Origin of the sequence: Streptomyces sp. 3330, assembly GCF_031456635.1 — a bacterium.
GTDB lineage: Bacteria > Actinomycetota > Actinomycetes > Streptomycetales > Streptomycetaceae > Streptomyces.
In genome coordinates, this window is sequence record NZ_JAVDVA010000006.1 from 341,183 (window position 1) to 396,546 (window position 55,364).

At 71.8% G+C, this 55,364-nt stretch carries 35 protein-coding genes and 4 pseudogenes (1 of these 39 cut by a window edge); 22 read left to right on the forward strand and 17 right to left on the reverse strand.

Annotated features, from left to right (window positions below; genetic code table 11):
- From J2X68_RS13565 to J2X68_RS13575, 3 genes are all read right to left on the reverse strand, one after another.
- Positions 1–312, reverse strand: the beginning of a protein-coding gene (locus J2X68_RS13565) for a cytochrome P450 (RefSeq protein ID WP_399039875.1). 888 nt of this gene lie to the left of the window's left edge; 312 of the gene's 1,200 nt are visible here — the first part of the coding sequence; it begins with the start codon at positions 310–312; its stop codon lies beyond the left edge, outside the window.
- A gap of 124 nt (positions 313–436) precedes the next feature.
- Entirely contained in the window at positions 437–2,158 is a 1,722-nt protein-coding gene (locus tag J2X68_RS40285) for a C40 family peptidase (protein WP_399039878.1), read from the reverse strand.
- 240 nt (positions 2,159–2,398) lie between these two features.
- Positions 2,399–2,737: a helix-turn-helix domain-containing protein gene (locus J2X68_RS13575; RefSeq protein ID WP_310432755.1), complete on the reverse strand. Its 339-nt coding sequence runs from the start codon at positions 2,735–2,737 to the stop codon at positions 2,399–2,401.
- Positions 2,738–2,862: 125 nt separating this feature from the next.
- Between J2X68_RS13575 and J2X68_RS13580 the strand changes: the two genes are divergently transcribed.
- The 3 genes from J2X68_RS13580 to J2X68_RS13590 all read left to right on the forward strand — a co-directional run bounded on the left by J2X68_RS13580 (position 2,863) and on the right by J2X68_RS13590 (position 4,784).
- The gene (locus J2X68_RS13580; protein WP_310432756.1) at positions 2,863–3,639 is read left to right on the forward strand and encodes an anti-sigma factor antagonist; all 777 of its coding nucleotides are present in this window, start codon (positions 2,863–2,865) and stop codon (positions 3,637–3,639) included.
- 107 nt (positions 3,640–3,746) lie between these two features.
- Positions 3,747–4,355 (forward strand): flavin reductase family protein, encoded by a 609-nt coding sequence (locus J2X68_RS13585; protein WP_310432757.1) that lies wholly within the window; start codon positions 3,747–3,749, stop codon positions 4,353–4,355.
- Between the two features lie 24 nt (positions 4,356–4,379).
- Complete coding sequence (locus J2X68_RS13590) at positions 4,380–4,784, forward strand: hypothetical protein (RefSeq protein WP_310432758.1); 405 nt, start codon at positions 4,380–4,382, stop codon at positions 4,782–4,784.
- Positions 4,785–4,838: 54 nt separating this feature from the next.
- Here the strand turns inward: J2X68_RS13590 and J2X68_RS13595 are convergent, their stop codons facing one another.
- Both J2X68_RS13595 and J2X68_RS13600 read right to left on the reverse strand, forming a co-directional pair.
- On the reverse strand, positions 4,839–5,819 hold the full coding sequence (locus J2X68_RS13595; RefSeq protein WP_310432759.1) for a helix-turn-helix domain-containing protein: 981 nt from the start codon (positions 5,817–5,819) through the stop codon (positions 4,839–4,841).
- Positions 5,820–6,120: 301 nt separating this feature from the next.
- Positions 6,121–8,376: a helix-turn-helix domain-containing protein gene (locus J2X68_RS13600; RefSeq protein WP_310432760.1), complete on the reverse strand. Its 2,256-nt coding sequence runs from the start codon at positions 8,374–8,376 to the stop codon at positions 6,121–6,123.
- Positions 8,377–8,680: 304 nt separating this feature from the next.
- Here J2X68_RS13600 and J2X68_RS13605 point away from each other — a divergent pair.
- The 5 genes and pseudogenes from J2X68_RS13605 to J2X68_RS13625 form a co-directional block, all read left to right on the forward strand.
- Positions 8,681–9,142: pseudogene (locus tag J2X68_RS13605) on the forward strand (hypothetical protein); the annotation flags it as partial.
- Positions 9,143–9,202: 60 nt separating this feature from the next.
- The gene (locus J2X68_RS13610; protein ID WP_310432795.1) at positions 9,203–10,579 is read left to right on the forward strand and encodes a hypothetical protein; all 1,377 of its coding nucleotides are present in this window, start codon (positions 9,203–9,205) and stop codon (positions 10,577–10,579) included.
- Positions 10,576–11,982, forward strand: a complete 1,407-nt coding sequence (locus tag J2X68_RS13615; RefSeq protein ID WP_310432761.1) for a VWA domain-containing protein — start codon at positions 10,576–10,578, stop codon at positions 11,980–11,982. Before J2X68_RS13610 ends, J2X68_RS13615 begins: the two co-directional genes overlap by 4 nt.
- A gap of 43 nt (positions 11,983–12,025) precedes the next feature.
- The gene (locus J2X68_RS13620) at positions 12,026–13,150 is read left to right on the forward strand and encodes an AAA family ATPase (protein WP_310432762.1); all 1,125 of its coding nucleotides are present in this window, start codon (positions 12,026–12,028) and stop codon (positions 13,148–13,150) included.
- Positions 13,147–15,960 carry a hypothetical protein gene (locus tag J2X68_RS13625; protein WP_310432763.1) on the forward strand — a complete coding sequence of 938 codons (2,814 nt, stop codon included), beginning with the start codon at positions 13,147–13,149 and terminating at the stop codon, positions 15,958–15,960. Before J2X68_RS13620 ends, J2X68_RS13625 begins: the two co-directional genes overlap by 4 nt.
- 428 nt (positions 15,961–16,388) lie before the next feature.
- Here the strand turns inward: J2X68_RS13625 and J2X68_RS13630 are convergent, their stop codons facing one another.
- Positions 16,389–21,575, reverse strand: a complete 5,187-nt coding sequence (locus tag J2X68_RS13630) for a family 43 glycosylhydrolase (RefSeq protein ID WP_310432764.1) — start codon at positions 21,573–21,575, stop codon at positions 16,389–16,391.
- A 130-nt stretch (positions 21,576–21,705) separates the two neighbouring features.
- Positions 21,706–22,851: a helix-turn-helix domain-containing protein gene (locus J2X68_RS13635; protein ID WP_310432765.1), complete on the reverse strand. Its 1,146-nt coding sequence runs from the start codon at positions 22,849–22,851 to the stop codon at positions 21,706–21,708.
- Between the two features lie 229 nt (positions 22,852–23,080).
- Here J2X68_RS13635 and J2X68_RS13640 point away from each other — a divergent pair, with 229 nt between their 5' ends.
- The 3 genes from J2X68_RS13640 (at position 23,081) to J2X68_RS13650 (ending at position 29,926) form a co-directional block, all read left to right on the forward strand.
- Positions 23,081–24,862: an FAD-binding dehydrogenase gene (locus J2X68_RS13640; protein WP_310432766.1), complete on the forward strand. Its 1,782-nt coding sequence runs from the start codon at positions 23,081–23,083 to the stop codon at positions 24,860–24,862.
- A 140-nt stretch (positions 24,863–25,002) separates the two neighbouring features.
- Positions 25,003–28,377 (forward strand): pyruvate carboxylase, encoded by a 3,375-nt coding sequence (locus J2X68_RS13645; RefSeq protein WP_310432796.1) that lies wholly within the window; start codon positions 25,003–25,005, stop codon positions 28,375–28,377.
- A 382-nt stretch (positions 28,378–28,759) separates the two neighbouring features.
- A complete protein-coding gene (locus J2X68_RS13650; protein ID WP_310432767.1) occupies positions 28,760–29,926 on the forward strand; it encodes a M23 family metallopeptidase in 1,167 nt (388 codons plus the stop codon).
- A 185-nt stretch (positions 29,927–30,111) separates the two neighbouring features.
- Here the strand turns inward: J2X68_RS13650 and J2X68_RS13655 are convergent.
- Positions 30,112–30,270, reverse strand: a pseudogene (locus J2X68_RS13655) (GNAT family N-acetyltransferase); the annotation flags it as partial.
- 188 nt (positions 30,271–30,458) lie between these two features.
- Here J2X68_RS13655 and J2X68_RS13660 point away from each other — a divergent pair.
- The gene (locus J2X68_RS13660) at positions 30,459–31,181 is read left to right on the forward strand and encodes an FAD binding domain-containing protein (protein WP_310432768.1); all 723 of its coding nucleotides are present in this window, start codon (positions 30,459–30,461) and stop codon (positions 31,179–31,181) included.
- A 43-nt stretch (positions 31,182–31,224) separates the two neighbouring features.
- Here J2X68_RS13660 and J2X68_RS13665 read toward each other — a convergent pair.
- Both J2X68_RS13665 and J2X68_RS13670 read right to left on the reverse strand, forming a co-directional pair.
- Positions 31,225–31,736, reverse strand: a pseudogene (locus J2X68_RS13665) (DUF6745 domain-containing protein); the annotation flags it as partial.
- 53 nt (positions 31,737–31,789) lie between these two features.
- A pseudogene (locus tag J2X68_RS13670) lies at positions 31,790–32,356 on the reverse strand (IS110 family transposase); the annotation flags it as partial.
- 543 nt (positions 32,357–32,899) lie between these two features.
- Between J2X68_RS13670 and J2X68_RS13675 the strand changes: the two are divergent.
- Positions 32,900–34,507 carry a sigma-70 family RNA polymerase sigma factor gene (locus tag J2X68_RS13675; RefSeq protein ID WP_310432769.1) on the forward strand — a complete coding sequence of 536 codons (1,608 nt, stop codon included), beginning with the start codon at positions 32,900–32,902 and terminating at the stop codon, positions 34,505–34,507.
- A 159-nt stretch (positions 34,508–34,666) separates the two neighbouring features.
- A complete protein-coding gene (locus tag J2X68_RS13680) occupies positions 34,667–36,046 on the forward strand; it encodes a right-handed parallel beta-helix repeat-containing protein (RefSeq protein ID WP_310432770.1) in 1,380 nt (459 codons plus the stop codon).
- A gap of 64 nt (positions 36,047–36,110) precedes the next feature.
- On the opposite strand, the gene J2X68_RS13685 is transcribed toward J2X68_RS13680, so the two are convergent.
- Positions 36,111–38,417, reverse strand: a complete 2,307-nt coding sequence (locus J2X68_RS13685; RefSeq protein ID WP_310432771.1) for a beta-L-arabinofuranosidase domain-containing protein — start codon at positions 38,415–38,417, stop codon at positions 36,111–36,113.
- Between the two features lie 772 nt (positions 38,418–39,189).
- Here J2X68_RS13685 and J2X68_RS13690 point away from each other — a divergent pair.
- From J2X68_RS13690 to J2X68_RS13700, 3 genes are all read left to right on the forward strand, one after another.
- Positions 39,190–40,587 (forward strand): glycoside hydrolase family 43 protein, encoded by a 1,398-nt coding sequence (locus J2X68_RS13690; protein WP_310432772.1) that lies wholly within the window; start codon positions 39,190–39,192, stop codon positions 40,585–40,587.
- Positions 40,588–41,160: 573 nt separating this feature from the next.
- Positions 41,161–41,514 carry a hypothetical protein gene (locus J2X68_RS13695; RefSeq protein WP_310432773.1) on the forward strand — a complete coding sequence of 118 codons (354 nt, stop codon included), beginning with the start codon at positions 41,161–41,163 and terminating at the stop codon, positions 41,512–41,514.
- A 111-nt stretch (positions 41,515–41,625) separates the two neighbouring features.
- Positions 41,626–42,657, forward strand: a complete 1,032-nt coding sequence (locus J2X68_RS13700) for a LacI family DNA-binding transcriptional regulator (RefSeq protein WP_310432774.1) — start codon at positions 41,626–41,628, stop codon at positions 42,655–42,657.
- 43 nt (positions 42,658–42,700) lie between these two features.
- Here the strand turns inward: J2X68_RS13700 and J2X68_RS13705 are convergent, their stop codons facing one another.
- The 5 genes from J2X68_RS13705 to J2X68_RS13725 all read right to left on the reverse strand — a co-directional run bounded on the left by J2X68_RS13705 (position 42,701) and on the right by J2X68_RS13725 (position 49,248).
- On the reverse strand, positions 42,701–45,058 hold the full coding sequence (locus J2X68_RS13705) for a glycoside hydrolase family 3 N-terminal domain-containing protein (protein WP_310432775.1): 2,358 nt from the start codon (positions 45,056–45,058) through the stop codon (positions 42,701–42,703).
- Between the two features lie 84 nt (positions 45,059–45,142).
- Entirely contained in the window at positions 45,143–46,045 is a 903-nt protein-coding gene (locus tag J2X68_RS13710; protein ID WP_399039899.1) for a carbohydrate ABC transporter permease, read from the reverse strand.
- 11 nt (positions 46,046–46,056) lie between these two features.
- Positions 46,057–46,908 carry a sugar ABC transporter permease gene (locus J2X68_RS13715; RefSeq protein ID WP_310432797.1) on the reverse strand — a complete coding sequence of 284 codons (852 nt, stop codon included), beginning with the start codon at positions 46,906–46,908 and terminating at the stop codon, positions 46,057–46,059.
- Between the two features lie 65 nt (positions 46,909–46,973).
- Positions 46,974–48,290, reverse strand: a complete 1,317-nt coding sequence (locus J2X68_RS13720) for an extracellular solute-binding protein (protein WP_310432777.1) — start codon at positions 48,288–48,290, stop codon at positions 46,974–46,976.
- A 631-nt stretch (positions 48,291–48,921) separates the two neighbouring features.
- Positions 48,922–49,248, reverse strand: coding sequence for a hypothetical protein (locus J2X68_RS13725; RefSeq protein ID WP_310432778.1), 327 nt, complete (start codon positions 49,246–49,248; stop codon positions 48,922–48,924).
- A gap of 178 nt (positions 49,249–49,426) precedes the next feature.
- On the opposite strand from J2X68_RS13725, the gene J2X68_RS13730 reads away from it, so the two are divergent.
- The 5 genes from J2X68_RS13730 to J2X68_RS13750 all read left to right on the forward strand — a co-directional run bounded on the left by J2X68_RS13730 (position 49,427) and on the right by J2X68_RS13750 (position 53,954).
- Entirely contained in the window at positions 49,427–49,756 is a 330-nt protein-coding gene (locus J2X68_RS13730; protein ID WP_310432779.1) for a hypothetical protein, read from the forward strand.
- Entirely contained in the window at positions 49,741–49,995 is a 255-nt protein-coding gene (locus J2X68_RS13735) for a hypothetical protein (protein ID WP_310432780.1), read from the forward strand. The genes J2X68_RS13730 and J2X68_RS13735 overlap by 16 nt, the downstream gene beginning before the upstream one ends.
- 10 nt (positions 49,996–50,005) lie before the next feature.
- Entirely contained in the window at positions 50,006–50,404 is a 399-nt protein-coding gene (locus J2X68_RS13740) for an RICIN domain-containing protein (RefSeq protein WP_310432781.1), read from the forward strand.
- A gap of 360 nt (positions 50,405–50,764) precedes the next feature.
- A complete protein-coding gene (locus J2X68_RS13745; RefSeq protein WP_310432782.1) occupies positions 50,765–52,315 on the forward strand; it encodes an RICIN domain-containing protein in 1,551 nt (516 codons plus the stop codon).
- A gap of 142 nt (positions 52,316–52,457) precedes the next feature.
- A complete protein-coding gene (locus J2X68_RS13750; protein ID WP_310432783.1) occupies positions 52,458–53,954 on the forward strand; it encodes an arabinofuranosidase catalytic domain-containing protein in 1,497 nt (498 codons plus the stop codon).
- Positions 53,955–54,292: 338 nt separating this feature from the next.
- Here the strand turns inward: J2X68_RS13750 and J2X68_RS13755 are convergent, their stop codons facing one another.
- On the reverse strand, positions 54,293–55,156 hold the full coding sequence (locus J2X68_RS13755) for a fumarylacetoacetate hydrolase family protein (RefSeq protein WP_310432784.1): 864 nt from the start codon (positions 55,154–55,156) through the stop codon (positions 54,293–54,295).
- Positions 55,157–55,364 lie beyond the last annotated feature (208 nt).

Here is a 55,364-nt window from a genome sequence, read left to right on the forward strand (position 1 = left end):
CATCAGCCCCCGGTAGTGCTCGTCGACCCGCCGCGGCGTGAAGAACCGTGCGGTCTGCCGCCGCTGCTCGCGGTGTCCGGGACCGTCCTGGTAGAGCACGGGACGGCGCACGCGCGCCGGCAGCTTCTCCACGGTCTCGATGCCGAGGCCCGCCTGCACCGTGTCCGTGGCGCGCAGCAGCTCGCGGGCGGCCGCGTACCCGCGGACCTCCCAGGTGCCGTCCGCGCCGCGGCGCACCGGACAACCCGGCTCGCCGCGCCCCCGCTCGACCTTCCGCACGCTCTCCCGCGCGTCCCCCATCGAAACCCCCATCCGCCGCACCGGACGCCAGTGTCCCCGCGACGGCGGTCCCCGCGATGCGCCCGTACCGGCCAGGCGCGTCCCGACGGGCGCGCCCATGGGGCTCACCTCCGCGACCGGCAGGGCTCGCCCGGCTTCAGGCGGGTCGGACGGCGCCGCGCAGGGCGCCCTCCCCGAACGGCAGGATCGCCTCCTCGCGGATGTACGTGCCCGGGCCCGGGGCGTGGATCATCATGCCGTTGCCCGTGCACAGGCCGGTGTGGCTGAGGTCGTCGAAGAAGAAGACGAGGTCGCCGGGACGGAGTTCGGCCAGGCTGATCCGGGTGAAGGCCTTGGCCTGGTCGATGGCGGAGCGCGGCAGCGTCACCCCGGCCGACCGCCACGCGGCCTGCGTGAGACTGGAGCAGTCGTAGGACTCCGGTCCCGTCGCCCCCCACACGCACGGCCGGCCGATCTGCGCCCGGGCGAAGGCGAGTGCCTTGTCCGCCTTCCCCAGGTAGGCCGTCCCGGTGGTGCTGACGGTGACGTCGGTGGGGGCGACGGCCGGGGTGACGGCCTCGGGGAGAGGCCCGGCGGGGGCGGCGGGAGCGGCCGGGGCCGGATAGCCGGCGTCGGCGGACAGGACGTCCGCCGCGGGGGTCTGATAGGCCGGCATGGGCCCGGTGAGCGCGAGATCCGGCGCGGCGAAACCGGACACCGGCCCGGAGAGGGGCAGTTCGGACGTCGCGTACCCCGACGGCGTTGCCGCGAAGCCGAGTTCGGACGCCGGACGGCCGGGCGCGGGCGCGACCGGGGCGGCGACGCCCGCGGTCGTGAAGCCGCCGAGGCCGGACTCCGGTGCGAGCAGACCGAGTTCGGGCATCGGATAGCCGGACGGCGGTGTGCCGAGGCCGAGTTCCGAGGCCGACCGGTCCGGCGTGGGAGCGGGCGTCGGCACGGGGTAGTCGGTTCCCGGTGACGTGAAGCCCGGCGCTGCGGCGAAGCCGAGTCCGTCGGTCGGGAGAAGTCCGTCCGATCCGGGAGCGGCGGCGGGCGGCCGTCCCGCCCACGCGGCGGTGATCTCCGCGCGGAACGCCTGCTGTTCCGCGGTGTCCCAGGGCTGCTGGACCGGCTGTGGCTCGGACGGCTGCGTCCCGATCGTGGGCAGGACGGCCGTGGGCAGCGAGGACGAGGACGCCGAGGACGCGGCCTGGGACGGGGGCAGGGCGGGGGCTGGCGCGGCGGGCAGGGACGGCACGGGCTGCGCGAGGGCGCGTGCCAGCACCTCCCGGGCCGCGACGAGCTTGCGCCCGATCTGCTCCTTGGTGTTCTTGAGCGAGGCCTGCCGGTCCGCGGGAGCGGAGGCGGGGGGCCCGGCCTGGGCGGGGGCGGCGGCCTGGGCCGGTACGGCGGGCAGCAGGGCCCTGGGCTCCTGGCGCGGCTCGGGGGCCGCGGGCAGGGCGGCGACGGGCCGCGCGGTCAGTTCAGGGACGCGGCGGGGAGCCGCTTCCAACTCCCTGACGACGAAGGTGTCGGCGGGCCGCTCGGGGGCGCTCGCCGGGCGCGCGGCCCGGGTCGGCGGGGCGGGCATGCGGTCGGCCGGCAGTACGGCGGCCGTCACCGGACCGACCTTGCCGCGGGCCACGTCGAACCACTGCTTGGCGACCGCTTCGAGTGACGGATCGACCGGTCCGCGCCCGCCGGCGGCGACGGACCTGAACGTCCCGCGGCTCCGGCTCGACTGTGCGCGCGTGATGTTGTAGCTGCCCGTGTCGCTCTCGGCCCGGTCGTAGAGCGAGTTGACCCGCTCCTGGATCTCCGCCCGACTCGGCTCGTCGGTACTGCCGCCTGGGGAGCGCGGGCTGCGATCCGTCGCCATGGAAGACGTACTCCTTCCGTCCTCCGCCTGCCGTTCGGCGGCGGAATCCGGGCGACCCTTGTTGCCAGGTGCCCCCAAGCCCCCTGCCCTGACGGGCAGTCGTACGGCTTGGGCGTCAACTTAGCCAACTTGTGTGGCTGGCGTGAAGATTGAAGAGCTAAATGTCCTATACGTATTCGTGACCTTCGTCTCTCGTGGCCGCGACCGGGTTTGCCCGCTGTACGGATCGTCGCGGGCCGGTCACGAACGGGGGTCGCCCGTCCCCAGGCCGGTGCGCCCCATGTCGTCCTGGGCCAGCAGGGAGAGCAGGGCGGCCACGCTCAGCCCCGCCTCGGCGGGGTGGCGCAAGACCTTGCCGGGTTCGACCCGGTAGGTGTTGCCGCGTCCTTCCCTGGTGTGGGACAGGTATCCGTCCTGCTCCAGGTCCGCGATGATCTTCTGGACCGCTCGCTCGGTGAGCCGGCAGTGTGCGGCGAGGTCCCGGATGCGGGCGCTGCGGTTGTCGGCGATGGCGGCCAGCACGCGGGCGTGGTTGGTGAGGAACGTCCATCCGTTGTGTGACTCGGGCACTCCGTCCATGCGGCGATTGTACGGTCAGGGATTCACGTATACAAAGGCCGGAAGTTTATTTCGTGTATTGGTTGACGTGCGACGAGCTGAGGGTGAATCTGGAGGTGACCAGTGGACCGACCGGGGAGGCGGTCATGTCGGAACCAGCTCGTGGCGCGAACGCCGGAAGCGGCGACGCCTGCGTCGGTGCGGAGGTGGGCGGTGCGCGGCCCCTCGGCCCGGGCCCCGGCACCCGGATCCGCGTCCGTCCCGACGGCGACCGGGTCGTCGTGGCCGTACGGGGCGAACTCGACCTCGACTCGGCCGACCAGCTGGCACAGGCCCTGGGCGCGGCGCTCGACGCCGCGGTGGACGGCGTGGATCTGGATCTCGGTGACGTCCGCTTCTGCGACTGCTCCGCGCTGAACGTGATGATCGGCCTGCGCGACCAGGGCCTGCGGCAGGGGAAGACGGTCGTGCTGCGTGCCGTCGCCCCCGCGGTCGAACGGCTGCTGACGCTCACCGGCACCCGGATGCTGTTCGACGCCCCCCGCCCCCGCCCCCGTGCCCACGCCGCCGACGACGGCGACGGGACCCGGGCGGGCCGGGCGGACCACCGAGACGCGCGGGCCGCGGCGTCGGACGAGGGCGCCCTGGAGGATCTGCGCATCGAGGTCGTCCAGCTGCGGCGCGCCATGCAGACCCGTCCGGTCATCGACGTGGCCCGCGGCATCCTCATGGCGTCCTTCGGACTGAGCGTCGAGGAGGCCTGGCGGGTCCTGGTCCTCGCCTCGCAGCACACCAACACCAAGCTGTACCACTTGGCCCGCGACCTGGTCTCCGCCGTACGGGGCGAGGCGCCGGCGGACGCCGTGCAGGAGCAGGTGGCCGCGGCGGTGGCCAAAGTCAGGTCGGAGGCCGCGCCGACCTGACCGGGCGGCGGGGCCGCGCCTGCCGCCGTGCGGGGGGACCCCGGGAGACGACAGCACCGGCGGCCCGATTCCGCTTCCGCGGGCTCGGTCGGGTAGAACTGGCCGACATGCGCGTCGACTACGATCCCGGGTCCCTGGGCGGGGGAGCCTTCTACCGGCTGCTCACCGCCGTCGTCGTCCCCAGGCCGATCGCCTGGGTGTCGACCCTGGCGGCGGACGGCACCACCGCCAACCTCGCCCCGCACTCCTTCTTCACCGTCGCCTGCACCGACCCGCCGATCGTCCAGTTCACCTCGGTCGGCCGCAAGGACTCGCTGCGCAACGTCGAGGCCACCGGCGAGTTCGTCGTCAACCTGGCCTCCGAGCCGCTCTTCGACCAGATCAACGCCACCGGCACCGACTTCCCCCCGCACGAGGGCGAGTTCGACGCGGTGGGCATCGAGCGGGAGCCCTCCCTGCGGGTGAAGCCGCCCCGGGTGGCCGCCTCCCCGGTGGCGCTGGAGTGCCGGCTGCACTCCACGCTCCGCATCGGCAACTCCACGCTGGTCCTCGGCGAGGTCGTGCACGCGGCCGTGCGCGAGGACGTCGTCGTCGACGGGCACCCCGACATCCGGCTGCTGCGGCCCCTGTCCCGGCTCGGCCGCAACGAGTGGGGCACCGTCGGGGAGATCCACGACCGGGCCCGTATCGCCTACCGCGACTGGCCGCCCTCCTGACCCGTCCGCTCCTATGATCGAAGCATGACCAGATCCAGCACGAGATGCGGGACGAGGGCCACGACGAGGGCGTCCGGGGCCGTGGGCGAGGGCGCCGACGGATCCTGGCGTTCGCTGTGGTCGAAGAACTCGGCGCTGTCGATCGGCTCCGTCGACTCGTTCCTCTCCATCGGTTCCGTGGGCAGCTCGCTGTCCATCGCCTCGGTGGGCAGCTTCCTGTCCGTGGGGTCGGTGGGCTCCGCCGTGTCCTTCGTCTCCGCGGGCTCCTGGCTGAGCGCGGGCTCGGTGCTGTCCGCCCGCTCGACCGGCGCGGTGCTGTCCTGGCGCTCGCGCGGCGGCCTGTGCGCCGTCGGCACCGCGGCGGCCGCGGTCGCCGCGACGGCACTGCTGTGCACACGGGCGTCGGGCCGAGGCCGCACCCCGAGATGACGTGAGCCGTTCCCGACCGGACACGGACACGGACACGGACACGGCCGCGGCCGGTCACCCGGTCGGGAGCAGCTCGTCCCGCGCGCCGCGCCACTCCCGCGGAGAGCGCCCGTAGGCCGCGCGGAACACCCGGCTGAAGTGGGCCGGGTTGGCGAAGCCCCAGCGCTGGGCGACCGCCGACACCGTGGAAGCCGTCGCGTCGGGACGCTGCAGTTCCCGGGCGCACCGCTCCAGACGGCGCCGCTGGATCAGCCGGGCGACCGTGATGCCCTCGCCCTCGAACAGCCGGTGCAGATAGCGCACCGAGATGTGGTGCGCCGCCGCGACGGACTGCGGGGAGAGGCCCGGGTCGCCGAGGTGGCGGTCGATGTGGTCGCGCACGCGCCGGACGAGATGGTCCCCCGGGTGCCCGTCCGGGGGCGCACCGTCCTGGGCCCGCTCCGCGACCAGGGTGGCGAAGAGGTCCACCACGCCCGTGGCCAGCCGGGTGGCCACGGCCGGGGCGCAGGGCGGGACCGAGGCGGTCAGCGAGGTCAGGAAGTTCCCCAGCAGGGCCCCGAAGCCCGTCGTTCCGGCGATCGCGGTCCCGGTCACCCGGCGCAGGTCCTGCTCCGGCAGGCCGAGCGCCCGCCGCGGCAGGTGGACCACATGGGCGGCGAAGCGCTCCGGGAAGTCCAGCGAGTACGGCCGTCCGGTGTCGTAGACCATGAGATCGCCCTCGCCCACGAAGGCCCGCCGGCCGCCCTGGATCAGGGTCGCCGTACCCGCGGTCTGGACGCCGATCGCCACACACGCGTCGGCCGGCGCCGGGACCGCGCCGACGAGGTGCGCCGGGGTGCGGCTCAGGCGCTGCGCGTCGGCCTCGATCCTGGCGATGCGCAGGTAGCCCAGCCGCTCGGTGCACACCCGGCCCTCGAACGGACCCTCGTGCCGCGCGGTGACGGCCATCGGTACCAGCGCTCTGCCCAGCGCGTCCCGCCAGTGGGCGAGCCGCTCCCCGTCGGGAACCGCGGCAGTCGTCAGTACCAGGGCCACCCGGCCCTCCTCTCCAGCTGTGCCGAACCGGCGGAGAGGGGGACGGACGGCGGCCCGTTCTCCCCGCCTCCACCAGCCAACCAGCGGTCCCCGGCGGGCTCCAGGCAGGAAGCAGGCAGAAACGGCACGTCCCTACGCCGCCCGTCGTGCACGGAGAGAACAGCGCGGTGCGCTCCGGGACAAGACACGGGGCGGCCCGCGGGAGCAGGATGGGCGGCACGGCAAGGGGCCTCGCCCGCCGACGGCACGCGCCGTCCCGCCCCGTCCCCGTGTCGCGGCGGACCGGGGGCGGGGCGCGGGGTCAGGGCGCGTCGGGGCGGGCGAGGAGGCCGCGCGCCTCGGCGACGGGGCGCGGGTCGGCATGGACACCGAGCGAGACACAGCGCGCGAAGGCCGCGCGCGCCTCGGTCGTCCGTCCGGCGGACAGCAGCGCCTTGCCGAGGTTGACCAGCTGACGGCTCTCCAGGGCGGTGTTGCCGCTGGCCCGGCAGATCGCGACGGCCGTGGTCAGGTGGTCCACCGCCTCCGGCCAGCGCTCCAGCACGCCGAAGCTGCTGCCCAGGCCCGCGTGCAGCCCGACCCGGGTGATGTCGGCGATGTGCGGCTCCAGGCGGTCGCTGACCTGCTCGAGGAAGGCCAGCGTGTCCTGGTAGAAGGCATGCGCCTCCTCCGGCAGGTCCAGCTTCGCCAGGACGATCGCACGTCCGTGCCGGGCCTGGAGGCCGCCGTGCAGGTCACCGACGGTCTCGAACAGCTGGGCGGCGCGCTGCATGTGGCCGGCCGCGGGGCCGAGGTCGTCGATCTGCTGAAGCGCCCAGCCCTGGTACATGTGGGCCCAGGCCCGCTGTCCCGTGTCGCCCGCCCGCTCCGCCGCGGCGAGGGCCTCGGCGGAGCGGAGCAGACTGTCGTGGTGGCGGCGTTCGCACACGAGGAGCGCCCAGGCGTGGTAGTTGAGCTGGGTGGCTTCCAGGGCCGGATCGCCCAGCGCCCGCGCGCAGCGGGCGGCCGTGCCGAAGACCTCGGGCCAGTGACCCCAGAAGATCCACTGGTCGGAGAACCAGTGCAGGGCCTCGGCCACCTCCACCACGGTCGCGTGCTCACCCGCGGCCTCCGCCGCACGCAGAGCGGCCAGCCAGTGGTCGCCCTCGGCCTGGAGCCACGCGCGGGCCCGGCCCGCGGTCGACAGGTCGACCGTTCCCCGCCAGGAGGGCGGCGGAGCCCCGTGCCCCGGCTCGAACCAGCGGCCCGCGACGACCGCGGTCTCCAGCAGCCAGCGGAAGAGCTCCCCGCGCGCCCGGTCCACGTCCCGCGCGCTCTCCTCCGCCTCCAGACGGGTGCGGGCGTACAGCCGCAGCAGGTCGTGCAGACGGTAGCGGTCCCCGTCCGTTCCCAGCAGCCCGGTCTCGACCAGCTCCTCCAGGGTGTCCTCCGCGTCGAACACCGGCTGACCCGTGAGCCGGGCGGCGCCCGGCGCCGCCGTGTCCTGGCCGGGGACCAGGGCGAGCCGCCGGAACAGCCGGGCGGCCGCGGGGGTGAGCTGCCGGTAGGAGAGGTCGAAGGCGGCGGACACCCGCACGTCCCCCGCGGCCAGCGCGTCCAGCCGCCGCTCCTCGACGGCGAGCCGGTCGGCCAGTCGGCGGACGCTCCAACCGGTCCGGGTGGCAAGCCAGTTGCCCGCCACCCGCAGGGCGAGCGGCAGGTGTCCGCAGCGTTCCGCGACCGCCCGGAGGGCCGCCGGGTCCGCGTCCGCGCGGTCGGCTCCGACGAGGGAGGCCAGGAGCGCGGCGGCCGCCCCGGGGTCCAGCTCGCCGAGCGGCAGCCGGTGCACACTGTCCAACCCGGTCAGCATGCGACGGCTCGTCACCACCACCATGCCCGCGCCCGCGGCCGGCAGCAGCGGACGCACCTGCGCCTCGTCGCGAGCGTTGTCCAGGACCAGCAGACAGCTCCGCTCCGCCAGCAGTTGCCGGTACAGCTCCGGATGGCCCTGCGGTCCGGCCTGGGCGAGATCCCGGTCGGCCACCTGAAGGGCCTTCAGCACCCGCAGCACCAGCTCACCCGGACCGGGCGGATCGTCGTCCGTGCCGCGCAGGTCCAGGACCAACTGCCCGTGCGGAAAACGGCCGGCGAGGCCCCGGGCCGCGTGCAGCGCCAGCGTCGTCTTGCCCGTGCCCGGCGGCCCGGACACCGCCACCACCACCGGCTGCGCCCCGGGTTCGCGCTCCGCGAGCGCCGCCAGCCGCGCCAGCTCCCCCTCCCGGCCGACGAAGTCGTCGACACCGCGCGGGAACGCCCGCACCCCCACCGGGCGGTAGCCCGCGTCGCGCCCGGCCCGCGCGGCCGTCAGCAGCCGCTCCCGCTCCGCCTCGGCCAGACCCAGACCGTCCGCCAGCGCGGCGACGGTCCGCCGCTGCGGAGCCGCCCGCCGCCCGCGCTCCAGGTCCCCGATGCCCCGCACGCTCACGCCCGACGCCTCCGCCAGACCCTCGATGGTCTGCGACGCGGCCAGCCGAAACTCCCGCAGCAGCGCCCCGAACGCCGCCTGCTCCCCGCTCAACCCCGCCCCCTCGCACCGCCACGCCCCCGCTGTCGCCCCCGGGTGTGATCACCGGGATTCTAGAAGAGCCCGGGCGCCCGGGCCCGCGCCGACCGGTATGCGGACAAAACCCTCCCGCGGTCACGAACCGCCTCCGCCCATCGGCCGGACCGCGTTGTCAGTGGCCCCCGGTAAGTTCGTCGTTGTCGCCGCCGGTCCGGCGCGGCAACCCCCCCTGTCCTGCGCCGATTCGGCGTGCGAAGCCCTGTGCCGCAAAGGAGCTGGTGCGTTGTCCGACTGGGAGAATTCGAGTACGGCCCGGGTGATGCCGCCCGCGAGGCCCCGCAAGCTCGCCAAGGTCCCGTTCGTCGAGCTGGCCGACGGACGCCTCCAGGGCGTGGTCTCCAGCGGCTCGGACATCGAGCGGGTGTACGTCTCGTCGGTGGCCGCCCGCACCTATGCTTTCGCGTGCAGCACCAACAACAACCGTCTCTGCGGCGGTGCTCGGGGCTCGTTCTGCAACCACATCCGCGCGCTGGTCACCGAGGCCGTGCTCCAGTACGGCGCCGACCGCGTCGCCCGTTACTTGCGCGTAGAGCCCGCGGGCGCGGAGCCCGGCGCCGCCGCCCTCACCGCCGCGATGACCGGCGCCCGCCCGCCGCAGGCGGAGGGCAAGACGGTCGCCGCCCCCGTCTTCAGCCGGTTCCTGCGCCACCTGGCCTACCTGGAGCTGCCCCCGGTCACCGCCCCGCTCCCGGAGCTGCAGTGGTTCCCGCCGACCCGGGCGACGGACACCCCGCAGACACCGCGGAACGCGCGCGGGACGAGCGCAAAGGAGCACGCCGACCTGCTCGCCGCACCCGTCGAGGGACTCGGCGAGGCCCTGGCGGCGGCCGACGCCTTCGACCGGACCCTCGTCGCCGGCCTGCTGCGCCCCCGGCCCGAGCGGGTGGACGACCTCGGCGTGCTGGCCCGCGCCGTCGGCGGCAGCCCGCTGGCCGACCGGGTCGCCGAGGCCGCCGGGAGGGCCGCCGCCGGAGCCGCGAGCGAGGACGACTTCGTCACCCTCGCCGCCGCTCGCACCGCCCTGTTCGGCGCCGTGCACGACGCCCTCACGGCCGGCGTCGACGAGGTGACCGGCCGCCCGCGCGAGGAGCGGGCCACCGAGGCACCCGCCGCACGACCGGCGCTGAACCTGGCGGCCGCCGCCCGCACCTGGCTGTCGGACCTGGCTCGCACCGGCTGGCAGGGCATCGACCACGAGCTGGCCGGCGGCGCGGCGCCCATCGTCTCCGCGATGCTGCCCGACCCCGAGCTGCGCCGACTGGCCACCCTGCTCGACGGATTCGCCGCCGAACTCGCCGCCTCCTGCCCCGGATCCGCCCTGGACAGGGTCCCCGCACGCCGCTGGGGCGACCTGTGGTCCCGTGCCCTGCTGCTGACCGTGCCCGGCGCCGCCGACCGGCCCGCCGTCACGGCCGCCACCGGCCGTCTGCTGCCGCTCGGCCTCGACCTGCACGAACACGCCACCGCCGCGCAGGCCCAGGTCCACGCCGTGTTCGAACCGGCCGACGGCACCACGCCCCGGCTGGTGCGCGCGAGCGTCTCGGTGCCCAAGCCGGACACCGTCGTCGCGGCGGGCGTCTGGCAGCTGCTGCGGCCCCACCTGTCGCTGCTCACCGCCCTCGGTGAAGGCCGGGCGATGGAACTCGACGCCATGCCCCTCACCGACGAGGGCGACCTCCTCTGGGACGACACCCGGGCCCGGGCGGGCGAGCCCGCCGACGCCCTCGCCACCGCGCGGGTCGTCCTGCCGGCCGCCGCCGCCCTGCCCACCGCACCCCTGGACCGCCACCCCGCGCGCCTCGCCGAGCCGGTGTTCCTCGAGGGCTACGACAGCGCACGGGAGGGCGACACGCTCACCTTCACCGTCGCCGGCCGCGCGCTCCCCGTCGACACCGACCGCATCCCGACCGCGAGCCCGCTCACGCCCGAGGCCGTCGCGGCCTCCCGCGCCTGCGTGGGCCTGCTGCGCTGGGACGGCGGCGGCTTCCGGCTCCAGCCGCTCGCGGTGGAGACCACGGTGCGCAGGAAGGCGGTCGCCCTCCACGCGGGAGCGTGGGCCGGCGGCACCACCGACAAGGCGGGCGTCCGGGCCGAGAAGGCCGCCACCGACGCCGTGACCGTCCTGCGCGAGCGAGCGGGAAGGCTGCTGCGGAAATGAGCGAGTCCCTGCCGGAAGCCGTTCCGGAAGACAACCGCCGCCAAGTCCTCTACTGGCGGCTGCTGGCCCGGCTCTTCGACCCCGAGGAGCAGGCCGGCCTCGAATCGGCGAGCCTCGCCGTCGTCGAGGACATCGGCCTGCCGCCCGCGCTGCTGGACCCGCAGACCTCGGTCGACTCGATCGTCCAGCGCCACCCCGAACTTGCCGCGGAGTTCGACGGGTTGATGGTGGCGGACAGAACCGGTGACACCGGCGGCAACACGGGCGGCACCGAGGCCGACACCGACACCGAGACCGACGAAGGCGCGCGTGATCGTGCGGCGGAGGTGCGGCGGGCGGCGCTCGTGTCCAAGGTGCTGCTGAACGTGTTCTCCACCGGCTCGGGAGCCGTCAGCGCCGGCCGGCTGTCCCGCTGGCAGAGCGACGCGGGCTGGCTGGAGCGCGCTCTCGGCTGCCCGCCGGGGGAGTTGCGCGGCGGGCGCGGCACGCACCCCGGCACCGCGCTCGTCCCCGGTCTCGGTCCGGAACTCGGCGCCATCGAAGCGGATCTCGTCCGGCGCATGCAGCTGCGCGAAGTGCTGGCCGATCCCGTGCTCGCCGCGCGGCTCACCCCGAGCATGTCGCTGATCGAGCAGTTGCTGCGCGACAAGAGCAACCTCTCCGGGGTCGCCCTCGCGAACGCCAAGTCGCTGATCCGCCGCTTCGTCGACGAGGTCGCCGAGGTGCTGCGCACCCAGGTGGAGAAGGCCACGGCCGGCGCGATCGACCGCTCGGTCCCGCCCAAGCGCGTCTTCCGCAACCTCGACCTCGACCGCACGATCTGGAAGAACCTCACCAACTACAGCCCCGAGGAGGAACGCCTCTACGTCGACCGCCTCTACTACCGCCACACCGCCCGCAGGACGACCCCGCAGCGGCTCGTCGTGGTGGTGGACCAGTCGGGCTCGATGGTCGACTCCATGGTCAACTGCACCATCCTGGCGTCGATCTTCGCCGGGCTGCCCAAGGTGGACGTGCACCTCATCGCGTACGACACCCGCGCCATCGATCTCACCCCCTGGGTGAACGAGCCGTTCGAGGTGCTGCTGCGGACCAAGCTGGGCGGCGGCAACGACGGCCCGGTGGCCATGGCCATGGCCCGCCCGAAGATCACCGAGCCCCAGAACACCGTGCTGGTGTGGATCTCGGACTTCTACGAGTTCGACCGCTCCCAGCCGCTGTTCGAGGGCATCGAGGAAGTCCACCGCTCCGGCGTGAAGTTCATCCCCGTCGGCTCGGTGACCAGCTCCGGCCGGCAGGAGGTCAACCCCTGGTTCCGGGAGCGGTTCAAGGCCCTCGGCACACCGGTGATCTCCGGCCACATCGACAAGCTCGTCCACGAACTCAAGACGTTCCTCACCTGACCCACCCGTCCCTCGACACCCGTATCTCCTGGAAAGGCCCTCGATGACCGACCTGCTGCGCGCCCCCGCCGAGCTCAAGTACGCCGAGGAACTCGACTGGCTGGAGTCGATCGACGACAACCCCAAACCGTTCTCCTGGCGGCTGTCCCCGAAGATGGTCCGCCTGTTCGTCCTGGGCTCCGAGCGCGCCGACGGCCTCGACCGGGAGATCGCCCCGAAGTGGTTCGGCGACCGCAGCTTCGTCGAGCGTTCCATCGTGACCCTCGCCTCCGACCGGGGCCTGCTCCTCATCGGCGACCCCGGCACCGGCAAGAGCTGGCTGGCCGAGCTGCTGTCCGCGGCGATCTCCCGCAACTCCACGCTGGTCGTGCAGGGCACGGCGGGCACCACCGAGGACCACATCACATACTCGTGGAACGTCTCGATGGTCATCGCCAAGGGCCAGTCGCGCGAGTCGATGATCCCCTCGCCGATCATGACCGCGATGGAGGCCGGCTCGATCGGCCGCTTCGAGGAGCTCACCCGCTCCACCAGCGACGTCCAGGACGCGCTGATCTCGATCCTCTCCGAGAAGTACATCTCGGTCCCGGAACTGGGCAGCGACCGGGACAGCGACAACATCGTGTTCGCCAAGCCCGGCTTCTCGGTCATCGCCACCGCCAACAGCCGAGACCGGGGCGTCAACGACCTCTCCTCGGCGCTCAAGCGCCGCTTCAACTTCGTACGCATTCCGGTGGTGACCAACAAGAAGAGCGAGGCCGAGATCGTCCGGTTCCGCACCGAGGAGCTGCTGCGCCGCCACCGGATCGAGCTGGACGTCCCGCCGACCCTGCTGGACGTGCTGCTGCGCAGCTTCGCCGATCTGCGGGCCTCCTCGGCCGCCGCGGGCAGCGACGACGAGAAGCTGGAGTCCGCCCTGTCCACCGCCGAGCAGATCGGCGTTCTCGAGGACGCCGTCCTGCACAGCAACTTCTTCGGCGAACGCGCCCTCACCGCCCACACCCTGGCCTCCTCCCTCGTCGGGTCCCTGGCCCGGCGCGCACCGGAGGACCTCGCCATCCTCAACAAGTACCTGCACGGTGTCGTCGAACCGCGCAGCAAGGAGGAAGGCGGCTCCTGGCCGGAGTTCCTCGAGGGCGGCCGCGACGCGATCGCGACCCTGTCGTGACCGGGACGGCCGACGGCGGTGCCTTCACCGCCCTGCGCACCCAGCTCCAGGACGCCGCGGCCACGTTCGCCGACGGACCCGCGGCACTGGAGGGCATTCTGCGGGGCATCGTCGACGACGTCGAACGCGCGGTGAGCGAACCCCTGGAGATCTTCCCGGTCTGCCACCACTCACCGGCCTCGGCCGTCGCCATGGCCCGCCGGCTGCGCGAGAAGCAGCCGAGGACGGTCTACCTGGAGCTGTGCGAGGACATGGCCCCCCTCCTCACGGAGCTGCGCAACTGCCGTCTGCCGGTGGCGGTCCAGTCCTTCGCGAGCGAGATCGAGGGCTTCCCCGCCGACTGGGCGCCGCTCTCGGTGGTCGCCCCGGTCACCGAGGCCTCCGCCGAATACCAGGCCATCGCCTACGCCCTCGACACCCCGGGCGTCGAACTCGTCCTCGTGGACCGCTCCTCGGACCACGTCTTCCAGTGGGAGACCGGACCCGACGGCGACGAGGACGGCGGCGAGAGCGATCCCGACGCGCCCGAGCCGGCGGAGCAGACCGCCCTGCACGGCGACGCCGTCGGCGTGGAGATCGGCGACCTGCGCCCGCGCTTCGCCGAGCTCGAGGAACACCTGCTGCGCCACGGCCGGGTACGGCACTGGTCGGAGTGGTGGCACCAGTACGTCGAACTGCCCCTCGGTGACGGCGACCACGACACCTACCGCCAGGTGATGCTGCTCGTCGGCAGCCTCTTCCGGCGCCTCGCCCCCGGCGATTCCCGCAGGGTACGGGCCGACGAGGACCGCGAGCGGTACATGTGGACACGGATCCGCGAGCACCTCGCCGCCACCGGCGCCGACCCCGCCGACTGTCTCTACGTCTGCGGCGCCTTCCACGCGGCCAGCCGTGTCGCGGAGTTCGGCGTGCACGGCACCGACACCTTCACCATCAGCCCGCCGAGCGGCACCGCGTGGCGGCACGGCCTGATCCCGTCCAGCCACGGCGCGATCGAGGCGCAGTTCGGACTGGCCCCGGGTTCGGTGTCCATCGCGGCGACGGAATGGACGAAGAACGTCAAGCGCACCGGCGTGCGCCCGTTCCGCCTGGAGGGCCAGGCCGGCACGAGGAAGAGCGCCGGGCCGAGAAAGGCCCTCGCTCCGGCGGCCCCCGCGCCGGCCGCACCGGCCGACGACCGGCTCACGGGCTTCCTCCGGCGACCGCCCGCCCTCGACGCCCTGGACGAGGCCGAACTGCTCGGCTGGTCCGTGGAGATCGTGCGCGCCGCGCGCCGCAACGGCTACCTCGCCTCCACCGCCGACGCCATCGCCGTCTTCGAGACGTCGATCCTGCTGGCCGGGATGCGCGACCGGGCCAAGCCGACGCCGTACGACTTCCAGGACGCGGCCGTCACCTGCATCGAGAAGGACTCCGTACCGGGCCGGCGGGACGTGGGCCGGCTGGTCGAGATCATGATGGGCGGCGACCGTGTCGGCCAGGTCGGATACGACGCGCTGCCGCCGCTGGCCCGTGACGTGCACGACCGGCTCGCGCCGCTGGACCTGAGGCTCCAGCAGCGCGGAGTGCAGCGCGCGCTGCTGGACATCGCCGCGCGGCCGGAACTCGCGCACTGCTCCGACCTGCTGTGGATGCTGCGCCGACTGCTGCCGCAGGGCGCGGCCCGGCCCATCATGGGTGAACGCCGTCTCGGTGAACGCTCCCTCCAGGAGTCCTGGGACCTGGCCCTGGGCACCCACCAGCGCGCCCTCATCGAGCTGGGCTACGAGGGCGTCAGCGTCGAGCAGGTTCTCGAACAGCGGCTGCGGCGGGCCGCGTACGCCCCGCAGGCGACGGCGGCGCAGGTCCTGGAGGCCGTCGAGGACGCCATCCTCTGTCTGCGCAGCCGCCGTCTCGCCGACGAACTCGGCACCCGGGCCCTGGAGGTGCTGGCGAGCGAGCGCACCGTCGACGGCGCGCCGGAGGTGCTGCGCCGGGTCCGGCGGCTGCTGGCCCACTACCGCACCGCCGAACCGGTGCTCCCGCCCTGGATCGAGTCCTTCGTCAGGACCGGGTACGCGCACTACTGCACCCTGCTGCCGACGGCGTTCACCGACGAGGACGCGACCGTCCGCCAGGTCGCGGCGATGCTGGGCTTCCTGTTCGGCATGGAGGGTCTGGCGCTGTCGCTGGGCTGCGACCGCACCCAGCTCGAACTCGCCCTCGCCCAGTCCCACCCGGCCGAGCCCTCCCGCACCGCACTGCTGTGGGCGGCACAGACCCACCTGGGCACGCTGCCGAGGACGGCACTGCGGGCGCGCTGTGCGGAGTTGCTCGCCAACCCGCTGGTGGTGCCCGCCTATCCGCGCTATCTGAGCGGGTTCGTACATGCCCTGGAACCGGTCCCGGGCCTGGCCGACTTCGTCGTCGAGGCCGTGTCGAACGCCTTTGCCCGGCTCCCCGACGCGGTACTTCTGCCCTGGCTGCCGACGCTCATCGGCACCCTGCGGGCCGGCGGCGCCGAACAGGCTCCGCTGCTGATCCGTGAGGCGGGCCGGGTCTTCCCCGCCCGGCTCGCCGAGCTGGACGGCTGGGTACCGCCGTGGCGTCTTCCGCGGGAGCCGCTGCCGGTCCCGGTGGAGTCGGCGGCGGACCGCTCGGGCGGCCTGCCGCTTCTCGCCACGCACCCGGCGACCTGCGACACGCTGGCGGCCCTGCTGGGGTGCGACGGGACGTGGGAGAGCCCCGGCGTCGCCTCGTCCGGGGCGGCCCTTCTCTCCCGGTATCCGCAGACCGCGCGGGCGTTGGCGGCTCTCCCGGCCGTCAGCTGACCGGCGGAGCGTCCGCCGGGCGCGGAGCGTGCCGTGGCCGAGCGTGGGGTCGGCGGCGGCGTGGCGGGCCGGTTGCTCGTCGTCGAGGAGCTCCGACGGCAGGGCGGGCGGCAGGTTCGGGTGGCGGGCGAAGGCCGCCGGACGGCGGGGTCGGGGTCCGGGTGAGCCGTGCCGGTGGCCGGGGGCGTCCCGGGGGGCGCGGGCGGCGAGGGCCCGGACGGCGGGGTCTCGTCGTCGGCATGGACGGCCGGCCCGTCGGCGGGGCAGTCCGGCCGGGTGACGAGGTGCGCGCGCTCGGGCCGGGTGTGCTGGAGGAAGCCGTGCAGCAGGACGGCCGGGGGGGGACGTCCGGTCGAGGGGCCCCCTGTCCCGGACAGGGGGCCCCTCGACCTCAACCGCCCGGCCGGATCGAGGGCCGGGCCGTCGGGCTAACGGCGGCGGTAGCCGACCGTGATCACGCCGTTGACCTGTGCCGGGGAGCCACCGCCGTGGACCACCTCCCCGCCGGACTTCTTCCAGATCCTGACGAGGAAGGTGTCAGGGCTGTCGGTCGTCGTGACGCGGAAGACGTAGCCGCTCTTGCCGCCGACCGTGCCCGCGCCCTGGAGGACGGCCGTGGAGCCGGTGACGACCAGCCAGTCGAGGCCGGTGGAACGGAACTTCACGTGGGCCTGCGGGAAGTCGAACGTGACCCCGCCGGCCGGGGCGGTGGCCCCCGGCAGGTAGCCGGCCGTGAGCGAGAAGAACGCCCGGCCCGTCAGCTTCGGCCCGACCCGGGCCACGACGGTGCCCGCGCCCACCACCGGTCCGGCGGCCCGGTCGTACACGATCAGCTCCGGGAGCGTCGTGGCGGCCGAGGCGCCGTCGTCGTCGGTGACGGTGACCACCGGGCGGCGGATGCCCGCCGAGGTGTAGGTGTGCTCGGCACGGCAGCCGGACGGGGTGAGGGTGCCGGTGACCGGTCCGCCGCCGTCCTTCCAGTCGATCACGCAGGTGTGGGTGTCACCGGCGCCCGGGTCGGCGAACCGGACGGTGACGGCCGTGCCGCGGCCGGCCGGCACCGGGCCCGAGGGACCGGTGGCGGACGTGAGGGCCGGGGCCGCGTTCGTCACCGTCACCACGGCCGAGTCGGTGCTGCGGCCGCCGGTCAGCGTGACGGTGTAGGCGCCGTCGTCGGCGCAGGTGACCGTCGTGCGGGCGGCTGCGGGGTCCTCGACCGTGCAGGGCGCTCCCTTCTCGGGGGTCCAGCGCGCGCCGCCCGCTCCGGAGACCGTGCCGGTCAGGGCGATCGGGGCGCCTTCGACGCCCTGGGCGTCCGGACCGGCGTGGACGACGGTGACCGGGTCGATGCCCGTGAGGGTGGGCACGACCTTCCGGATCAGGCCGTCGGCGTCGAACTCCAGCCTGTCGACGGTGGTTTCGCGGTGGGTGCCGTCACCGCCGGGGATGGCGAAGCGGTGGTAGGCGATGTACCAGTCGTCCGTCCCCGGGACCTGGACGACCGAGTGGTGGCCGGTGCCCTTGATGCCGAGGGAGAGGTCCTTCTCCAGGAGCACGCCGTGCTCGGTCCACGGGCCGGTGGGCGAGGGGCCGGTGGCGTAGGCGACGCGGTAGTTCTCGTCCCGGGTGTCGTTCTCCGACCACATGAAGTAGTAGGTGCCCTTGCGCTTGACGACGAAGCTGCCCTCGTTGTACCCGCTCGGGGTGATGTCGGTGATCTGCGAGGTGTCGAAGGAGACCATGTCCTCGCCGAGCGGCACGACGTAGGCGTGGCCGTTGCCCCAGTAGAGGTACGACCGGCCGTCGTCGTCCGTGAAGACCGCCGGGTCGATCATCTGGCCGCCGTACTGTCCGGCCTTGAGCAGCGGCTTGCCCAGCGCGTCCGTGAACGGGCCGGTGGGCGAGTCGGAGACGGCGACGCCGATGTTGGCGTCGGCGCAGAAGTAGAAGTAGTACTTCCCGTTCTTCTCGGCGATCGCCGGCGCCCAGGCCCTGCTGTCCGCCCAGCTCACGTCCGGCCCGAGGTCGAGGATGACCCCGTGGTCGGTCCAGTGCACCAGGTCGGTCGACGAGTACGCCGTGAACTGCGTGCCGCTCCAGCCCTCGAATCCGTCGGTCGTCGGGTACATGTAGAAGGTGTCGCCGAAGCGCGCGATGTTGGGGTCGGCGTTGAGGCCCGGCAGCACCGGGCTCCTCATGACCAGCGCCGACACGGTCCAGGTGCGCTTGGTGCCGTCCGAGCCGGTCACCTCGTACGTCACCGGCTCGCTGAAGTCGTGCACGCTGCCCGAGGCGGGGCTGATCGCCGCGCCGTGGGCGAGGGTGAACTCCGGTGCCAGCGTCGTGAGGTCGGTGCCCTCCTTCAGCGGCAGGGTGATCTTGCCGGAAGCGTTGTCGAGGAGGGCGTCGACCTTCAGCGCGGGGTGCGTCGCCTTGGCGATGCCCGCGGTGTTGCCGCTGAGCTCCATGACCTCGGCGGCCGACAGCGCGCGGTCGTAGATCCGGAAGTCGTCGACCTCGCCGCCGAAGTACGGGTCGGCCGCGTACAGCGACCTGCCGATGTAGCCGCTGTGGTCCTTGGCGGAGTCGTACAGCTCGGACGGCTTCACGGTGGTCGTCGTGCGGGCCGCCTCGACCCCGTCGACGTAGAGCACCATCGTGCCGGCGGCGCCGTCGAGGGTGACCGTGACGTGCCGCCACTCGTTGGGGGTCAGCTGCGAGCCGGCCGTCAGCTTCGACTCCGCCGACCAACTGGCCTTCGTGATGGCCGAGTACAGACTGGAGCCGCCGTTGGAGGGGGTGGCGAAGAGGTACTTGTCGCTGTCGGGTCCGAGCCCGAACAGCCACTGGAAGGAGGAGCCGCCCTTCCATTTGGCGTATGTGGACACCGTGACGCTGTCGGCGCCCTTCAGCACGCCGTTCGGGATCCTGACGTACGGGGAGGTGGCGGAGTCGCCGGACATCGTGAACGAGCCGCCGTCCACGCCGGTTCCGAACGCGGGTGTGCGGACGTACGTGCCGTGGTTGCCGTGGCCGCTGGAGTCGACGGCGATGTTGCCGGACGTCTCGTCGAAGCCGTAGTGCAGCAGCAGGTCGGCGGGCACGTCGGCGCCCTCCTCGGAGACCGTCACCCGGGCCCGGACGGTGAGCGCGGCGCCGTCGGGCAGGCTTCCGGTCACCGTGAACGTGCCGGCCTGCGCGTACGCCGAGGCCGGGACGTCGTCCCAGGCCACCGTCACCGGGCGGGCCACACCGTCGGCGTAGGCGGCGATCACGGTCGCGGGCAGCACCGGGGCCCGGCCGATCCGTGTCGTCACGGACACGTCCTCGACGCTCTCGACCAGCTGGTCGGGCTGGTAGGCGCGCAGCAGCCGGTCGTACTCGGCCTGGGTGACCGGCAGGACGGTGCCGTGGCGGGGCCTGGCCGGCAGGTCGTAGCCGGTGGACGGGGTCCAGACGCCGGAGGCGAGGTCCGTGGTCTCGAACGGCAGGTAGCCGCGGCCCCCGAACTCGTCGAGGAAGGCGTACCACTTCTCCTCGGTGTTGGACTTGAACACCAGCGGTCCCTCGGCGGCGTTCATCGCGCCCTTGCCGATGCCCTCGGCGACCGCGTCCCAGGACGGGTTCAGCAGCGAGTCGCTCCTCTCCTCGAAGATGAACTTGCTGTTGGGGGTGGAGGAGGAGTTGTTGCGCTCGTCCTTCGAGAGCCGGAAGTAGGTGCCGTCGTGCTGGATCACCGTGGAGTCGATGACCGAGTAGCCGCGGTCGATCCACACCTCGGGCTCGCTGAACGTGTGGAAGTCGCGGGTCGTGGCGTACATCATCCGGTTGTACGTGTCGCCTGAGTGTGCCGCGTCGTCGTACAGCTTGGACGCCCAGAAGACCACGTACGCGCCGAGGCCGGCGTCGTAGTACGCCTCGGGCGCCCAGGTGTTGCCTGCGCTGTCGGGGGAGACCTTCACCAGGCGCTGGTCCGTCCAGTGGACGAGGTCGGTGGACTCCCAGACCATGATGGACTTGCTGCCGGTGCGCTGGGCGGCGTCCCAGTCGCCGTTGCCGTAGATCCTGAGGTCGGTGGCGATCTGGTAGAACTTGTCGCCCTCGGGGGAGCGGATGATGAACGGGTCGCGCAGGCCCCGCTCGCCGAGGGTGGAGGTCAGGACGGGCTGCCCGTCGTTCAGCTCCCGCCACTTCAGCGGGTCGTCGCCCTTGCTGAGCGCGGCGTACAGCTGCTCGCCGTCGGCCGTGCCCTCGCCGGTGAAGTAGCTGAACATGTAGCCCTCGAGGGCTTCCTTCACGGGGAGTTCGGGGACCTTCGCGGTGAACACGCGGGTCGCCTTCGCCGCGCCCTTGGTGACGGTCGCGGTCAGGTCGACGGTGGTGGCGCCGGCGCCGTGCGCGGGGCGGTGGACGACGCCGTCGGCCGAGACGACGTCCGCTCGCGCGGAGGACCAGGTGACGTCGGTGCCGTAGGAACCGGTCGCCGGGAGGCCTAGGTTGCCGCGTACGTCGTCGAGGTCGTGGACCGTGAGGGCGTCGGCGGCGTGCCGGGCTGCGGTCGCGTCGTCGAAGGCGGCGAGGACGGTGACGTCGAACGACTTGGTCGCGGTGACCGTCCCCTTCCTGAGGGTGGCGGTGAGCGTGGCGTGGCCGTCCGGCTCGCCCGCGGCGGGACGCGTCACCTTGCCCGCGTCCGACACCACGGCGGTGTTGTCGCTCGCCCAGCCGATGGTGGCGCCGCCTGCCGTGCCGGTCTTCGGCAGGTCCAGGTCGGCGACGACGGCACCGGTGTCCCCGAGGCTCAGTGCCGCCTTGTCGTCGGCGACGCCCTGGGTGGCCACGGGGAGGGCGAGCTGTTCGACGTCGGAGGCGGCCAGTGCGTGGTCGTACACCCGGAAGTCGCGGATGTCGCCCTTGAAGAGTTTGTCGCCCGAGTACACCGACCTGCCGAGGTGGTTGGCGGTGGTGACGCCGGAGCCGATGGCGCCGGGGGTGATGGTGACCGCCGTGTTGCGGGCGATCTCGACGCCGTCCTCGTACAGCACGCCGGTGGTGCCGGACTGCGTGTAGGTGAGGTGCTTCCACACCGAGCGGGTCAGGTTGTGGGAGTCGGCGGGCTTGGTGGTCTGCTCCGTCGACCAGTTGCCGGTGGCGATCGAGGTGCGCAGCGAGTTGCCCGTGGTGAACAGGTAGCCGTTGCCGTTGCTGCCGCTGGAGTTGCCGAAGCCGTACAGGAAGTACGGCGTGGACTGGGCGGCGTCGATCCGCACGTCCAGGGCGACGCTGATCGCGTCCAGGCCCTTGAGCACGTCGTTCGGCATCTTGACGTAGGTGTCGGAGCCGTTGAAGGCGAGGCCCTGGCCGGTGGGCGACCAGCCGGCGGCGCCGACCACCGTGCCGTCGCGGCCGTGGCCGGAGGCGTCGGCGACCGTGCTGCCGGACGTGGCGTCGAGTCTGTACCAGAGGGCCAGGCCGTCGGTGATGTCGGCGGTCTCGGCGGCCTGGACGGGGGTCGCCGCCCCGACGAGTCCGACGAGCAGGGACACGGCGGTCAGCGCGGCCCGTTGTCCCGTCCTCCGTCTCGTGCGGTCGCCGGGTCGATTTCTGTGCGCCATGAGGGACCGCCGTTTCCACCGTGTGACGTGATGTTGCGAGAGTGTCAAACGGTGCCCTCAGCCGCGTCAAGGGTTCTCGAACAATGTCCGACAGGTCGAACATAATCAGGCGGCCCACAAGTCCGTTCGCTCAGGCCCTTGTTGACGACTCCAGCCATGCGGTGAGAGCCCACCACCAGTGCAGCGCGGCCGGTGGCCCGTCCCCGTCCGCGAGGGACGAGGAGGTGATCTGCCGGAGCCGGCCGAGCCGGTAGCGGACGGTGTTGGGGTGGGTGAACAGGGCCGCCGCGGTCTGGTCGAGCCGACGCCCGTTGTCGAGGAACGCCAGTGCGGTGAGGGCGAGTTGACGGTGGAAGGCGTCGGCCGGATCGAGGGAGCCGAGCAGCCGGCGGCTCAGCAGGGCGCCCAGGGCGGGCTGTTCGGCCAGCGCGATCCGGGCGGCGAAGTCCGTGACGTCGTACAGCCCCGGCAGGCCGTGCTGCCGGGCGAGATCCACGGCGCGCACGCACAGCCGGTACAGCGCGGGCAGCTCCGGCAGGGGAGCGGCGGGCGCGACCACGACGAGCGCCCCGGGACCGACCTCGTCGGCCTCCGGCGGCCGCGGACACAGACCGGCCGTGCGGCCGTCGAGCGGCACGGTCACCGCGTGCGGCGAGACCACCGCCCGCCCGGGCGCGGGGGCGGCGGCCAGGCAGTGGTAGTGCCCCGCGGCGTCCGACCGGATCCCGGCCCGTGCCAACTCCTCCTCACGCGGCGGGACTTCGCCGGTCAGGGCCTGGCGCAGCAGCCGGGTGCGGACGGCGCCCAGCGCGCGCGGCGACTCGTGCTCGGCGGCACGGTAGCCGTGGATCACCTGCCGTTCCATCGCGGCGCCGTACTCCTGGAGCCGCAGGACGACCGACAGCAGCGCCCGGTCCGAGACCCCCGCCGCACGGCACCGGTCCACGACGATCTCCGCCGCGCGGCCCAGCGCCGCCTGCACGCCCCGCAGGACGACCGTCATCGGCACGCCCTGCACGGCACGGTCGGCCCCGAGCAGAAGGGCGGCCGTGAAGTCCTGTTCGTCGACCGGCCCGGTCCGCCCCGGAGCGGTGAACCAGGGATCGGCCGCGCGGAGCATCGCCGTCACATGCGACCGGGTCGCCTCCTCGGTCAGCCGGGACAGCCCGGGGGACCGGCTGCGGGCGGCGCGCGCGAGCTCTACGCACACCTCCACGTCGGCGGCCATGTCCCGCAGGACCCTGGCGACCGGCTCCGGCCCCTGGACGACGGTCATGGTCCCCCCTCCGCCCGGACGCTGTCGCCGAGCCACAAGCGAGCGGCTCCCACGTTGACGCCCGCGCACTACCGGAGCCGTGTGACGACCTGGTTTCCTGTTGGGCTACCGACGGTAACAGCGCAGTTGTCGCAGGAACACCCCTCAGTCACGCCACCCCTGGACCGGCCGGGGCCCAGCCGGGCACGGTCCAGGCACCGCCCCCGCGAAGCCTCCAGGAGGGCCGCTCATGGACACCCCCGAAGCCGCTGGAATCACCCGCCGCCACGCCCTGACCGCGGCGGGCGGAGTCCTCGCGGGCGCGACCCTCGCCGCGCAGGCCTTCCCCGCGTACGGCGCCGCGCAGGACGCCGACGCGATCGTCGTCGGCCACGGCCTGGCCGGACTCGTCGCCACCGCCGAACTCGCCGCGGCCGGACGCAAGGTGCTCCTGCTCGACCAGGAACCCGAGGCGAGCATCGGCGGCCAGGCGTTCTGGTCCTTCGGCGGACTGTTCTTCGTCAACTCCGACGAACAGCGCCTGATGGGCGTCAAGGACACCTACGACCTCGCCTGGCAGGACTGGCAGGGCACAGCCGGGTTCGACCGGGGCGTCGACGACCCCCAGGGCCAGGACCACTGGGCCCACCAGTGGGCCAAGGCCTACGTCGAGTTCGCGTCCGGCGAGAAGCGGTCCTGGCTGTCCGGGCTCGGCGTGCAGTGGTTCCCGATCGTCGGCTGGGCGGAACGCGGCGGCGGTCTCGCCACCGGACACGGCAACTCCGTACCCCGCTTCCACGTCACCTGGGGCACCGGACCCGCGGTCGTCGAGCCCTTCGAGAAGAAGGTGCGGGCCGCGGTAGCCGACAACAAGGTGAGCTTCAGGTTCCGGCACCGCGTGGACGAGATCGTCACCACCGGGGGAGTCGTCACCGGCGTGCGCGGCGCCGTCCTGGAGCCCAGCGGCGTGGCCCGCGGCAAGCCCAGCTCCCGCACGGTGGTCGGCGCCTTCGAACTGCGCGCCCCGGTCGTCGTCGTCACCTCCGGCGGCATCGGCGCCGACCACGACCTGGTCCGGCAGAACTGGCCCGCCCGGATGGGCACTCCGCCGAAGTCCATGGTCACGGGCGTTCCCGCGCACGTCGACGGCCGCATGCTGGGCATCACCGAGAAGGCGGGCGGCCGCATCGTGAACCCCGACCGCATGTGGCACTACACCGAGGGCCTGCGCAACTACGACCCGATCTGGCCCGGCCACGGCATCCGCATCCTCCCCGGCCCGTCCTCGATGTGGTTCGACGCGACGGGCAAGCGGTTCGACACGCCCGACATCCCCGGCTACGACACCCTGCACACCCTCAAGACCATCACCGACTCGGGATACGACTACTCCTGGTTCGTCACCACCCAGAAGATCATCGCCAAGGAGTTCGCGCTCTCCGGCTCCGAACAGAACCCCGACCTCACGAACAAGAACGTCTGGCAGCTGCTGTCGCGGATCTGGCAGACCCCGGAGCCGATCGAGAAGTTCAAGAACAAGGGCGAGGACTTCGTCGTCGCCTCGACGCTCACCGACCTCGTCGCCGGCATGAACAAACTGACCGGCACCTCGCTCATCGACCTCGCCGGCCTCAAGCGGCAGATCGAGGCCCGGGACCGGGAGATCGACAACGCGTACACCAAGGACGTCCAGGTCATGGGCATCCGCAACGCACTCAACTACACCGGCGACTCACTCAGCCGGACGGCCGCCGTCCACCGCATCCTCGACTCCGGCGCGGGCCCGCTGATCGCCGTACGCCTCAACATCCTCACCCGCAAGACCCTCGGCGGTCTCCAGACCGACCTCTCCGGCCGGGTCCTGAACGCGGCCGGGAACCCCGTGCCCGGTCTGTACGCGGCCGGTGAGGTCGCCGGCTTCGGCGGCGGCGGGATCCACGGCTACCGCTCCCTCGAAGGCACCTTCCTCGGCGGCTGCCTGTTCTCCGGGCGCCAGGCGGGACGCGCCGCGGCCGCGGCGACGGCGACCTGACCGGACGTCGGGCGCAGTCGCATGCAGCCGGGCACGGTCCGATCGAGCGAGACATGCGCCGAGTGGCCCGACTCACATGGCCAACCAGGTCGCACACCGACACGATGGTCCTCGTCACCGCCAGGCTGAAGGGGTCCCGGATGTTCCGCAAGGTGCTGGTCGCCAACCGTGGTGAGATCGCGATCCGTGCGTTTCGCGCCGGCTATGAGCTGGGTGCGCGTACGGTCGCGGTCTTCCCGCACGAGGACCGCAACTCTCTCCACCGGCAGAAGGCCGACGAGGCCTACGAGATCGGCGAGCAAGGGCACCCGGTGCGCGCCTACCTCTCCGTCGAGGAGATCGTCGGGGCCGCGCGCCGGGCGGGCGCCGACGCCGTCTACCCGGGCTACGGGTTCCTCTCCGAGAACCCCGAACTCGCGCGGGCCTGCGAGGAGGCGGGCATCACCTTCGTCGGCCCCGACGCGCGCACCCTCGAACTGACGGGGAACAAGGCGAGCGCCGTCGCGGCGGCCCGCGCGGCGGGCGTGCCCGTGCTCGGCTCGTCCGCGCCCTCCAACGACGTCGACGAACTGGTCCGGGCCGCCGAGGAGATCGGCTTCCCGCTGTTCGTCAAGGCGGTCGCCGGAGGCGGCGGACGGGGCATGCGCCGCGTCGAGGACCCGACCGTGCTGCGTGAGTCCATCGAGGCCGCCTCCCGCGAGGCCGCGTCCGCCTTCGGCGACCCGACCGTCTTCCTGGAGAAGGCCGTCGTCGACCCCCGTCACATCGAGGTGCAGATCCTCGCCGACGGCGAGGGCAACGTCATCCACCTCTTCGAGCGCGACTGCTCGGTCCAGCGCCGTCACCAGAAGGTGATCGAGCTGGCCCCCGCGCCCAACCTCGCCCCGGAACTGCGCGACCGGATCTGCGCCGACGCGGTCCGCTTCGCCCGGCAGATCGGCTACCGCAACGCCGGCACCGTCGAGTTCCTCCTCGACCCCGCGGGCAACCACGTCTTCATCGAGATGAACCCGCGCATCCAGGTCGAGCACACGGTGACCGAGGAGGTCACCGACGTCGACCTCGTGCAGGCCCAGCTGCGCATCGCCGCCGGCGAGACCCTGGCCGACCTCGGCCTGTCCCAGGAGACCGTCACCCTGCACGGCGCCGCCCTGCAGTGCCGCATCACCACCGAGGACCCCGCCAACGGCTTCCGCCCCGACACCGGCCGCATCAGCGCCTACCGCTCGCCCGGCGGGTCCGGTATCCGCCTCGACGGCGGCACCACCCACGCGGGTACCGAGATCAGCGCGCACTTCGACTCCATGCTGGTCAAACTGACCTGCCGGGGCCGGGACTTCGAGACCGCGATCAAGCGGGCCCGGCGGGCCGTCGCCGAGTTCCGGATCCGGGGCGTGTCCACCAACATCCCGTTCCTCCAGGCCGTCCTGGACGACCCGGACTTCCAGGCCGGACGCGTCACGACGTCGTTCATCGAAGAGCGCCCGCACCTGCTCACCGCCCGCTCCTCGGCCGACCGCGGCACCAAGCTGCTGACCTACCTCGCCGATGTCACGGTGAACAAGCCGCACGGTGAGCGGCCCGAGGTGATCGACCCGGTCACCAAGCTGCCCCCGCTGCCCGACGGCGAACCGCCCGCGGGATCCCGCCAGGACCTGATCCACCTCGGGCCCGAGGGCTTCGCCCGCCGGCTGCGCGAGTCGCCGACCATCGGCGTCACCGACACCACCTTCCGCGACGCCCACCAGTCCCTGCTGGCCACCCGCGTCCGCACCAAGGACCTCCTCGCCTCGGCCCCGCTGGTCGCCCGGACCCTGCCCCAGTTGCTGTCCCTGGAATGCTGGGGCGGCGCCACCTACGACGTCGCGCTGCGCTTCCTCGCCGAGGACCCGTGGGAGCGGCTGGCGGCGCTGCGCGAGGCCGTCCCCAACATCTGCCTCCAGATGCTGCTGCGCGGCCGCAACACCGTCGGCTACACGCCGTACCCGACCGAGGTGACCGACGCCTTCGTGCAGGAGGCCGCCGCCACCGGCATCGACATCTTCCGCATCTTCGACGCGCTCAACGACGTCGGCCAGATGCGGCCCGCCATCGACGCCGTACGCGAGACGGGGACGGCCGTCGCCGAGGTCGCCCTCTGCTACACCTCCGACCTGTCCGACCCGAACGAGCGGCTCTACACCCTCGACTACTACCTCCGCCTGGCGGAGCAGATCGTCGAGGCGGGCGCCCATGTGCTGGCCGTCAAGGACATGGCGGGCCTGCTGCGCGCCCCGGCCGCCGCGAAGCTCGTGTCGGCGCTGCGCCGCGAGTTCGACCTGCCGGTGCACCTGCACACCCACGACACCGCAGGCGGCCAGCTCGCCACCTACCTGGCCGCGATCCAGGCCGGCGCGGACGCCGTCGACGGCGCCGTGGCCTCCATGGCAGGCACGACCTCGCAGCCCTCGCTGTCGGCGATCGTCGCCGCGACCGACCACTCCGAGCGGCCCACCGGCCTCGACCTCCAGGCCGTCGGCGACCTGGAGCCGTACTGGGAGGGCGTCCGCAAGATCTACGCCCCCTTCGAAGCGGGCCTTGCCTCCCCGACCGGACGCGTCTACCACCACGAGATCCCCGGCGGGCAGCTCTCCAACCTGCGCACCCAGGCCGTCGCGCTCGGCCTAGGCGACCGCTTCGAGGACATCGAGGCGATGTACGCCGCCGCCGACCGCATCCTCGGTCACCTGGTGAAGGTCACCCCGTCCTCCAAGGTGGTCGGCGACCTCGCCCTGCACCTGGTCGGCGCCGGAGTGTCCCCGCAGGACTTCGAGGAGTCGCCCGACCGGTACGACATCCCCGACTCCGTCATCGGCTTCCTGCGCGGCGAACTCGGCACCCCGCCCGGCGGCTGGCCCGAGCCGTTCCGCAGCAAGGCGCTGCGGGGCCGCTCCGAGTCCAAGCCCGTCCAGGAACTGACCACCGAGGACCGCGAGGGCCTGGAGAAGACCCGCCGCACCACCCTCAACCGGCTGCTCTTCCCCGGCCCGACCCGCGACTTCGAGGCCCACCGCCAGGCCTACGGCGACACCAGCGTGCTCGACAGCAAGGACTTCTTCTACGGTCTGCGTCCGAGCACGGAGTACGCCGTCGACCTCGAGCCGGGTGTCCGGCTCCTGATCGAGCTCCAGGCCGTCGGTGAGGCCGACGAGCGAGGCCTGCGCACGGTCATGTCCTCCCTGAACGGCCAACTGCGGCCCATCCAGGTACGGGACAAGGCGGCCGCCTCCGACGTTCCGGTCACCGAGAAGGCCGACCGCGCCAACCCCGGGCATGTCGCCGCGCCGTTCGCGGGCGTGGTCACCCTCGCGGTCGCCGAGGGCGACGAGGTGGAGGCCGGCGCGACGATCGCCACCATCGAGGCGATGAAGATGGAGGCCACGATCACGGCTCCGAAGGCCGGCACCGTGTCGCGGCTGGCCATCAACCGCATCCAGCAGGTGGAAGGCGGGGATCTGCTGGTCGAGGTGGGCTGAGGTCACGGGCCGCGGACGGTCCCCCGCCCGCGGCCCCGTCCCGGCCCCCTCGGCGGTGGCGGTACGGCCCCTGGACACGCACCGGCGGCCGACCGCCCGGCAGAGCCGCGGCGCCCGTGCCGGACAGGGTGCCGCGGCGCAGGTGCGGGGCCGTCGGCCGGGCCGCCACGGGCGGTGCGGCGGTGACGGCGGCCACCTCGTCCGGCCCGGGCGGCCCGCGGTCCACCACCGCGCCCGGATGCTCTCCGGAAGACACTGCCCCCGGGGGCAGCAGGTCTGCCCTCGCGTCCGGTGACGCGGGCCTGGCCACCGGCTAGCGTCCGTGCGTGAACAACTGCACTGCGCCGCAGCGGCCGTCGACCCGTCGTCCGGAGTTCGCCGCGTGAGCGACGAGTCCGCCGTCGAGACCCCTGCGCACGAGGCCGTCACCGCCCCCGAGGATCTTGCCCCCACGCTCCTCGCTCCGGAGGCACCGGTCTCGGGGACTCCGGCCCCGGAAGCACCCGCCCCGCGACCCCGTCGGCGCGGTCCGGGCCCCTTCACCCTCCTCGTCCTGCCGGGCCTGGTCACCCTCACCACGGTGGCCGGATTCCTCGCCCTGACCGGTGGGTTCCCCGACGACTGGAGCCCGGGGGAGAGCGCCCCGCAGGACGCCGCCGGTGGCGTCAACTCGACCTACGGGCCCTGGCTGCGCAAGTCGGCCGACGCCTGCACGGTCGTCACCCCGTCCGTCCTCGCCGCGCAGATCGACCAGCTCACCGGCTGGAGCAACGCCGGCGCCGGCACCTCGGGCCCCCAGGGCATCGCCGCCTACACCGCCGCGGACTGGAAGACCTGGGGCAAGGACGACGACGGCAACGGCCGCTCCTCACCGGGTGATCCGGCCGACGCCATCATGGCGCTCGGCCGCCAGGACTGCTCGCTGGCCCAGCAGGTCACCGGCCTCAGAACCGACGGCACCGTCAACGGGGAGCTGGTCGACCTCACCCTCGCCGCCTACGCCGTCGGCACGGACGCCGTGACGAAGGCGGGCGGCGTCCCCGACACCGCGCGGACCTATCTCACCGAGGTCAAGGCCCTGTTCGCGAAGTACGAGTCCTTCGACCGGGAGGACACGAGCGCCGGCGGCGTCCTGGCCGACGCTATCCTGGCGCCGCCCGTCACCACGCTCACCATCACCTCCCCCTACGGCTCCCGCCGGCACCCCCTGACCGGCGTCACCAAACTCCACACCGGTGTGGACTTCGGCGCACCCCAGGGCGCCCAGGTCTCCGCCGCCCGCGCGGGCACGGTCGTCTTCGCGGCCATGACCTCGGCCTACGGCAACCGGGTCGTCGTCGACCACGGCACGATCGAGGGCAAGCGGCTGCAGACCACGTACAGCCATCTGTCCGCCATCGACGTCACCGCGGGACAGGCCGTGCAGACCGGAACCCCGCTCGGACGGGTCGGGTCCACCGGCCTGTCCACCGGCCCCCATCTGCACTTCGAGGTGATCTACGACGGCTACTACGCCGATCCCCGGCCCTGGCTGGCGCTGAACGGCTGACGGCGCCTCACCGGGCGGGCGCCACGGCCGGCCCGGAGCGCGAGGAGGCCGCCCACCGACCGGGCGGCCTCGGGGCGGGAGAGGATCTCCTCCCGCTCGGGACTGCCCGCGGCGACACCGTAGGCGGCCCCGCCCGAAGAGGTCCGCCGTCAGGACGGACCGGGCGGGGCCCGGGCCCCGCCCGGTCAGCGCAGAACGGCCTCCCAGGTGTCCACGGCATAGTGCAGGACCATGCCGTGGCGCGTGTACAACCCGGGCGCGCCGGTCGCGTTGGCGGTGTCCGCACCGAGCCCGACGGTGTCCCGGCCCCGGTCCGCGAAAGCGGCGAAGGCGTGCCGCAGCAGCCGGCAGAGGGCCGGCGGCCGCAACGCAATTTCATGTGGCGCGAGGTGCAGCCATGAGCCCTGTATGCGCCCCCGCACGCCTGGGCAGAATCCGTTCTGCCATTGATCATGCGGGTGGGTGGACGCGGGGACACACGATGACACCGCGTCACTCGCCACGAACTTCCAGGGAAGGCAGGTCGGTTGTCGTGCAGTTGCGTCTTCCCTCCTCCATAGCCGAAGCCCAGCGGTGTCTGGCCGAGGGAGCGGTACCGGTAGGGGGCGCCACGCTCGTGTGGGCCGGCTGGCAGCGGGACGGCTTCCCCGAGCAGGCCGTGTCGCTGCGCAACGTCCCGGAGGCCGGCACGGTCGGCCCCGAGGAGCTCGGCGGAGCCGTGCTGCTGAACCGCGTCGACGCCACCGTGCCCGAGGCGCTGCACCGCGCGGCCTCCGGCGTGGGCACCGGCGCGGTGCGCCGGGCCGCCACGGTCGGCGGCAACATCGTCGGCAGCACCCTGCGCTGTCTGCTCCCGGCGGCCCTCGTCCTCGACGCCCGGGCCACCGTCCTGGAACCCGGCAGCGTCTACGAGACCGATCTGACCGAGCTGCTGGCGAAGCGGCACGTGCTGCTCGCCCTGCGCTGGCGCACCCCCCTGGCCAGCGGCTACCGCAAGCTGGAGGGCGAGGCGGGCGGCCCGCCGCCGCTCGTCGTCGCCGCCGCGGTGCACGGCGACGGCGACAGCCCCCGTGAACTGCGGGTGGCGGTACGCGACGGATATGAGGTGTTCAGCGAGAGCACGCCGTACGACCCGGACCCCGAACAGGCCCTGCACGCCCTGGCGGGCACCGACCTGGGCGCCCTTCCCGCCGTCGCCCGGGAGGCGGTCCACGCCCGGGTCACCGACGTGCTGGCCCGCGCCGCCCGAGGCTGACGCCGGACCGGCACACGCGCCGGGACGCGGCCGGCGCTCCGGCTCACGTCTCCCGCTCGGGCGCGTACACCTCCGCCGTCAGTCCGAAGGTCCAGGCGACGCCCTCGCGGGCCGTGCGGGTCGCGGGCGGCACCCGCAGCCAGTAGGTGCGCCGCGTCCCGTCCGGCTCCGCCGTGGAGTTGAGAACCTCCACCATGACGACGGGCTCGTCGTCCGGGAGGTCGATACGCCACAGGGTGCCCGTCTCGTCGCGGTGGACGCGACGTGCCCCCGAGTCGGCCAGACAGCGGTCGTAGCCGTAGTACTCGAGCATGACCCGGCGCAGTTCGGCGTTCTCCTCGGACCGGATCCGGTCCGGGGTGAGCGCCGGCAGCCCGGCGAGGAGCTCGGCGGGCACCGGCATGCCGCGCCAGGCGTGCAGGGCGAAGCCGTCGGGATACGCCAGCGCCGGGCGTCCCCGTGGTCGAGCCGGCCCGCCTCGTCGCGGTGCAGTGCGACGGGACGCTCGCTCACCACCGCGACCCGCGCGAACGGCCACCACGAGCCGGTGAAGCGAGAGCAGCCGCAGACATACGGTGAGGCGAGCATCCAGGACTGCTGCGCCGGGGTCCGAACCGCTCCAGCGGGGTCAGGACGGCCGGGTGCTGCAACCGAGGCCCCAGCACCCGCTCCAGCGATGGATGCATCTGAGTCAGCAGGCCGTGCAGCCGGTTCGCGACCCTGGTCGCTTCGCCGGCCAGATCGTCGTCGAACCCGACGACCATCTCCAGCTCGGCAATCGTTTCGTCCTCGCCGTCGATCGCCCGCGGCGTGTGCGGCATCGCGCGGGCCGCGTCCGCGATGACGAATGCGTCCCTCGCATCTGTCTTGGCCTCGCCGGGAGGGAAATCGGCGATCCGCCGCATCGTCAGCCCTGGTAAGTAGGCGACTGGGCAGCCCATATCCCGGGCCACCGCCGGCGGCAGGGCCCCGAGCGAGGCCGATTGATCGACCACGACCAGCACCGTTGCGTGCTTGGCCTGGAGCTTGGCGAAAAGCTCGCGGAGCTTGGGTTCGGTGTTGGGTGGACGCTTGTCGAACGCCTTCTTGCCGGCCGGCGTGACGGCGATGGCGTGGTGTTCGCCCTTGCCGACGTCCAGGCCGAGGAAGACGTCGATGTCGCCGGTGTCATTCACGTGCAGGCCCGTCCATTACGCTTTCGTCCGGCTTTGTCTCGGTACCGAGCTGCCACATCCACGCTACGGAGAGCTCTTCCGGCCCGGGTGAAGCCGGTGCTCAAGCCCCTCATCAGCGGTCCGTCGATGCCGGGCCCAGTGACACCGCCCCCCCCGGATCATGAACAACGAGGGGGGAAGTCATGCCGGGCCCGAAAGCCGCTGGCCCATTGCGGAGCCGTGAAAAAGGCAACTGTGACGCGTGGCCGACCGCGGGAACCGCCGTGCATGACACCTGTGGCCGGTGACGAAGATCCCTTCGAGAAAGCGATATCCGGCGGGGAAAGCGCGGCCACCTGCGATCTCCGAACAGGGAGCGGCGGGCCGGCGGGGCCCGCGTGCTGCGGAAGCTTGTGCCCTCCGCCCCTCTGCGGCACTCTTCAGTAGGCCCGGCCCCGGGGCGGTGATCGAGCCCGTGCGCCGGGCCGTCGACGCCGGTGGCACACGCCGGTTCGCCGATCGCGGTATGCGGGGCGGACGGGCGCAGGAGATGCGAGGGAAGACATGTCGCACACGCGCACGCGCCCGGGCAACGGGCGTGCTCTGCCGGACGCGGCGGTCGTCGTCGCGGCGCGCGCGGGGGACCGGCGGGCCCTCGACCGTCTGGTGGCGGCGTACCTGCCGCTGATCTACAACATCGTCGGCCGGGCCATGGACGGGCATCCCGATGTCGACGACGTCGTCCAGAACACCATGATGCGTGCCGTGGACCACCTGCCCGCCCTCGACGACCCGGACAGCTTCCGCGCGTGGCTGGTCGCCATCGCCGTACGCCAGGCCCGTACCTGGGACGACGCCCGCCGTCGCCACCCCGAGGCCACGCCGCCCGACGAGTTGACCCGCGAACCGGATCCCTGGGCCGACTTCACCGAGCTGACCGTGCTGCGTCTGGAACTGACCGGACAGCGCCGGGAGGCGGTGGAGGCCGCGCGATGGCTGGACGAGGAGGAACGGGAGTTCCTCTCCCTGTGGTGGATGGAGGCCGCCGGCCGACTCACCCGGGCCGAGTGGACGCGCGCCGGCGCCATGACTGCCGACTACGCGGCCGTGCGGGTCAAGCGGGTCAAGGAACGTCTGGAGGCGGCCCGCGCCATCTTGCGGGCCTTGGCCACCACGCCCCGCTGCCCCGGACTCGACGCTCTGCTGCCCTCCTGGGACGGCCGCCCCGGTCCGCTGTGGCGCAAGCGGCTGCACCGCCACGTTCGCGACTGCCCGAGGTGCCGGCAGGCCGCGACCGGCATGGTCCCCGCCGAGCGGCTGCTCGGCGACCTCGCCCTGGTGCCCCTGCCCGTCGGCCTGGCCGCGCACCTCCTCACCTCCTCCGCCCCTGCGGCCTCGCTCACCCCGTCCGGGGCGGGGCCGTCAGGGCCGGGTCCGGCGCCTTCCCCCGCGACGGGTGTACCGCAGCAGGCGGGGCGGATCGCGCGGACGGCGTCCCGGCTCACCCGGGGGGCGGTCGTGACGGCCACCGCGGGAGTCCTGGCGGTGGCCGGGGTGACCCTGTGGAGCGCCATGCCCGACGGCGACTCCTCCCGGCCGCCGTCCGCGGCCCCCGACCCGGCCCGCCACAGCGCCTCGCCGAGCGTGACGACGCGGCAGCCCGAGCCGTCACCCGAGCCCGCCTCCGCCTCGGCCCCGCCGTCTTCCGCCGCGCCGACGAGGGGCTCCACGGACGCGCTGCTCGGTGACCACGCCCTGCGCTTCGGGTCGCGAGCCGGTCAGTACATGGCGGCGTATCCGGGCAGGATCGGCATAGTTGTCGAGGCCGGCCCCGCCAGCCCGGTGCAGGTGCGGGAGGCGGCGACCTTCACCGTCGTGCCCGGTCTGTCCGCCCCCGCCTGCTACTCGCTGCGCGACGACGACGGCACGTACCTGCGGCACAGCGGCTTCCGGCTCCGCCTCGCGCCCGACGACGGCAGCCCCCTCTTCGACCAGGACGCCACCTTCTGCCTCCGCGGCGACCCGGACGGGGGATCCGTGTTCCTGCGCTCCGTCAACTACACCGACCGCTACGTCCGGTATCGCGACGGGCAGCTCTACCTCGACCCCGTCCAGGACACCGCCGCGTACTGGGACAGCGCGTCCTTCCGGTTCACCGACCCGCTTGCGTGACGCACGTCACCGCCGATGCGGGTGTGATTTCTGACATCGAGTACGGGACGCGTGGGTCTCCCATGTGCGGGGCGTACCACCAAGGCCGACCAGAGCATGCCGGATGACGTGCGCGCGCCCCGCGAGAGCTTGTCACCCCACGAACGCAAGGAAGTACCTATGCGGCATCGCGCGAACCGGCGCTGGAACCGGCGCACGGCCATCTCCCTCTCCGTAGCGGGTATCACCTCCATGGCCCTCGTCGGAGCGGCCGTGGCCGTGCACCACCACGGCTCCGACGAGCACAAGTCCTCCGCCAAGGGCGCTGACCGGCACACCCGGGCCGACGGCGGGCAGGGCGCTTCGAGTCGCTCCCCCGACGGCGAGTCGCCCGAAGCGCAAGCCAGTCGGCGGTCGTCCGAAGCCAAGCGATCGCGGTCGTCGGCGTCCCCTGCCCCCACCGCCTCGGCCGCGGCCGGAGCCGAAGCGACGAAGTCCGCGGAGCCCGAGCAGAAATGCGGCGAGGGCGCGTTCGACGCGGAAGCGGTCAAGACGGGCGACACCTGGACCTCCCGCAACGGCGACAAGGTCGTCTACGAGGGCGACGACATGACCGGGGCGATCGTGGCGGCACTGGCCAGCCTCGACCCGGAGCGCACCGCCAAGGAGCGGGTGGTCGTGCGCGGCTCGGGCACCATGCCCGCGAACTGGAAGATCAAGATGCCCAACCATACGGCTCTGGACGTGTGCGGCACCATCACGGCCACCGGCGACGGCGCCACCGACACCGCGCCCATCTACGCCCGCGCGGTGACGGACGTCGAAATTCAGCATCTGAAGATCACCGGCAGCCCGATGTACGGCATCTTCATGCGCAGCGTCGAGAACATCACCCTCGGCCAGGTCGAGATCAACGGCACCTACATCGGCGTCCGGATCGACAACTTCGGTGACCGCACCCGGCCCACCAAGAACATCCGCATCGACAACATCAAGGTGACCGGTTCCGGTTCCCAGGCGGTGGAGACCTATGGCGTCGACGGCCTCACCATCGGCAAGGTCACCGCGCGGAACGTGGGCGAGTCCGGGCTGCTGCTGAACGGCACCACGAACGCCGAGATCGGTACCGTCGACGCCGTCGACGCGGGCACCGGCACCGGTTACGCCGCCTTCCGCATGGCCAACCGCAACGGCCGCATCGGCGACAGCTACAAGACCAACATCCACGTCGGCAAGGTCATCGCCCGGGGCGGGGGACGCGGCATCTTCTGCGTCTCCGAGAGCGGCGGCGCCGTCATCGACGAGGTCGACATCGCCGACACCGGCAACCACGCCATCCTCGTGGAGAACTGCTACAACGTCACCATCGGCGCCAAGGGCGGCACCGTCGCCGGCCCGGGACACGTCCGCCTCGCCGCCCGGGCCGAGTTCGCCAACTCGCGCGACATCACGCTGGAGAACCTGACGGTCCGTGACACGGTCGTCGAGGAGACCCCCTGCGCGGACAACAGCACCTTCAAGAACCTGAAGCGGGACGACACGGCGCTCGACGTCTGCTGACCCACCGGGGCCGGGTGCCGGAACCCCGTCCGGGGGTCCGGCACCCGGCGCGTTCAATGGCCCGTCAGCTCACGATGCGCCAGCGGTTGTCGGCCGTGCCGTCGTCCGCGTCCTGGACGGCGAAGGCGCCGACCGCGGTGGAGCCGCTCTGGATGGCGAGCAGTTTCCCGCTGTGGACGTTGCGGATCTTGTGGGTGCCGTCGCCCTGGTCGAGCAGGGTCCAGCGGTGGTCGGCGGTTCCGTTGTCGGCCCACTGCAGGACGGTGGCGCCGTCGGCCGTGGACATGTCCAACACGCCGAGCACCTTGCCGCTGTGGACGTTGCGGAAGCGGACCGCGTCGCCGTCGGGGACCATCTCCCAGTCGTGGTCGGCGGTCCCGGAGTCGGTCCACTGCAGGGCACGGCCGCCGTCGGTGGTGGACATGTTCTGGATGCCCAGCACCAGACCGCTGCCGACGTTGGCGAGGCGCACGGAGGGCAGACCGCTGACGTTCCAGTAGACGGTGTAGTTGTGCCCGTGGGCGTCGTGGAACGGACCCAGGCCGACGGTGCTGCCGCCCGCGGTGGCGGTGAAGGCCAGCGTGGCCGCGTCGGTCCGCGTGACCGAGGAGACGTCCAGCGAGGGAAGGGCGGACAGCGCGGTGTCGCCGTAGTTCCCCGACAGCACGACCGGACCGTGGGTGACGGCGGCGACGTTCGGGTTGTCGTTCGCCGGGCGCAGGACAGTGCGCATCGGCAGCCGGACGGTGACCGTGTCGCCGCTGGTCCAGGCGCGGTTCAGGACGGCGTAGGTCCCCGCGGTGGCGGAGACGCTCTGCGCCACGCCGTTGACGCTGACGACGGCGTTCGAGGTCCAGCCGGGTATGCGGATGCGCATGGCCCAGGTCCCGCCGACGCTCCCCGTGACCCGGAGCATCGTGGTGTCGCTCGCAGGGTAGGTGGTGGTCTGGGTGACGGTGATGCCGCGCTGGGTCCAGGCCAGGACCGACGGCACGAACAGGTTGACGGTCAGCGTGGTGCCGGCGTGGAAGTAGATGGAGTCCATCAGCCGGGTGTGCATCTCCAGGCCGGTGCCTTGGCAGCACCAGAAGGTGCCGTAGTCGGTGCTCCAGGTGCCCCCGCCCCAGGCCGGGCCCACACCGCGTCTGCCGCCCGGGTTGAGCGGGGTGAAATACGTGACGTGGCCGTGGGCGTCCGCCGGGTTCTGCTGGCCGATCATGTGGTTGAGCCACGCCTGCTCGTAGTAGTCGAACAGGTCGGCGCGGTCCGGGGCCAGGGCGTACAACTCGCGGGTGAGACTGAGCATGTTGACGGTGTTGCAGCTCTCGCAGGTGTCGTTCGCGAGGTGTGCCGCGATGGCGTTCGGGGCGCGGAAGTGTTCGGCCTGGCTGTTGCCGCCGATGGCGTAGGTGTGGGTGCCGACGCACATGTTCCATGCGTGGGTGGCGATGTCCCGGTAGCGGGTCGTGCCGGTCGCCTTGTACTCGCGCACGGCGCCGATCCACTTCGGCACCTGCGTGTTCGCGTGCAGGCCGTTGAGCCGGTCCTGGTTCGCGGCCAGCGGGTCGAAGACCGCGGCGTGGTCGAAGCGCTGGGCGACGGTGAGCCACCGGGCGTCGCCGGTCTGCTGGTACAGGTCGGTCAGCACGGCGTTCATGCCGCCGAACTCCGTGCCCAGCATGGCCTGGAGCTGTGCCACGGTCAGACGGCCGGTGCGGGTGTCGACCCAGGCCGCCAGGGCCAGCAGTACGTCACGGGCCTTGGTGCTGTTCAGATGGCGCCACACGTCCAGCAGGCCGGCGAGGGTCTTGTGGATCGTGTAGTACGGCACGTTGCCGTTGCTCAGGGTGCGCTGCTCCAGGGCGGTGAAGTCGGACTCGGGATAGCCGGAGAGGTATCCGGCGGTGAATCCGGCGGCGCTGTTGTTGGCCTGGCACTTGGCCAGCTCCGTCACCATGTACAGGGCCTTGTCCCGGGCGACGGTGTCCCCGGTGACGGCGTACAACTGCGCCCAGGCGGTGAGGAAATGGCCCTGGACGTGGCTGCGGAACGGGAAGTCCGGCGCGTCCCAGCCGCCGTTGACGGCGGCGCCTCCTGTGGACAGGCCGTGGTTGGCGCGGAAGACGTACAGCAGCCTGTCCACGTCGATGAACCGCAGGTAGGCCGCGGTGCGGTTCTGGTTGTCCAGCCACCGGCTCGCGGTCAGCCTGACCTGGCCGAGGTCGAAGGGGAACGCCAGGGCTCCGATGTCGGGCCGGGCAGGGGGGATCGCGGCGGCGGAGGAGCTGCCGAGGAGAGGGGTGACGGCGGTCGCGGCGACGGCCGCCCCGGAGAGCTGGAGGACGCGTCTTCTGCTGAGGGGTGTTGACATGGGAGGTTCCTCTCTTCAGGCGGCACGGGTTCAGACGAGGAGGAAGGACCGTCGGCCGCGTACAGGTCACCGGTCCGGTGGGGGTCCGACCAGAGCTGGTGGTCGCGGTGGCGTGTGTGACGGCCCAGGGGGCCGAACGACTCCAGGCCCGCTGACCCGGAGGCGGAATCATCATGTGGTTGCACCGGTGACAGCCCTGGTGGTGCGTCATTCAGGGGTCGGGGCCGATGCTGTCGGCCGGGCCATTGACCGTGATCGCCGAACGCGGGGAAGTGGGAGGCGCGCAGGGACGTCTCCTCACGATCGGCAGGGGGTGGTCGGTCACAGGGATGCGGCGTGCAAAGGGCGACGAACCGAGGTACGTACGGAAAGGGCGGACGGCATTAAGGGGCACCAGTTCGATATTTCGAAAAGGGTTCGAGTGTGACGCCGGAACCATAGGTGCCCTTTAATGCGGCGTCAATGCCGCCGATGCCTGCGGATGATGGGGCGCGCACGGAAAGGTTCTCGGCGGAGATTTTCGAGGATATTCCGCCGCAAGCGTTGACGGCACAACAAAGGCGTCCTACTTTCTGACCGACCTTCCGAACCTAGTTCGATATGTCGAACTAGAGGGTGTGTCGTGCACGTAGGCCGTGCCGTTCCTGTGCCGCTGTTCCCGTGCCATTCCTGTGCCGCTGTTCCTGTGCCCTTCCTGTGCCGCTGTTCCCGTGCCGCCGTTCCCGGCACGTCCCTCCGCCGTTCGCACCCCCACCCGTACCAAGGAGAGCCGATGAATCCCCAATTCCCCGCCCGGGCGGTGCCGTCCCGCCGCCTGTTCCTGGGCGCCGCCGCGGCCACGTCGGCGGCTCTGGCCGTCGACCTCACCCTGGGAGCGCGGCCCGCGCACGCCGCCGACTCCGCCTACGTCATGGGCTACTTCACCGAGTCGCCGAACTGGCTCGGAGCCGACTACGGCCTGCACCTGGCCGTCAGCACGGACTCCCTGAACTGGACGCCCCTCAACCAGAACAACCCGGTCGTTACGCCCACCGAGGGCGCCGGCGGCCTGCGTGACCCGTTCATCATGCGCAAGCGGGACGGCCGCTTCATCGTCATCGCCACCGACCTCAAGGGCACCGACTGGGGCTACAACAGCCAGACGATCCACGTATGGGACTCCGCCGACCTGCGGAGCTTCACCAACTACCGCAGACCGCACCTGCACGACATGGTCACGCACAGCTGGGCCCCGGAAGCGTTCTGGGATGCGAGTCGCGGCCAGTACGCGATCATCTACTCGGCCGTCAACGCCACCGGTCACAACGTCCTGATGGTCAACTACACGACCGACTTCACCGAGGTCTCCGCCCCCCAGGTCTTCTTCGACCCGGGCTACGACGTCATCGACGGGGACATGGCCGTCGGCGTCAACGGCGTCAACTACCTGTACTTCAAGCGCAACGGCACGCTCGTGGGGGCCCGTTCGACCTCCCTCACCCCGGGCAGCTTCATCCCCTTCTCCACTCCCGTCTCCCACGGCGGCACCGAGGCACCCGTCCTCGTGAAGTCCCTGACCTCCGACACCTGGTACCTGTGGGGCGACACGTACACCCCCAACGGCGTCCTCTACGCCTGGCAGACCACCGACCTCGCCGCGGGTACCTGGACCGCGGTCGACCAGAAGCTCTACACCCACCCGGTCAACGCCAAACACTGCACCGTCGCGCCCATCACCGGCGCCGAGTACGACGGCCTCCTCGCCCACTGGGGCGCACCCACCTGGAATCGGCTGAAGTCGTACAACTACCCCGCCCGCTACGTCCGCCACGCCGACTACCTGGCACGGATCGACCCGTACCCCTTCGATCCGTACACCGACTCCCAGTGGAAGCTCGTCCCCGGCCTGGCCGACTCCTCCGGTATCTCCTTCCAGTCGGTCAACTACCCCACCCGTTACCTGCGTCACTACGACTACCGACTGCGACTGGACGCCAACGACGGCACCACCACCTTCGCCGAGGACGCGACCTTCCACCGGGTCGCCGGCCTCGCGGAGGCTTCCTGGGCCTCCTTTCGCTCACACAACCAGCCCACCCGCTACATCCGCCACTTCGACTACGCCCTGCGCATCGACCCGATCACCACCGTCACGGACCGGGCGGACGCCACCTTCTCCGTCGGTTCCTGACCCGCCGTAACCGGCCGACGGGCCGCTGGGTTCTGTCTCTTCGGCCCCGGCGGGGAATTGCCGACCGCCCGCGACATCGGAAGAAAATACCTCAGGGAATCCGGGTCTGCTTTAACGGCGAGGCGATTTCGTCGTACCTGGAAACACTGCGTCAGTACGATGTCTGCCGGGAAGCCAGTCGTGAACGTGGGTGACATGGTATCTCCGGCTCTTCCTTCCGCTCGTTGCGCGACGACGGCGATCACCCGCTGCGCGCCCCGATCGGCGAGGAGTTTTTCCGTAGACCCCAGCGCCTTCCCGAACATCACCAGGGACAGCACGCCGTTCTACGTCCGTCGGCACGAGGCCCACCTCATCGCCACGACGGGATCCCCGCGTGCCGACGTCGCGAAAGTGTTTCGTGCGCACGCCGGTGACACGACGAGGGCCTTTACCGATACTGGCCACCGGACGCTCACCCTCCGCGGGACCCCGCAGAGGCATCAGCACGCGCGGGTGGCCGGACGAGCCGATTTCCGGGATGCCTTCCCGTCGCCTGAAGGAGCCGCTTTGCCGCCAAGACGCACAAGCAGGGTGTCCGGCACCTGGAACGGCAGCGCGCGTGCCGGGCGGAGGCTCACGCAGTGGGTCGACGCCGGCGCGGGCGACCGCAATCAGCGGATCACACAGACCGCCGCCGGTGAACTCCGTGTCCGGGGCAAACGCCTGATCGAGCATGCCGGCGGCACCATGCCGGGGACCAGGCTGATCCTGTGGAACCGCGGCGGCAGGGCCGGACCCGAGGGGTCGTTCCTGGTGGACTGGACGATCGGCGACCGCTGTGACGGTCTCGCCGTCGACGCAACCGACCGAGGGACGGCCGACGGCTCGCCGATGCGGCCGTGGACCGCTCTGGGCAACGCCGACCGGAGCTGGAGCCGCGGCTGACCGATCTCCGCGGTGGGCGCCGATCTCTGACGGTTCTCTTGTCTGAGGGCGCCCACCGCTGTTGGCTTGCGTTCAGGAGCCCGGCGCGGGCCCGGCGAAGAGGGCGGTGAAGTGGCTGTTCAGGGCAAGGAGCGGCTGGAGGCACAGTACGGGCTGCTGACGAGCATCGCTCAGGAGGCCGGGGTGTCGCTCAGCACGGTCTCCAAAGTGGTGCACCGGCGCCGAGACGTCGGCCGGGAAACGCGTGCCCGGGTCGAGGAGATGCTGGCCCGGCACGGTTACATCCGAGCCTGGGAGTCGGATGCCGAGAAGCCCCGGCAGATCATCGCGGTGTTCCGGGACCTGTCGGGGCCGTACACCCTGGAGGTCGTCCGGGGGATCGTGGACGCGGCCGGTGAACTGGGGGTCGACGTACTGACGGGGACGACCGGCCGACGTTCCATCGCGCAGTGGCTGCAGCGGTGTGTGTCACTGGACGCGACAGGGCTGATCATCGTGATCTCGATGCTGTCCGAGGACGACCAGCGGCGAATCGTCGAGCAGCAGTTGCCCGTGGTGCTGGTCGACCCCTTGAGCGCGCCCTCGTCGGACATCCCGAGCATCGGCGTGACGAACTGGAACGGGGCGAGGGACGCGGTGCAGCACCTGCTCGGTCTCGGTCACACCCGGATAGCCATGGTCGCGGGCCGCTCGCACTCGCTGGCCGGCGCCGCCCGCCTGCACGGTTACCGGGCGGCCCTGGAAGAGGCCGGCATCGCCTACGACCCGGCACTCGTGCGGTCCACCGACTTCGACTACGACGAGGCCCTCGCCGCGGCCCGGCAGCTTCTGCGGGCCGACGGGCCGCCCACGGCCGTCTTCGCGGCCAGTGACGCGCAGGCACTGGGCGTCCTGGAGGGCGCCCGTCAGGCGGGCGTCCGGGTGCCGGACGACCTGGCGGTGATGTCCTTCGACGACACCCTGGTGGCGGCCATGGCCAGCCCGCCGCTGAGCGCCGTCCGCCAGCCGTTCGAGGACCTCGGCCGGGAGGCGACCCGGGTGCTGCTGCAGGCCGCCGAGGGGCGTCCCGCGGCCTCCCCGCGCATGGAACTCGCCACGTCCCTCGTCCTGCGCGCCTCCACGGCCGCTCCCGCCGGACCGTAGAAAGGGTGTGTGCGGACGTCGACCGCACACACCCTTCTCCGCCTCAGCCCCGGTCGACCACCACCGGTACCCCGTAGCGCCCGATCCCGGTCAGCGACCGCTCCTCGCCCACCAGCCGTACCACCCCCGCGGCCGGTGTACGGCCGCTGGAGGAGCCCGCGTACAGCAGGATCTCGCCGGGCTCGACGATCCGGTGGCCGTCCACGCCGGTGAAGGCGAGCCGGTCGGTGTGGACGTCGAAGCGGACGATGGCGGTCTCGCCGGGCTCCAGCGGCACCTTGGCGAACGCCAGCAGCGCCCGTACCGGCCGGGTGACCTGGGCGACGGGGTCGGTGAAGTAGAGCTGGACCGTCTCGGCGCCGGGCAAGGCGCCGGTGTTCCGCACCCGTACGGCGACGGTGAACCGCCCGTCGACCGGCACGTGGGCGCGGTCCACGGCCAGCGTGTCGATCGCGAACGTCGTGTAGGACAGCCCGTGGCCGAAGGGGAACGCCGGGGTCGGATCGAGGTTGGACAGCCAGCTCTGCCGGTCGCCCAACGGCGGGTGGAGATAGGTGTACGGCTGTCCGGCAGGGGAGTTCGGTATCTGGACGGGCAGTCTTCCGCTGAAGTCGGCGGTGCCGGACAGGAGTTCGGCGACCGCGTGGCCGCCCTCCTCGCCGGGGAGGAAGACCTGCACCATGGCCGCGGTGACGGGCGCGAACCGTCCGACGGCGTAGGGACGTCCGCTGTTGACGACGAGCACGACGGGCCGGCCGGTCGCGAGCACGGCGTCGACGAGTTCCTCCTGGACGCCGGGCAGCCGGAGATCCTCGGCGTCGCAGCCCTCCCCGGAAGTGCCGATGCCGAACATGCCGGCCTTGTCACCGACGACCAGGACGGTGAGGTCGGCCCGCTCGGCGGCTTCGACGGCGGCGGGGATGCCGCCGCGGTCCGCCTCCCGGACCGGGCAGCCCCGTACGTACGTCCACTCGACGGCGGGCAGTTCGGCGGCCAGGGCGTGCCGCAGGGAGACGGCCTCGACACCGTCGCCGAGGTCGTCGCGGTCGGAGAGGACGTGGTTGGGGAAGCTGTAACAGCCGAACATCGTGCGGACGTCGTCCGCGCACGGCCCGATCAGGGCGATCCGGCCAGCCGACGGTAGCGGGAGCCCCCCCTCGTTCGACAGTAGGACGGCACTGGACCGCGCGACGGTACGGGCGAGTTCCCGGTTTGCGGGCTTGTCGAGGTCGAGTGGGCCGCCCGCGCGTAGGGCAGGGGGTTCCGGGTCCCAGTCGGCGTCGAGGAGACCGAGCGCGGCCTTCTGCCGCAGCACCCTGCGGACGGCGAGGTCGACGTCCGCCTCGTCCGCGTCGTTGCGGCGCACGGCTTCGACGAGGGCCGGGCCGAAGCCGCGCTGGTCGGGCAGTTCCACGTCCATGCCGGCGTGCAGGGCCAGTGCCCCGGCGGCCGGCAGGTCGACCGCCACCCGGTGGGAGTCGACCAGGAAGGGCAGGGACCAGTAGTCGGACACGACGGTGCCTTCGAAACCCCACTCGTCCCGCAGGAGCGTGGTGAGCAGCCAGCGGCTGGCGGCGGGGGCCTCGCCGTCGATCTCGGCGTACGAGTTCATGACGGACTCCACGCCGGCGGCGACGAGCCGCTCGAACGGCGGCAGGATGACATCGGCCAGTTCGCGGCGGCCGATGCCCACCGGGGCGTGGTTCCGGCCGCCCATGGAGGCCGAGTAGCCGGCGAAGTGCTTGACGGTGGCGTACACCCCGGCGCCCTGCAGTCCCCGGACGTATGCCTCGCCCATCTCGCCGACCAGGTGCGGGTCCTCCCCGTAGGTCTCCTCGCAGCGACCCCAGCGGTAGTCCCGGATGACGTCGATGACCGGTGCGAGACCCTGGTGGACTCCTGCCTCCGCCAGATCGGCGCCGATGGCCGCGCCGACCCGCCGGATGAGTTCCGGGTCGAAGGTGGCCGCCATGGCCAGCGAGGTGGGGTAGATGGTGGCGCCGTAGGCGGTGATCCCGGTGAGGCACTCGTCGTGGGCCATGGCCGGAATGCCGAGCCGGCTCTGTTCCACGATCTGCCGCTGGCGGGCGGCCAGGAGACGGGAGTGTTCGATCGCGGGCCGGGGCACGGTGCCGTAAGGGCGGGTCAGCTGGCCGAGGCCGTGCCGGGCGGTCTCGTCGAGGTCGCCGGGACGGTCGAAGAGGCTGGTGCCGGGGGCGACCTCCGGTCCGGCGGGTTCGACGTCCTCCCAGGCGCTGCTGAGCTGCGCGACCTTCTCCTCCAGGGTGAGCCGGCCGAGGAGCAGTTCGACGCGCTCAGCGGTGGATCGGGCCGGATCGGTCCAGGGCCGGTCGTCACCGGTGTGCGGGGGATGTCCGTGGTCCGGGATGATGGTCGTCATGCACGACTCCTTCGGGTGTGTGGGGGCAGGCCGAGGAGGGCCGGGCGGCGAGGCCCGGCCCTGCTCTGTCGGCGGTGCCGTGTGTTACTTGGAGAATCCGGCGGTCAGTCCGGCGACCAACTGACGCCTGGCGAGGACGAACACCACCAGCATGGGAAGCGTGGAGAGCACCACGGCGGCCATCGTCGCGGGGACGTTGATGCCGAACTGGCCCCGGAACAGGGTCAGGGCGAGCGGCAGGACCGCCGTGTCGCCGCTCTGGGTGAGGATCAGGGGGAACAGGAAGCCGTTCCAGACCTGGAGCCCGTCGTAGACCGCGACGGTCACGAGCGCCGGCCGCGCCAGGGGCGCCGCGAGCGAGAACAGCATGCGCCAGTCGCCGGCACCGTCGACGATCATGGCCTCGAACAGGGACCGCGGCACGTCCCGCAGGAAGCTCACCAGGATCATCACCGTGACCGGCAGGGCGAACGCCGCCGAGGGCAGCACGATCGCCATCAGGCTGTCGTACATGTGCATGCGGATGATCAACAGGTAGACGGGGATGATCACCGCTTGGAGCGGGATGGCCAGCCCCAGGAGGTAGAGCCGAAAAGACAGGCGCGACCAGCGGCCCGCGTGCCGAACGATGGAGAAGGCGGCCATCAGGGCGACGACCACGGTGACGGCCACCGCCGCCACGGTGACGACGACGCTGTTGACCAGGTAGGTGGTGAAGTCGCCGTCCAGCACCGTCCGGTAGTTGGCCAGGGTCGGGTCCGTGGGGGGGACCAGTGGGTTGGCGCCGGTGAAGTCCGCGTGGTCGCGCAGGCTGGTCACCACCACCCAGTACACGGGGACGACGACCAGAGCGGTCCACAGCAGCGCGGCGGCGGCCGAGAGCGCCCGGCGCAGGACCGCCGCGGCCCGCCGCGGCCGGGCGGGCCGCGTCGCCGGCTCCGGCGTCGGGGAGCGGTGCGCTTTCCGGGCGGTGCGGGACTCGGTCATGGACGTGGTGCTCACAGGCCCTCCTGCTGGCTTTCCATCCGGGTGAAGCCGGACAGGCGGGTAGTGAGCAGGGACAGGCCGAGGCCGAGCATCACGAGGAGGGTGGCCACCGCGCTGGCGCGGCCCATGTCGTGGGCCTGGAAGCCCGTGATGTACATGGCCAGCGGCAGGACACGGGTCGCGGTGCCCGGACCGCCGGTGGCACCCGACAGGACGTAGATCAGGTCGAAGTAGGTCAGCGAGCCCACCAGCATGAGCGTGCTGGACGTGACGAACGTGTACTTGAGCTGGGGGAGGGTGATCCGCAGGAATCGGGTCAGCGGTCCGGCGCCGTCGATGGCGGCGGCCTCGTACAGCGAGGTGGGGATCTGTCGCACGCCCGACTGGTACAGCAGGGCGTGGAACGGCGTGAACTGCCAGGCGATCACGAAGATCACCGTGTAGAGCGCCAGGTCCGGCGAGCCCAGCAGCGGCCGGGCCAGCCAGTGCAGCCCGGGGGTGGCTCCGATGCCGAAGGCAGGGTCGAGGAGAGCCTGCCAGGTGAGCCCGATCGCCACCGCGGACAGCAGCAGGGGGAGGAACCACAGCACGGCGAACAGCGCGCGCACCCGGCCCCGGGGGGCCTGGAACAGGCCGAGCGCCAGCGCGAGCGGTGTCTGCACCAGCCAGCTCACCATCATCACCTTGCACGTCAGCCAGAGGGACTGCCAGGTCGCGCCGTCCGACAGGACTCCGTTCCAGTTGGCGGACCCGGCCCACCCGAGCGAGCCCAGACCGTCCCAGCGGGAGAGGCTGAGCGCCACCACACCGACGAGCGGGACCAGACCGAACAGGCCGAAGAGCAGCAGGGCGGGCGCGGCCATCAGCAGGCTTCCCGTGCGCCCGCGCCCGGCCCGTGCCGCGCCCGGCTCACGCACGGCCGCGTCCGTCACTGCGCGGCCTCGTTCATGTTCGTGCCGAACTGCCCGGGAGCGATCTGCCCCAGGAACGATTTGTCGACGTTGGTCAGCAGCGGGTCGGCCTGGTCGGCGGGCAGCGCCTGGTCCCAGGAGAGCTGGAAACCGGCGGAGTTCTGGACCAGGTCGTAGACGAAGGTCAGCCACTTCTTGTCGGCGGCGGACTCGACCGACGTCAGCTTCTCGTCCAGGCCGCTGACCGGTGGCACGCTGCCCGAGGCGAGGTAGGCGTCGACCTGGTCGTCGTTCATGACGTAGTCCTTGAGGTACTTCAGTGCCTCGGACTTGTGCTTGCTCGACGCGTTGAGCGAGAGGAAGTTGGACGGGTTCCCGACGATGCTCGTCGCATCGCCCTTCCCGCCCGGCAGGGAGGGGAAGGCTATGTATCCCAGGTCCTTCTTCACGAAGTCCGGCGCCGCCTTGACCATGTTCGCGTACTGCCAGGTGCCCATCAGTTCCATGCCGGCCTTGCCGGTGTAGAGCAGCGCCGCGTCCGCGCCCTGGTCGAAGTTGACGGAGGAGGCGTTGTCACCGAAGGCCCCGGCGTCGGCGAGTTCCTGGAGCCGGGCATTGGCCTCGGTGACCGACGGGTCCTTCCACTTGGCGGTGTCTCCCGAAGCGATCGCGCCGAAGACCTTGGATCCGCCGGTGCGGTCGAGCAGGTACTCCAGCCACATCAACGTAGGCCACTTGGAATTGGCGGCCAGGGAGATCGGGGTGACGCCGTCGCCCTTCAGCTTCTTCACGGCTTTCAGCAGGTCGTCGTACGTCTTCGGCGGCTCGACGCCCGCCTCCCTCAGCACCTTCTTGTTGTAGTAGAGGACCGCCGGGGCCAGGCCGTTGGCGGGGACCCCGTACACCTTGCCGTCGAAGGTGGCACTGTCCAGCACGCTCGGCGTGAAGCGGCCCAGGTCCACCTGGCTGTCGGCGAGCGCGTCGGCCTTGCCGGCGCCGACGTAGTCGTTCAGGGCACCACCGCCCCAGTTGAAGAAGAGGTCCGGCGCCTGGTTCGCGCCGAAGGCCACCCGCAGCTTCTGCTTGTAGTCGTCGTTGGCGAACAGCCGCAGGGTGATCTTGTTGTCCGGGTTGTCCTTGTTGTAGGCGTCCACGGACTCCTTGAGGATCGTCTGGTCGGTCAGGGCCCACATGGTCAGCCCGCTCGACGCGGCGTCCGTGGGACCCGACGACCCGCAGGCGGTGAGGCTCGCGGCGGCGGCCAGCGCGATCGCGGACGCCAGAGCGGCCCGCCTCAGCGGCCGGACGGGGCGACCAGGCTGCCTTCTGGGCATCGGAGAACCGGGCATGTCGTGTCTCTCTTCTCTCGGCCGACCGTGCGCACGCGAGCGTGGGGAGGACACGCGTGAGCGACAGCCGCGAAATCCTTTCGCCTCCGCGGCCGAAGGCGAGCTGCCTGCTGGCGGGGACACTGGCACGCGATTCACGGCGGGGACAAGAAGCGGAAAACGCTCGGTTACGAAAGGTTTTCGGGGACTGTCGGCGGGCTCGCCCGCTCTGGTCCAGGCGGCGGGACTCGTGAGGTGCCGTCAAGATGCGGCGAGGGAAGGGGGTGTGCGTCAGCCGAAATCTTCCTTGCGTGTTCGGCGCCCGCTGTTGTCGGACCTCGGATCGGCCGTGGGCGGGCCGGACGGAACGGGGTGAGCACGCCGGCTCGGGGCGCCGGGTGCAGCGTCACCGCGATGGCGGTCCACACGTCGGCCGATGCGCTCGTACGTCCGTGACCCGCGCCTCTTCGGCACCGGAGCGGTGATCACGCCGCCGCCGGTCACGACCCGCACCGCGTCCCGGACGCCGCCGCCTGACGGAGACATGTCGGAGCGGGTGGGCCGGAGGCCACCGCATCTCGCCGATCCGGTGGACGGGGCACGCCGGACGGCCCTGGAGAAAGAAGTGGGCCACGCGTCAATACACCCGTCCGATTCCCGTGCGAAACTCTTTCGGAACCGGGGCGGTGACACAGCGATGAAACATGCGAATACTGTCCGGCAGCCGGCAGCCGGCAGCCGGCAGCCGGCAGCCGGCACGCCGCAGGGAAAGCAGCTCACGCCCGAAAGTTTTTTTGTGTACGAATGATCTCCAGTTGCCACGATTCTTGCGGTGTGCGGAGATCTGTTCGGTGCCGAGGGTGTCGGTGTACCAGTTCGTGAAGGAGCCGCAGTTGTCAAGAGAATGGGGTCGCAAGACCTGTGCCGGGATACTCGCAGCGGGCTCGGCATTGACGCTCTCCATTGTCGCCGCACCGAATGTGGCGGCTTATCAGCCGAGCCCGTCCGGCCTTTATGTCGCTGCTAATGCCGCCGCGTGCAGCAAGTCGCCGGGCGTCCTCTGTCCGAAGTCCGCGCAACTTCCCGGCGGGAGGATCCTGGCGGCGTTCGAGGACAGTGAGACCGCTTCGGTGGGACAGGTCATGCCCCTCTACATGAGCGACGACGACGGCACGACCTGGCAGAAGCTCACCGACCCGAAGGCGCCCGCCTACCTTTCCACCGACGCCCAGTACGCGAAGTGCACCAGCAACTGGACCAACCCTTGCCTGTACGTCCTCCCGCAGGACGTGGGGAACCCGAAAGCCGGCACACTGCCGCCCGCGAGCCTCGTCTCGGGCGACGACCCGTACCACCAGGAGCGCAATGCCGCGGACCCCGACGGGACCTCTTCCGGTGACGGCGACCGCAAGGACCTGGCGCTCGCGCTCCACTCCAGCACGGACGACGGGGCGACGTGGACGATCCGCTGACCTTCCACGCGTCCTGCGCCGCTTCCATCATCTCGCTGCCCGTGCCCTCCGGGGGCACGACCCTGGCGACCGGTGGCAGCCCGGTGCTGCTGCCGATGCCCGACGGGCGGATCGTCCACAACGCGGCCAACAGCGGCAGCGTACGGGTGAACGAGTCCGGCGCGAGTACCGGGACCTGGAAGCAGTACCGACCCCGGCTCACCACGGGTCTCCGGCAAGTGCCTCGCCGCGGACGGTGACGGCACCGCCATGGGCACCAAGCTCATCCTGTGGACGTGCAACGGCAAGACCAGCCAGAAGTGGTCGTTCCGGGTCGACGGCACCATCGCCAACCGTTCGAACGGCCTCGCCGTCGACGTGACCGACGGCGCGACCGCCAATGGCTCGAAGGTCCAGCTGTGGACGCCGCTCGGTGACGCCGACCAGGTCTGGAGCCGGGCCCAGTACCCAGGACCGGGTGCCCCAGGCTCGTCCGCCGGCACCCGGTCCTCCTGGCCTGCCGGTGGCGCCCCGCAGCCGCGACGTCGCAGGACCGGCCGGAGCGGATCTCGCCCGGAACATCCCTCAGGGCGACGATTCAGCGGCGCGGTGACGTGCCGACAAAAGCCTCCATCCCGGCCGGCGGCGCTGCCCGGCAGAAGGCAGTGATCGATGGGCGAAAACGTTTCGAACCGCATTATGCGCGCAGCGTTGCCTGCATGCTGAAGCGGAATTAGCGTGGCGTCGCCTTATACGTCGTGATCCGACTGTGCTGGGCGATCCACGATCACCGTTCCGCGCGCCGACCTGACCTCCCCGCCAGCGAGCGGTTGGCCGTTGCGAAGCAGTGCCTTCCGCTATGCGTCGACACCTTTCTGGCCGCCCGTCCGGACTCCCTGAAGGAATTCCGTGAAGGGGCATTCGATCCCGCTGGAGGGGTTCCTCCAGCCCCACGCGTCAGGCCTGAGTCCTGGTGCCGGTCCGAAAAGAGGAAGTTTCTTGCGAAGAGCCATGAAAGTCGCGCTCGCGATGGCAGTCGCATTCCTGATGGCGATGCTGCTGCCCTCCAGCGCGTCCGCCTACCAGCCGGTCGTGCAGAATCTGTACACGCCGACCGACCCTGCCAGTTGCAACAAGTTCCCGTGCGTGCTGTATCCCAAGTCGGCTCAGTTGCCGAGCGGCAGGATCGTGGCCACGTTCGAGAACAGCCAGGGCTCCGTGGTGGGCCAGACGATGCCGATCTACAAGAGCGACGACGACGGCAACACCTGGCAGAAGCTCACGGACCTCAAGGCGCCGGCCTACCGGTCGAGCAGCCCCATGTTCGCGCCGTACACGAGTCAGTGGACGAACCCGTACCTGTACGTCCTGCCGCAAGCGATAGGAGACATGGAGGCCGGCACGCTTCTGCTCGCGAGTGTCGTCTCGGGCGAGGACACCGAACCGAACCCCACCGGCAACGGCAACCGGCAGAACGTGGCGATCGTGCTCGATAAGAGCACCGACCAGGGTGAGACATGGACGCCGTTGAGCGTCATCGTCACCGGCCCCAACCAGAAGTACGACCCCGTGTGGGAGCCGTACCTAATGGTCTACGACAACCAGCTCGTCACCTACTTCTCCGACGAGAACGAGGCCAACTTCGGCATCACGGACGAGGGCGGCCAGATCCTCGCGCACAAGGTCTCCAGCGACGGCCTCACCTGGACGGGCTACGGCCAGGACGTCGGCACCGCGTTCTACAGCATTCGGCCAGGCATGACCAACGTCGTGCCGACCACGGACGGCAAGTGGCTGATGACCTTCGAGGGCGGCAACCGCTACAAGATCTGCTCCGATCCGCTCCACTGCGACCCGGACAGCATCGGGTCGGTGTTCCCGGGCGCGGGCGGCGGCAGCCCCGTGCTGTTGCGGATGCCGGACGGCCGGATCGTCTACAACGCCAACGGCAGCGGCTCCGTGTGGGTCAACACCAGCGGCAGCAGCACCGGCGCGTGGACCCAGCAGAGGACCGCGATGCCGCACGGCTACAGCCGCAATCTGCAGTACGTGGCGGGGACCGGCCGTGTGCTGATCCTCCAGGCGAACTGGGGCAGTTGCTGCGCCGGCAACCCCGTCCGGTACGGCGAGGTGGACCTGGGCCAGTCGGCCGGCGCGTACTACAAGCTCGTCAACCGCAAGACCGGTTACGTCCTCGGCGTCAACGGAGGCTCACTGACCGACGGCGCGAACGCCGTGCAGTGGGCGGACACCGGTGTGGACGACCAGCAGTGGCACATGTGGACGCTCGACAACGGCAACAAGCTGATCGGCGGCAACAAGAAGAGCGGCCGCTCGCTCGGCATCCTGCAGTCCTCGACCGAGGACGGCGCGAACGCCGTGCAGTGGGTCGAGACACAGGTCGCCGACCAGCAATGGCAGCTCGTCCCGACCGGCTCGTACTACAAGATCAAGAACGTCAACAGCGGCAAGGTCCTCGGCATCCTCGGGGGTTCCACCGCCCAGGGCGCCCAGGCCGTGCAGTGGACCGACACCGGTTCGCTCGACCAGCAGTGGTCCGTCGTGCAGGTCAGTTCCTGACCGCAGCCGTCCGGCACAGCGGCCCCGATCTCCCACCCCCGCGTGCGATCGGGGCCGCCACCGGGCAAGGCACATCCCTCGTCCAGTCATCTCGCGTGCTGCTCGACCCGCCGCGACTGCCTTCGAGACCCAGGAGAATCGCATGAGGAAGCTGTTCACGCGCGTGCCGCGCCGCGGAATCGGTGTCACGAGCGCCGCCGCGCTGGCGATTGCTGTGTCGAACCTGGTGGCGAGCCCCGCAAGCGCGGCCGCACAGGGCCCCTGTGACATCTACGCGGCCGGCGGCACGCCGTGCGTGGCCGCGCACAGCATGACGCGAGCGCTCTACGCCTCTTACGACGGCTGGCTCTACCAGGTGCGCCGCTCGTCGGACAACACCACGCTCGACGTCGGCCTGTCCAGCGTAGGTGGCCTGGCGAACTCAGCCGCGCAGGACGCGTTCTGCGCGGGCACGGGCTGTGCCGTCACGACCATCTACGACCAGTCCGGCCGCCACAACAACCTGAACAGTGCGCCGACCGGCTACTGGCCGGGCCCGGGCCCGAACGGCACGGACCTCCTGTCCAGTGCCACGGCGGCACCGGTCATGGTCGGCGGCAAGAAGGTCTACGGCATCCAGATCGGCGTCGGCGCCGGCTACCGCAACAACGCGACGAACGGCGTCGCGACCGGCGACGAGCCGGAAGGCATGTATGCCATCTTCGACGGCAGGTACTCCAACGGCAAGTGCTGCTTCGACTACGGCAATGCCGAAACGACCGGCAACGACGACGGCAACGGCACGATGGAAGCCCTCTACTTCGGCAGTAACCGCAGTTGGGGTTCGGGCGCCGGCAACGGGCCGTGGATCATGGCGGACCTCGAGAACGGCCTGTTCTCGGGCCAGGCGCGCGGCTACAACGCGGGTGACCCGAGCCAGAGGTCGCGCTTCGTCACGGCCACCCTCAAGGGCGGCCCGAACCAGTGGGCGATCCGCGGCGGCGACGCGCAGTCCGGGGGCCTGTCGACGTATTACAGCGGCCCGCGACCGACCGACGCCGGCTACAACCCGATGACGAAGCAGGGCGCCATCATCCTCGGCATCGGTGGTGACAACAGCAGCGCGGGCGTCGGCACCTTCTACGAGGGCGTCATGACATCCGGCTACCCGTCGGACGCGACGGAGAACTCCGTCCAGGCCGACATCACGGCAGCTGGGTATGCGCCGTACGTCGTGCCCGCGCCGTACTACAAGCTCGTGAACCGCAACTCCGGCAAGGTCCTCGGTGTCACGGCGGGCTCCTTCGGCGAGGGCACGAACGCGGTGCAGTGGAGCGACACGGACGCGGTCGACCAGCGCTGGCATCTCGCGGCGACCGGCGACTACGACACCCTGGTCAACAAGAACAGCGCGCTGAACCTCGGCGTCTACGCGGCGAGCACGTCCAACGGCGCCGCAGCGGTCCAGTGGTCGGAGAACGGCAGCTACGACCAGCAGTGGTCGCTCGTGCCCACCGGCTCGTACTACAAGCTCGTCAACCGTCGCTCGGGCAAGGTGCTCGGCGTCGGCTCCGGCTCGACGGCCGACGGTGCGCAGGTGGTCCAGTGGACCGACACGGGCGCTCTCGACCAGCAGTGGTCGCTCGTGGCGGCGTCGTAGGCGGCCGCGCGCGGACGCTTGCGCTCTTCGGGCGGCGGCAGGCCGTCGTCCTGGACAACCGCGTCGACGAACGGCTGGCGGCCCCCGCCGAGTCCCCGGCGGGGGCCGCCGACTCGGCGGGCCCCCGCCGGGGATCCTGCCGGCCCGCACTCGCCGGCTGCGGGAGATCGCGGGGCGACCTCGCACCGCCGATGAGCGTCTCCAGCGTCCAGAAGCGGTCGTCGGCTTCGGTACGGGGCGGGGGACAGGGAGCCGGATCGTTCCGGACGGGCTGTGGGAAATCGCGAATCCCTGATCGCTGCGGCAAGGGTGCGGCCGCGGGGCGCCGGGGCCGATGGTCAATCGGTCCGGACGACGCTCTGTCGCTGGTGGCCCAGCCCCTCGCCGCCGCAGATGAGCGTGTCGCCCGGGGCGAGATAGCGCGGTGGAGTGAGGTCCTTGCCGGCGCCGTACGGAGTGCCGGTGTTGATGAGGTCGCCGGGCTCCAGGACCATGAACTGGCTCAGGTGGCGGATGATGCCCGCCGTGCCGAGGAGCATGTCCGCGGTGGTGCCGGCCTGGCGGCGGACGCCGTTGTGCTCCAGCCACAACCGCAGGTCGCCGAGGTCGCCGAGTTCGTCGGCCGTGGCCAGCCAGGGGCCGCACGGGTTGAAGGTGGGGGCGGACTTGCCCTTGAGCCACTGGCCTCCCCGTTCCTTCTGGAAGGCGCGCTCGCTGATGTCGTTGACGAGGACGTATCCCGCGATGGCGGCGGTGGCGGCCCTGTCGTCGGCCAGGTAGTGGCTGCGCGTGCCGATCACGACTCCGAGTTCGACCTCCCAGTCGGTGTGAGCGGAGCCGCGCGGGATGCGCACGGGGTCGTACGGTCCGGACAGGGAGTTGGGCGCCTTGGAGAAGACGAGCGGCTCCCCGGTGGGGGCGGCTCGGGTGTCGGCACCGCCGGGGGAGCGGTAATTGGCGCCGACGCCGAGAATCTGGTGCGGGCGGGCGATCGGGGCCCCGATCCGGTCGGTGCCGAAGCCGCGGGTCGTTCCGGCGGCACGGCGCGCGGCGACGGCCTCCTCGAGGAGGCGGGGACCGCCGGCCGCGAAGAACGCCTCGTCGTAGTCGTCGACCAGGTCGGAGACATCGACGTAGGTCTCCTGGTCGACCCGGACGACAGGTCGCTCCTGGCCGGGCGGGCCGACACGCATGAGGTGCATGAGAGATCTTTCGGTGACGGGCGCCGGCCGCACAGGCATGCGGCCGGCGGGCACGGAGACGCGGTTTGCGGTGCGGGGGAGGAGCGGAGCGCCGCCCTGTCAGGAGACGGTGACTCCGGCCGCCTTCGCGGCCTCCCGCACGGCACCCGCCACCGCGCCGGCGACCTTGTCGTTGAAGACGCTCGGGATGATGTAGTTCGGGTTGAGC

Excerpts from the sequence above, each read along its gene's own strand:
- J2X68_RS13575 (WP_310432755.1), bottom strand. The coding sequence starts at position 2,737 with ATGGACGGAGTGCCCGAGTCACACAACGGATGGACGTTCCTCACCAAC.
- J2X68_RS13620 (WP_310432762.1), top strand. The coding sequence starts at position 12,026 with ATGACCGACCTGCTGCGCGCCCCCGCCGAGCTCAAGTACGCCGAGGAA.
- J2X68_RS13720 (WP_310432777.1), bottom strand. The coding sequence starts at position 48,290 with ATGCCCAGAAGGCAGCCTGGTCGCCCCGTCCGGCCGCTGAGGCGGGCC.
- J2X68_RS13730 (WP_310432779.1), top strand. The coding sequence starts at position 49,427 with ATGCCCCTCTACATGAGCGACGACGACGGCACGACCTGGCAGAAGCTC.
- J2X68_RS13685 (WP_310432771.1), bottom strand. The coding sequence starts at position 38,417 with ATGTCAACACCCCTCAGCAGAAGACGCGTCCTCCAGCTCTCCGGGGCG.
- J2X68_RS13645 (WP_310432796.1), top strand. The coding sequence starts at position 25,003 with ATGTTCCGCAAGGTGCTGGTCGCCAACCGTGGTGAGATCGCGATCCGT.
- J2X68_RS13635 (WP_310432765.1), bottom strand. The coding sequence starts at position 22,851 with ATGACCGTCGTCCAGGGGCCGGAGCCGGTCGCCAGGGTCCTGCGGGAC.
- J2X68_RS13725 (WP_310432778.1), bottom strand. The coding sequence starts at position 49,248 with ATGGAGAGCGTCAATGCCGAGCCCGCTGCGAGTATCCCGGCACAGGTC.
- J2X68_RS13755 (WP_310432784.1), bottom strand. The coding sequence starts at position 55,156 with ATGCACCTCATGCGTGTCGGCCCGCCCGGCCAGGAGCGACCTGTCGTC.
- J2X68_RS13590 (WP_310432758.1), top strand. The coding sequence starts at position 4,380 with ATGACCAGATCCAGCACGAGATGCGGGACGAGGGCCACGACGAGGGCG.
- J2X68_RS13705 (WP_310432775.1), bottom strand. The coding sequence starts at position 45,058 with ATGACGACCATCATCCCGGACCACGGACATCCCCCGCACACCGGTGAC.
- J2X68_RS13715 (WP_310432797.1), bottom strand. The coding sequence starts at position 46,908 with ATGGCCGCGCCCGCCCTGCTGCTCTTCGGCCTGTTCGGTCTGGTCCCG.
- J2X68_RS40285 (WP_399039878.1), bottom strand. The coding sequence starts at position 2,158 with ATGGCGACGGATCGCAGCCCGCGCTCCCCAGGCGGCAGTACCGACGAG.
- J2X68_RS13580 (WP_310432756.1), top strand. The coding sequence starts at position 2,863 with ATGTCGGAACCAGCTCGTGGCGCGAACGCCGGAAGCGGCGACGCCTGC.
- J2X68_RS13640 (WP_310432766.1), top strand. The coding sequence starts at position 23,081 with ATGGACACCCCCGAAGCCGCTGGAATCACCCGCCGCCACGCCCTGACC.
- J2X68_RS13740 (WP_310432781.1), top strand. The coding sequence starts at position 50,006 with ATGGGCACCAAGCTCATCCTGTGGACGTGCAACGGCAAGACCAGCCAG.
- J2X68_RS13630 (WP_310432764.1), bottom strand. The coding sequence starts at position 21,575 with ATGGCGCACAGAAATCGACCCGGCGACCGCACGAGACGGAGGACGGGA.
- J2X68_RS13680 (WP_310432770.1), top strand. The coding sequence starts at position 34,667 with ATGCGGCATCGCGCGAACCGGCGCTGGAACCGGCGCACGGCCATCTCC.
- J2X68_RS13690 (WP_310432772.1), top strand. The coding sequence starts at position 39,190 with ATGAATCCCCAATTCCCCGCCCGGGCGGTGCCGTCCCGCCGCCTGTTC.
- J2X68_RS13750 (WP_310432783.1), top strand. The coding sequence starts at position 52,458 with ATGAGGAAGCTGTTCACGCGCGTGCCGCGCCGCGGAATCGGTGTCACG.
- J2X68_RS13615 (WP_310432761.1), top strand. The coding sequence starts at position 10,576 with ATGAGCGAGTCCCTGCCGGAAGCCGTTCCGGAAGACAACCGCCGCCAA.
- J2X68_RS13675 (WP_310432769.1), top strand. The coding sequence starts at position 32,900 with ATGTCGCACACGCGCACGCGCCCGGGCAACGGGCGTGCTCTGCCGGAC.
- J2X68_RS13710 (WP_399039899.1), bottom strand. The coding sequence starts at position 46,045 with ATGACCGAGTCCCGCACCGCCCGGAAAGCGCACCGCTCCCCGACGCCG.
- J2X68_RS13585 (WP_310432757.1), top strand. The coding sequence starts at position 3,747 with ATGCGCGTCGACTACGATCCCGGGTCCCTGGGCGGGGGAGCCTTCTAC.
- J2X68_RS13745 (WP_310432782.1), top strand. The coding sequence starts at position 50,765 with ATGGCAGTCGCATTCCTGATGGCGATGCTGCTGCCCTCCAGCGCGTCC.